Source organism: uncultured Paraglaciecola sp., from assembly GCF_943787955.1.
Lineage (GTDB): Bacteria > Pseudomonadota > Gammaproteobacteria > Enterobacterales > Alteromonadaceae > Paraglaciecola.
Genome location: NZ_CALSOK010000003.1, coordinates 1 through 57,671 on the forward strand (window position 1 = coordinate 1; position 57,671 = coordinate 57,671).

Consider the following 57,671-nt stretch of genomic DNA (forward strand, 5'->3'; position numbering starts at 1 on the left):
GAGGGTGCTCAAGATATATTGTGTGATGATGACTTTAATATTAATCCGCTGTGTAATGGCAAAATTCACGAACAAAAACGCCCAGGTGCGATGTCAAAAACGTTAGCACCCCGTTTAATTCGAGTGAATACCGATGACACCCCATCTAAAAAAGAGACTGCCATTGTTCATCATAGTGTTTCCGACAGGTTTAAAGTGGTAACCGAATATCGACCTTATGCATTGCGCGATGCCCATTTTCGTATCATGGATAAAAATGGCAACGTGGGTGACGCTCTAAAAGGCGTGGCAAACCTTTAAAGCGGGTCTATATGACTGACCGGATCAAGGGAAGTCCCTTGTTCGGTGCTAACATGCGACGACGCAGTTTACGTTAACCTCCAGTTCGTTACCTGCTCTAATACCTCGATAACCCTAAATTATAAATTGTTTTTTCAGTAGAGATAAGCGGGGGCGGGTCCAGCAAACGGCAGCTATGATGGCTCACAAGACTATCAACACCAGTTTTTCCAAGCCAACCAACCGACCGCTTATACCACTGAGGCAACAGACGGCTTCGAGTAATAAGCATAAGATGGGAGTAGCTTATTTTGAATTCTACATTACGTAAACAAGTAGAGTAAAAGACAAAAAAGCACATACTTATAAGGCATAAAGGATATAAAATAACTGTCAATATGCAAAATATCAGGGAGCAAGTATTTTCATTTTATGAAAAATGATGTTTTGTTTTACCTATACACAACCAGTCTTTTTGTGGCTGCAACAGACTACAATAACGCTATCCCAGTTCAAAGCGACGTCAACCTCAATGGAGTAGTTCTGGGCACAAAAGCCACTGGCTTCAATATTTATAATAATGGGGAGGGCTTTATAGGGGTTTCAACTTGGCTCACTGTCTTTACAAACACCATTTTTATCCCATAACTAAAACTTAAGCTCATCATTAATGCACTATTTAATGCACTACTAATACACTACTAATGCACTACTTAACTTTCAATGTTAACTCCATCAGCTCTCCTGCCCTACTGATTTTCAGGGGCCGTATCGTGCCAGGCTCAAAGTTAGAAAGTATCCGAAAAATAGCTTTCAGATTGAGTACTTCCCTATGGGCAAGCTTAAGCACAATATCTCCTTTAACCATACTCGCCAAGGCAAAGGGGTAAGCACTATAAGCCTTTAACACTTGCAAACCTCTTACCTTGGGGTCATTTTGTTGCATCACCCGCAGGCCAATCTTATAATTGTATTGTCCTTCAATCCCCATATCCAATAACTCTTCATAGCTTTTAGCATCTTGGTAGCGCTGCAGGCCCTCTTTTATCAGTTTTAATTTAAGCGGATCACGTCCCGATCGGATAAGAATATCCCGATAGAGTTGAAACTGTTCTTCGTAATAACCACGGGGTAATTGCGACTGTAAATCGCCCTCTGAAATCGTATATTTAATCGCTTTTTCAGCTAATTCATATTGCTGCTCGGCCAGGTAAAATTTTGCGGCGACAAAATTGATCTCTCGGTCGCTTTTCCATAATACCAATAACTGTTCCAGTAATTGACGCCTTTGACTTGTGAGTTCACACTCAAATCCAGACCTAAAAAATCACTGTGATTGATATCCTGTAATTTACTGGCCACAACAAACAGCCTGCGCAAATCTGTTTTACTGAAATTCGAAGCCCTGATGCGATCTAACGCTAGCTGCTGAGGCAATAAATTAATAGCCATTTGCAGTAAAGGCAGTGCCTGAGAAAGTTTGCCCTCACTTCTTAGGATCTTAGCCATTTCATAAGGATACACGGCGCCTTCCGGTTTAAGTAGCAAGGTTTGTCCTATTAATTCAAGGCCCCTTGTTGTGGTTGAATTAACCGGACACTTCAATAAAGGATTATAATCCTGTTAATTGAGGTGAATATGACTAAACGAACAAATAAACATTATCCCGCAGAATTTAAACAAGAAGCGGTCGCTCTGGTAATAGAGCAAGACTATCCAATCGTACAAGCTGCTGCATCTTTAGGTGTGACAGACAAACTACTTTACAACTGGGTAGCTAAGCATAAGAAACAGGCACTAGGTGATGCATTATCTGGTGATGAACGGGCAGAGTTAATTCAGCTCAGGAAAGATAGTAAACGTCTACAAATGGAGCGTGAAATCCTAAAAAAGGCCAGTGCCTTCTTCGCGAAAGAAATGAAGTAAGATATTCTTTTATAAGTGAGCTTGATGCGAAGTATCCGGTGTCAGTTGCTTGTAAAGTGATGGAAGTGAGTTCGTCAGCATACTACGCATGGCTAAAAAAACCTGGTGAACTCATTAGCGCTCAAATGCTAAGACTGTATCGACGAGCCAAAGCATTATTCAAGGCAAGTCGAAACAGTTTAGGCAGCAGAGAGCTTGCTAAAGCACTACGCAAAGAAGGCTTTGAAATAACGCGGTATCGCGCCATTAAGTTAATGGAACGGCTTAAATTAGTTGTGACTCAGCGAATAGCTTATAAAGTGACAACCAAGCGCAAACACAGTGATGCTGTGGCTGACAACTTGCTAAATATGAATTTCAATCCTGTTGGACCCAATCAAATTTGGGCGGGTGATGTGTCCTATTTAAAGACTGGTGAGGGCTGGTTGTACTTAGCCATTGTCATGGATTTGTATTCACGCCGGATTGTAGGTTGGCATATATCAAAACGCATGACGCGTGATTTGGTCGAGCAAGCACTGACAAAGGCTCATAATTTACGCAAACCACCAAAAGGTTTGGTGTTTCACAGTGACAGAGGCTCTCAGTACACGAGTAAAGGCTTTAGAAATCTACTGTCGCGATTAGAGTGTCGAGCTAGTATGGGAGATGTTGGAGCTTGCTGGGATAATGCTGTTGTGGAGCGCTTCTTTGGAAGTTTAAAGCATGATTGGTTGTTTAAAGTACCGCAGCCCACTCGAACACATATGCGAGAAGATGTTGCTAGGTACATGAAATATTATAATGTTGAGCGACTACATTCAGCTAATTTGGATCAATCGCCAATTGAATTTGAAAACTCCTTTAGAAAAGTGTCCGGTTGGACTTGACCAGAACACCTATCCTTATCCAGCGCCATGTCAACCAACCAGCTTCCATAACGAAATGCCACTTCTGCATCTTTTGGATGCAAGGCAAAGGCCCGGGCAAATAATGTTGTCACCCCGTCATCATCATTCCACAACATGTCCTGAGGAAGGAGGCGTCCCAGCATCACCAACAAGTGTGCCTTTTGCACAGGATCAGTTTTTACCGCTAGTAAACGATAGCCATCAAGTATTATCTGCTCAATTTGTGGACGATGCTTCTCATCTATACCACTCCATTGAATTTCCCTCAGCAGATCATGAGATTGCAGCATAAAATACTGACGCTGCAACTATATGTTATTGGGCGCAATCTCCAGGGCTTGTCTGAAGGCATGCTGGGCATAATTGAGCATATCCAGTGTCGTAAACTGGTCAGCGACCGTGCGATAGGAGTCAAGATCAGACCGTTGCTGCTGCTTTTTTTCTATGAAAAAATAACCTTCCCTGAGTGCATAGAATAAGCTCAATGCCGCGGTCACCAATCCTATTATGACAATTAACCGGCTAGTCAAGCCTTGTAAAAATTTTTGGGGATGCGCGGACTCACCGCAGTGTTTGCACTTAAGAGCCATAATTTTAATAGGCTCAGCGCAATATGGACAGGCTTTAAGCTCATTCGGTGCGGCGTCACAAGCGAGTGGTGGCTTTGTCATATCCGGGGCGGTTTAAAGTGAGGTACACAAAGCATAGAACAAATATGCACAATGGCTTAATTCTTAGCTGTGATTAAGTCATTGTAATCGATGGGCGCAGTGGCGTTCAATCGATAGAGTCTAAATTGACTACGACCCCTTTTATTTCTTTTATTTCTTTTATTTAATAATCAGGCTTTGATATAGTAACGTTTTTGAGAATTTCAATGTAATCCATCCATCTCAGTTTTCTCATGTTTTTTTCAATTAATTTCAATGCACATGCTAAACATACAAATATTTTTTATGATGTACAATAGATGCTAACTACCTAATAACTTTTTCAGTAACTGGAAATCTGCGTGTTCATTAATGTATACCATTTGCCCTTCATGCACAGTTTTAGCTTTTGACTTTATAATGTTCAAATAATCTGAGCACATTTTTTTATGGCATGTAAGTATTGAACCATTTAAATCCATACCTAAATAAGAAATCATATTTGATAAGATATTTTTAGTATCGTGCAAGCTACTATCAAACAGTTTTTCATAACTGACCACAAATATATCCGCACCTGCTTCTTTTGCTTTAATAGCTCTCATCAATGATTCATTCCATATTTCTACAGCTTTTCTATAGTCATTTTTTTCTGGCCATTTATCTCTTGGGTTTTGTGCCCTTAAATTAAAAGAAGATGCAACATCTTCAATATTTCTAATTATAAAAATATATTTACCTTCAGCACCAAACTCATCAAATAATGAGGGCCAAAATTTATATAATTGAGGGTATTTATCACCAACGATACTACTTCCGGTATATTTGTCACTGAGCTGCTTATAATAATCAAGATACTTACCATTGCTGGCATTGATAGTTGTTTGTTCATCCTTAAAATTAAAGAATTCATCTTTAGAGAATAGCTTTTTTTTAACTTGATTTTTCTTATATAAAAACTTAAATCGCTCCATTCCTAAAGAAATATCAGGATGACTAGATAACAATTCTGTCAATGCAGAAGTACCTGAGCGTGGTGAACCACTTACAAATGTTCTGGTCAAGTCCAACCGGACACTTTTCTAAAGGAGTTTTCAAATTCAATTGGCGATTGATCCAAATTAGCTGAATGTAGTCGCTCAACATTATAATATTTCATGTACCTAGCAACATCTTCTCGCATATGTGTTCGAGTGGGCTGCGGTACTTTAAACAACCAATCATGCTTTAAACGTCCAAAGAAGCGCTCCACAACAGCATTATCCCAGCAAGCTCCAACATCTCCCATACTAGCTCGACACTCTAATCGCGACAGTAGATTTCTAAAGCCTTTACTCGTGTACTGAGAGCCTCTGTCACTGTGAAACACCAAACCTTTGACTGGCTTGCGTAAGTTATGAGCCTTTGTCAGTGCTTGCTCGACCAAATCACGCGTCATGCGTTTTGATATATGCCAGCCCACAATCCGGCGTGAATACAAATCCATGACAATGGCTAAGTACAACCAGCCCTCACCAGTCTTTAAATAGGACACATCACCCGCCCAAATTTGATTGGGTCCAACAGGATTGAAATTCATATTTAGCAAGTTGTCAGCCACAGCATCACTGTGTTTGCGCTTGGTTGTCACTTTATAAGCTATTCGCTGAGTCACAACTAATTTAAGCCGTTCCATTAACTTAATGGCGCGATACCGCGTTATTTCAAAGCCTTCTTTGCGTAGTGCTTTAGCAAGCTCTCTGCTGCCTAAACTGTTTCGACTTGCCTTGAATAATGCTTTGGCTCGTCGATACAGTCTCAGCGTTTGAGCGCTAATGAGTTCACCAGGTTTTTTTAGCCATGCGTAGTATGCTGACGAACTCACTTCCATCACTTTACAAGCAACTGACACCGGATACTTCGCATCAAGCTCACTTATAAAAGAATATCTTACTTCATTTCTTTCGCGAAGAAGGCACTTGCCTTTTTTAGGATTTCACGCTCCATTTGTAGACGTTTATTATCCTTCCTGAGTTGAATTAACTCTGCTCGTTCATCGCCAGACAACACGTCACCTAGTGCCTGTTTCTTATGCTTAGCTACCCAGTTGTAAAGTAGTTTGTCTGTCACACCCAAAGATGCAGCAGCTTGTACGATTGGATAGTCTTGCTCTATTACCAGAGCGACCGCTTCTTGTTTAAATTCTGCGGGATAATGTTTATTTGTTCGTTTAGTCATATTCACCTCAATTAACAGGATTATAATCCTTTATTGAAGTGTCCGGTTAATTCAACCACAACATCTAAATTGACTACGTCCCCTTTTATTCCTGTTTGGCAATATTTTTAACATAAAGTTTCTGCAATTTCTGAGGAGAAGGAAATCCATAAAACAACCCTGACTTTTGTAAACTTTTGCTATACAAATTATGTAGCCAGATTTGCTGACGCATTTTCTCGCGAGTTTTTTTAGGGAATAAACCAACTAAAAACTTAACGGCCCCCATGACATGTTTCATTGGTTTACTTTCCACAAACTGAATACTTCATGATTATCACTCTTAATACCTTGAAAATAACTTCAGAATTTTAGACTCAATGCTTTTATGCTCTTTTTTACGAGCCTACGTAGATAACTGCGGCCTACTAACAACAAATGAATATAACGATATTTCCTATTACATGACTTGACAAATAAGTTATGAAAATGCGGATTTTGAATAGGTGAAAGCAACTTAATATCTTGAGTCAAAAGGTAATAATCAAGGCCTAAAGTTTTTTGCAAGTACTGACAAACCGATAGAAAATCACTATCTGTTAGCTCCTGTGCAACATAAGGATTGGGTGATGCAGTTTTCATATCTGTAATCAGTGGTCCCAGATGAGAGGCCCCTAACTTAGTCGTGTATTTTTCTAACATTGACGCATAATAAATTAAATCGTCAATGTATTGCTTTTGCGGTATAAGTGAATATTGACCACATCCTTCTAAATACCCCTGTAAAGCTCTATCCACATTAGCTTGATAATCTTCCAAATGAAATTGATTGAACCACCTTTTAAATTCCATGGCCTCAAATTGATAAGAATTATTCACTAAAGGCAACTCAACATTCAGCTCAATACCTATCACAGTGAGTAAATCAGACACAATATTATTATGGTGAAAATATCTTTCACCATACAATCTTAAAACTAAGTCTTGTTCACCAAATTGCTCTGAAAACTCAACTAATCTGACCATGAACGGAAGCTGTTTTCTTCTCACTACGTTTATTTTTTTCACTTGAAAGTGACGTTTAACTGACTGGTTATAACTAGACTCTTTAGTTTCTAGGGGATTACGTATATAAGCAATGAACTTAGCGTTGGGAATATGCAGTTTGAATTCATCCATTTCACGGAAGAAAAACTCCGAAGACAATAACAATATTGAATACTCACTTTTATGAAAAGTATCAATCAGATTTGTTAAGCGAACTTTATTTAAACATAATTGTTTATTTTCATCTATGTCGTAGACACTTTTGACGTTTCCTGAGCTGACTCCGTTAGCATCGACACTATGAGATGGATAAAAAACCCCCTGTTTTTTCAAAAAGGATTGGTTACTACTCAGCCATTTTTGCACTGCAGAGGTGCCCGTTTTTGGGGGCCCCACATGAATATAAATCTCTTTATTCAATTTGACTTCCTGCACTTTGTTAAACTACGTAAATAGTTGTCTGCCAAAAAGCACTACATTAAGAACAATGTCAGTTTCTATGGGTGTTTAGCAAACTACTAAGCTTTATTTCGTACAATCCACATATTTGAAAGTCAGAGTGCATCATTTGACACTATTAATGCACAGTCTAAGGCAAACCGACAACTGACCATATTTTACCTTGTAAGTTAGGGGGAATAAAAGTGATAAGTACAACGAACAGCATTAAATTACCTTAAGAGATAGAATCAAAATTTATTCCATTTTTTTATCGAGTTATCTACACGTTTAATCTGTGATTAATTTTATTGCCATAGTGAATATGGTCATATAATCGCGAGTTCGTATAAGAGGGTATCCTTAGAAAGATTATTAAAACAGTGCTTAGAAAATCGTTGGGTTGGGGTTGACCAGAACCGATGCTCCCCAAATAAAAATGAGTTACACACCGATAAAATAGTAAGGTAATAACCATAATAAGTAATGGCACCTATTGGCTTTGAGGCTAAGCGACATCCTACTTATCGTTCACAAGATAACCGGTATTCTGCCAAGCATCCAAGTGATGAACAAAACGACATTGAAAGCCATTGTGATTAGTAACGGTAGGAATAAGTCTTTCCAATGCATGCATAATAGTACCGTCAGATTGTCCTGCCTCTTCAGGAAAGTCATCAATCTTCCAGTCTTTATCTAGCAATCCTTTTAGCGCAGCGGGTCGATACCAAAACATCGAATCGGCAGGGAATACATCCATTGTTTTTGGCATCGTCAAGCCAAGTGTAGTACACAGATTAGCGACAAGTGACTGATTCTCCCCCCATCCTATACTATTCAAAATACGAGGGTGATAAGGCGGCATTGCAACCCCCATTGTTGGGTCATTTTCAAATGTCTTAACCAGACTGTCAATATATTCGGCTGATGCGAGAAGTGAAAACAATAGCTGTAGTCGCCAACCGCATAATTCAGGTTCATGTGGCGAGGACTTGCTGTGTAACTTGCACACAAGATCGTATTTTTGGTAAAGCTCTTTACGCACCAACCAGGGGGCAATATCTCTGCCACGGTTGTCAACTGCAATTATGCTAAAACCACCTCGGTTAAACGACGCACACATTTCTTCGACTTGCTCTTTTTCATCTGCTTTGCAAGTAATGAGCAAATCAAATTGAAAAGGAACATTATCGATAAAACAAAGAAGTTGGGGCAGTAACTTTAGATAAAATACATGCAACTGGATGGCTAATTGTAGCTCAGTCTCTTTAGAGTGATTATTGAATTGATAAGGGGCCATCAATCTCCCCCCATCATTTAGCTCAGTTTCCAAAACTTGCTGTGGCCACAACTTTTGCCATTGGCGCTGAATTCTTGATTCGAATACTATCGCCATATCTGAATCAAGATGAGCAAGGCCATTTTGCAACCAATCTTTATTATCACGGAGCATAAACACACTCTGTTGCATATAGCGATCGAGTGACTTTCCAGTTTCGTGGTCCGCGGTCATCACATCAACCACTTGTTGATAACTTTCCAATAGAGGCATTCGGTAGCCCAGCAGGTTATTCCCGATTTTTTGCTTTTCGCTTTGAGATTCTGCTTTTGCTAGTTTGTCTATTACCATTTTTACAGAAGGATGAGTGGGCTCCAACTCAGTGGCTTTTATCATTTTTGATTTTGCTGCAGCCAAGTCTCTATTGCTTATGTCCATATCTGCAAGTCTAGCGATAAACATACCAGAATCTGGTTTAAGCTCGGAGGCTTTTTCAAAATATGTTCGGGCTTCGTTTAGCAGACCTTTACTACGATAAATATCACCCAGAAACATATTATATCGTGGTACCTGATAGCATTCGTTTGCTCTAAATAAACACAGCTCAGCGACTATTGGGAGTTTCGCTCTGCGAGCTAACATATATAAACGTTCGTAATGTCCGTGTTTGCCAAAAGGACGGTAAAGCAATTGCTCAAAAATCGCTGGTATAAGCCTTATTAAAGGTACTTTCTCCATAAAATCCAAAGCCTGACTCCAGCTTAATGCTGACAGATCAAGTTCGTCAACTTCATCCTCCCTTGACAAGGAGTTTGTCTGAAATTGGGCTATTACTTGCGATAAGGGCAAACCTGAATACTCAGTCTTTCCATCTTTTGTTGTACTCGTTGGGAGTTTGCAACTCTGGATAATTTTCAGCAGGTAAATCCGCAAGAGATTGCATTGTTCGATAGGTATCGTTTGCTTCGACAATGTTATCTTGATTAAATAATTCAAGCTCATCACAATGAATCTGTTTTTGCATCAAGTCAGGGCGAAAAGAGCGCGACTTCAGTGCCAATTCAGGCAAACCTATCTTGCCTGCGCACGCTTGGGCTTTGCCATTTTGAGCCACAAAATCTTCTTGCGAAATCAACAGGCATTTAGCGGGGTGTTCACGGACGAATTCAATTATTTTTTCTGATGTATACCGCCACATTTTAATGAGAGTATTTGGGTTTTGCCAGAATGCCAAATCGGCGCTTCTACTTTGGATAGATTGGTTAAAATAAAGAAACTCTTGACCGTGGCGATTGAATATCGACTGCACTACATTGGCCCAGTGCCTATAAACAAAGATGAACCGAATTGAATCTCCACCGGCCTCCAGCCATTCAGGTAAAAACAAAGCTGCTCTGGGATCTTTAACGCCACCCACTTCTGCACGCTGTTGTATGTATTGCTCAATGCTAGTTGTTAACCATTGGGGCTTGACTAACTCTTCATCACTACAAAACCGCCAATCAGTGCCATTTGCGGCTAAAATTTTATCATGTAAATCAACGACGGGTTGATCTTCCACATGGCCAAGTAGATTGCCAAAGCTCGCTCCCATCAATTGCTCTCCCATACACAAACCTGACTCCAGCATAGACTGGGCGATCAAAGATGTTCCACTGCGGTGAAAGCCTGTACATAAAAAGAACTTACTATTATTGGACAAATATTCCCCCTAGAGTTAATAAGATACCGACACAAGTATTACAAAAATTGTTTTAAATGTGCACTGATTGGTATATCAACGGAATTGAACATTTCGACATAATGTTTTGCCAAGTAACGTCTGTTATCATCAAAACCCGATCCATCGAATTGAACAGCTTCAAACAACTCGCTTACAGTAAGTTTATTTTTACCGTACTCTGCAGCGGAGATAGAAGCTAAAGCCATGCTATTCGCAAGTTCTCTGGTACGGGTATCATGCGTAACACAAATTCCAGGGATACCTGTAGATATGGGAAAGACGGTTCCATGAATACGAGTACAAATAGCATGTGAATATGATCTTAATGAATTCAACCATGCTTCCGCAGATGAAAACACCTGACCATTTTTCCTGAAAAAGTCAGACATATCTTCAAGTGACATGCTTGGGTCAATATATTCTCTGAATTTCTCAACATAGGCTAATTCAACTTCGGTCACTTCTTCACTTCGAATAAGTTTCGCCAAAGCCGCCGGTCGTTGAATGATATATTGACCATTTTGTTCCAATACTTGTTTATACAGCCATTGCTCTGACTTAGTTAAATTGGCTTTAATGGAAGCGGAAGCCGTTGTGAAATTCATGACTGGATTAGTCCACTTACTTTCTACATAAAGACCTAAATCTTGCCGTGGGTTCATTAAAATTGATGGACAGCCTAGAACATGCACATTATTGATTCCGTAATGTTCACATACCAACTTAGAGAATTCCCCTCGGACATGTATAGAATCACACCGCTTCGACACTTCATTTAAGAAACGTATAGTGCCTTCTTTCAACACAGGTATTTTACTCTCACTTTCAGACTGAGCTCCAAGTCCAGAAATGATAACAGGTTTATCCACCTCAGCAACCAAGTTTGCCAGTGAGCTTAAATCATTAGCAGGCCCCAAAAAGTTAGCCGCTGCAATAACCAAAACGTCAATTTTTTCACGAACTTTTTTGGGAGCATCTACCCATCTGACACGAGTAAGGTTTACATCTAAAATACGGGTAAATCCAAACCAAAAAGCCAGATTTCCAGTATTATCTCCTGAGTGCTTCATCAAATAGTTAGAATCATTTGCGTAGGCATCATCTACATTTGCCGTAATATTCCCTAAAAAACCTACTCTAACAACCATTTAATTTACCTTTTCTATATATGCCAATTGCATAGCTCAATACTTTACTTTTATAAATAGATTCAAGAAATAGTATTACTAATTCTTGAATCAGAAATTTGTATTAGAATATAATTCTAATTTGCGATTATCACTAATGAGCAGATTATATATTACGCTTAAAAACACGACTTAAATGCTTCAACTACTAGACGCTGACGCCACTATTAGCAAAAACCCAACTCAATTAGGGATATTATATTTTATGGGCTAGGGAAACAGCATGCCATTACGTGACGTATATTTTGCCAACGATAAAACGATGGCGATCCAACTTTCCCGCCTACCTCACTTATTTACTACATTTCTACATTGGGGGATTTTACTCCCCCCCCTCTACTCTCTGTTTCCAATATATTTGCGCCTAAACTACTCAAATACAGGAACCAAATACTTCAATGGAAGTAATTAATTCGAGAAAATCATAGAACCTACTTATGATGTCTATTCGTTTGTCAAAAAACACTATTCATTTATGGCTTAATAATAGGCTTCTTGAACGAATAGTTCTTAATGAACGGTGAGCTTATATTAGGCCAACCTTTTTAGAGAATAATGTTTCCCTTCAACTCACTGTAAATAAAATATTTATTGGTCAGATGAAGAAATAACTTCAATTAACTGTGTGGTTGAAACAGATGGGGTTCTATCAAGGTATACCACTTCGCAAATATCTGAAAATTCATCAAACTTACCTTTCCAATCGTCCCCCATGACCAAAACATCCGCTTTGTATAAATCGATATAGTGCCTTTTTAAATCCAAAGATTCCTCTTCAAAACACAAATTGACATAGCGCAAACCGTTGATGATCTTCATTCGGTCATTTTGATTGTAAATGGGGTAGCGTTGCTTTTTACTGAAATTCAATTCATCGGTTGAAACCCCGACGAATAACCTATCTCCCAGAGCGGCCGCACGTTGCAACAGATTGAGATGACCAACGTGGAATACGTCATAAGTGCCGAAGGTAATAATTGTTTTCATCTATTTTCCAAAATATAAGAAGTCATACAGCTTTCGAGCGTGGCTCCAGTCAAATTTCCACAATGGATCAGGTACTTTCCAACTTTTACCGTAATTCAATTCCATTAACGCTTCTGGATTTGCTGGCATCATGATTGGATACCCATGACTTTTTAGAGTCTTTAGTGGTAAAACATCAGAAGCAGCAACGCCAGGTAAAGGAAGGGGGGTTCATCATACATCGGTTGTTTTCAATCCAACCAGTGAATAAATCGAACATTATATTATCACCGGTATGTACCCATAGATGAGCAACATCCGAATCGGTTACTCGATAACCTTTTCCATTTAAAAAAACCTTTATTTCATTTCGTTCTCGGACAATGCCCTCATGAGTAGATTCTTTGCTTATATAGCAAATATCCAAATCATCATCATGTCCTAAAAACTCACCTTGACGGACAAAACCAAGCAAGGTGCCAGATGACACAAAGGCATCAACACCGAATTCATTGACTAATTGTGATAGAAACGTAGAAAGCCGTTGGTACGTAAGGTCTTTTTGTTTGTCTGATTTCAGGTCAAATGTCTGGGTAAGACCGTGTGGACCCAATGCTAAGTTATACTCTTCCAATAGCTTATTACCCGCATTATAAAGTTTTTAAAGCAGTATCTTTGTCACTGTTTTTCTCGCTCTGCGAAATAAGCTCATTTATGCTGGTAACGTTCATAGATGCACAATCAACTAGTGCTTTCTGTTGTTGATTCAATGCCAAATAAGCTTCACTCAACTTGTAAGCAAAATTGTCATGCATTATTGACCAGGATTGTAAATCATTTGAACAAGAAACAACCATGGTTAAAGCTCGAATGAAGAATCGATCGTTGCGATTGTAGACTTCAATCTTGGCGATTTTTTTAATTTGTTTTAAATCAATTACAATCCAAGGGTTGAGTTCACGATCTGAGTGATAGTTCACTCCGCCGGTTGGTCTGCCGGAAATTAATCGCTTACCATCAAAACGGGCTTGATTCTCAAAAGATGAGCTAACCATAATATCAGCCCCTTCAAGTAGGTTTTTACCATCAGCACTCTCAATCAGTACCTTATCCAGATTCAATATGGCTATGCCAGATAATTGTAAACGAACAAAACGACTTTGAATATCTGACTCAATCAACAGCGGAGTCTTACTGGTAAGCCCCTTGAACATATGAAAACCATTGTCAGAAAGGAATGGCTGTACAAATTCGGTGTCCAATATCTGTAGAGATGACATTGTACTTATAGCCCTATCTGTTGATCTAATAATTCAATATGTTGGGCAAGAATACCATTACCACTATTTAACTTTCCCACCCACTCGTCAAAGCACTCAGGCTCCATCGCTTGCTGGATTTTTGTTGCAAGAGAAGATGAGCTACGCGCTTCAAATGTTAAACCAGCAATATCTTCAATTTTTTCTTTCATGCCGCCAATATTTGCGCCAATCAACGGTCGACCATGTGCAATAGCTTCCTGAATAACGACCGGAGAGTTCTCCCACCAGATCGACGGAATAATCACCCAGTCACATTCTTCCAACAAACGAGAAAGCTGATGAGATTCATAGGCACCACGCATAGTGACAACCCCACCCAGCTGAGCTAGCAATCCGGCTACTTTTTCTTTTAATTCACCGGTTTGTTTATCTAAGTTGGCGCCGTGAATATCTAGTGAAACACTGCCTAACACTTCGGCCGGTAATTTGAGAAATGCTTCTAAAAGAATATCGATTCCTTTGTACGGATTGACTTGACCAAAAAATGCAAAACGAGTGCGTTTTTCACCTTCCAACAAGCCTCTTGGCGGCAATATAGGCATAGCCGGCAAGACATTTTCTATCACGTGCATTTTATCTTCATTTAATCCCCAATCAATGTATCTTTGTGCCAAAAAATGACTCGGCGATACAAAACTGTCGACATGACTAAACTGATCGAGCAAATATTGTTTTCTTAGAAAATGATCAGCTGGAGAGTGCTGCGGATAACAATCGTGACAGTCGTTTTCGTTAGATTTGTAGCAAAGTTTTAATGTCCGATTTTTCACCATCTGACCATTGTGCATACAAATAGCCATAAACTCATGGAGAGTAAACACAATCTTTGCATTAGGCGCAGCTTGTCTGAGTGCTGCGAACACTTCAATGCCCATGTGTGCATAGTGATGAATATGAATAATATCAGGGCTAAAACTAGACACTAGCTCACTAAGGTCAGTAAAAAGATGTTTGATATTGCTTGAGCTTAGGTTAAACCAGTCGGTCATACCGGTATGAAATATGACTTGGTCCTGTGCACGAATTGAAAATGTAGAGCCGCCATGAGACTTGCCATCGGTGCGCGCAACGTACATGCATTCAAAGCCTTGCTCTTTAAGCGCTTCGAACAAATTCCAACTAGCGACTTCGGCGCCACCTTTACTTAGCTCAGGGTGACCATGAGATAAAAATAGTACTTTATGCATGATCAATGTGTCCCTTTGTCTAAATCAAATAATTGGTTGAGTTTCTGCGACCACCTTTGATTATAGGTAATGGCGTTATATATTGTTAACTTGTGTTTCCAGTCTCCCGCTTCAACCAAGTTTTGTGATTGGCGTTCCAAATGGTTTAGTTCTACGTCACGGCAAATGACATTTCGTTTACCCGCTTCGAGCACTTTTAAACACAAATCGGAATCTTCAAAATCCCCAAGAACATAGGCCGGGTCGAACCCGCCCACTTCTTCAAACAACGATTTAGAGATGGCTATACAGGCAGCGGTTAATAACGGGCAGTCAGCCACTTCGGCCGGGTTTTTAGACAAACTAATTGGCCAGCCTTTATTTGGATGATCATTCAATAACAGTTCTGGATATTCTTTTAATACCATCGGTGCCATACCATCATGTTGAATAGAATTATCTTCAAACAACAACCGAGCACCGACAACACCAACATCATTATTGTTATCGATCTGAGCAATCATTTTATCGGCCCAGGTGCCATCTTTAGGCAGTACATCTGAATTCAATAAAATTAACTTGTCACTTTTTGCATGTTTGACGCCGATATTATTTGCGCCGCCAAACCCCATGTTCTCAGCAAGCGTAATGACCGAAAATGGTTGAGAAAACACAACACTAAGTTCTTTACCAAGCACCCCAACCGCGTGAGAAATTTTTGGGTCGTCGACAACATAAAGCACTTCATAGTCTTTTAACGATTCAAAACGGGAAAAATTTGATAGCTGATAACGCATAAAATCGTATCGACCGTATAACGGGATAATCACTGATGCTTTGGGTGATGAAACCGACCCAAAATCAACCCTTGATGAGCGACATGTTTTATCGGCAGGATAGATATTTTTAATCACTGGTTGAATGATAGATTCGCATAATTGACGATGTCCTTTACTGTGAATCTTCCAGCCATTCATCACCCGCTTGATATTCATTAAAGGACTTTCAGAGAGATTATGTATATTAGCTATTGAAATGGTGGTTGTGCTGTCATCCACTTCGATACTAAATTTCAATTTTTTAAGGCGCCTTGCTGGAATTGGCGCAACTAGCGGAATTCGAAATGTAAAACCAGGTTGTTTAGTCGGTTTGTGCTCATCTTCAAACGCTTCAGCCACATCCTGACGCGAGTAACGCAATATATCTTTTGACTCAACTTGGTATTTATCCGCAGCATCCTCAAAAGATATGCTATTCAGGTTGCCCTTATCAAGGATCCAGCCACACATAAATAACGAATCACCATCATAAAGAGTCATTTCAAAAGCAAGTTTGGCACCTGAAGGCGAAATTGAAGAGGCATCTAGTTTGGTAAACTCAGATAATACTTGCTCCTTACCTGAAGAAACAATGTCAAATAACTCTCGCTGTCCCGCTCTGTTTAAAAACTCTAGTTTAAAACCCGCGAGGTCTTTCTCTGTAAAACAATTAAGAGTAAAACCAAGGGCTTTCTTACCGGTCGCCGCAAATACATCATTTCTTTCGAGCGTTTCAGTTGTGAACTTAGCTTCACTGGAATCCAAGCTTTTCACACAGACTTCACAAAAGCTATCGTCAAAGTACCACCCGGTGACGGTAAAGCCGTCTTGAGTCAGTGTTACTAAATCAATAGTATAGGGCAATCGTTTTGGGGAACCTTTCCCCAAGATTTTTTTCGCTACTTTCTTAAGCAATGTCCAATCCTTCATTCTAGTTGTTCACTCTTTGGGCAGTCCCGGCCCAAGCGATAGTTCTGATATGGCTGAGCACATAAATCCGACAGAGGATATTATCACAGGCTATTGAGCGACTCTATATAAGAACAGTATCAGTCCCAAATAATTAGCTTTCAATCGTTTTCAATTTTTCCGTTGAAAATCTACTGGGCACTCTCCGCAGGAATCAATCTCCCGGAGAACATTGTACAACCGTTTGGTGAAGTGGATGTGGCCTATTAGGATTGTGAGTTCAACTGGTCAATGCAACACACTGGTTAAATCGCTCTGCTGGTGTCTCATACTCTAACGTCTTTCTTGGTCTTTCGTTTAGTTGTCTGGCGACTTGGCTTAATTTCTGTTGAGAATGCTCATTTAAGTCTGTTCCTTTTGGGAAGTATTGACGCAGTAAACGGTTGGTATTTTCATTCGAGCCTCGCTGCCACGGCGACTTTGGATCGCAGAAGTACACTTGAATATTGGTAGCGAGTGTGAACCTTTTATGATTAGACATTTCGCACCCTCTATCCCAAGTTAATGTCTTATATAACTCGCTTGGTAATTTTTTGGATTGCTTGATTAGCGCGTCAATTACGGCGGCGGTTTTATTACTTGAAACCTTGGCTAACATTACATATTGGGAGTGACGTTCGACTAGAGTCGCTATATAACTATTTCCTGAGCCTGCTATCAAATCACCCTCCCAGTGCGCTGGAACAGCTCTATCTTCTACTTCAGGCGGTCTTTCACTGATATTAACTGCGTCTACTATTTTACCTAAACCTTTACCTTTTAAGGTGGCATGTTTAGAGCGTCTCATGACGCGTTGAGACCTCAAATGTTTTAATAGCTCTTTCTTTAAAGCCCCTCTTGTTTGGATATATAGCGTTTTGTATATTGTTTCATGAGACACATGGAAGTCCTTATCAGAGTAGGTGTGCATGAGCCAACCCGCGATTTGCTGCGGAGACCAAGTTCGATGTAACTTCATCGCAACCAACCGTGCTAAGACTTTGTTTAAAAGGAGTTTGCATGGCTTTGGCCTTTTCGCGCGCTCCCATGCGGCCGTGTCGGCTTTATTCGCTCGATATTTTCCACGCCCACCATTTCGATTCACCTCTCTAGATACAGTGGAAGGTGCTCGATTTAGCTGTTTGGCTATTTCACGAATTGATAATTTTGATCACAAACCGCGAGATATTTCTTCTCTTTCTTGAGGTGTTAAATGTGACGCGGATCTTGTTGTTTGGCGAGGCCTTATTCCGCCTTCCCTCGAAATAATTCTTTGTACACCGGTATGAAATCGATCAAACATCTTTCCAATGTCATGCAAGGAATCGCCTTGCTGATATCGATCCTATATTAATGTTCTTTGTTGTGCATTGTAGTAAATCTTTTTTCTTCTTGTCATAGCAACGCCTCCACTTTATCTAAGTATAGCGTTGCATTGACCAGTTGAACTCACACCTCATTCATGCCGAAATTTTGAAGTAAGTATCTGATTATCTTTTTTAATGGATAAAATGAACAGTGATGTTTTTAATCACTAAAATACCGCCAACTATTTAGGTAATAATCGAGTACTACAGGTTTATCAATTTGATTAATTTCAATCTCTATTTTTTGTATGTCTTTTTCAAACACAAAAAGTGACGGCATAGATTCTTGGGTTAAAAAAAGACTGTTTTCTACCGGACGCTTAGGTATTAAGTCTATGGAATGTAAAGTGCTTAACACAAACCCCCAATCACCAAAAGACGGTACATTTGTGTGGTATGGATAGGTATAAGCAAAACCCGCTGCTTCTATGGTTTTTGCAATACTCCAAAAGGCAGGTTTAACAAAGAATGGGCTGGTAGCTTGTGTCACCATTATGCCGCCAGACGTTAAGTTTGCTCTGGCTAATCGGTAATACTGCTTACTGTATAAACGTGAAAGTGCGATGGTATTGGGGTCGGGTAAATCGTTAATAATAAGATCAAATGCTTGTTTGTTTTTTTCGAGAAAGACAAAGGCGTCATCAATCACAACCTGAACTTTTTTGTTATCTAAACTCCCTAAGTTTATATCGACTAAATGTGGATTATTCTTAGCTAATTGTGTCATTGCAGCGTCTAGGTCGACTAAAAACAATCTGTTCAATTTCTGGATACTTGAGTAATTCTCTGACAGCTAAACCATCTCCAGCACCTAACACCAATACCCGTTTAATTGGCTTATCAGCGAAGGTCATAGGGACTATCACTAATGACTCATGATAGCGGTACTCATCTACAGATGAAAACTGTAAAACACCATTTAGGTAAAGTCGAAGATCGTCTTTGCTTTTGGTCAGTGTGATTTTTTGATACGATGTTTGCTCGCTATGCACAATTCGCCCGTTATAGAGCATTTGGTCCCAATGCTTAAGAGCCTGACTAGAAAACACTAACATCACCAAAATAACTAAACTCATTGCGGCGGTTAGTAATTGCAGTCTTTTACCTGTTTTGCCAAGGGATTTTCTGTATGAGTAAAGCACCACTGCAGCAATGGACATATTGATAAGCCCGAATAGCAGTGATGATTGGTAGATACCCAGAACGGGTAAAAGAAAAAACGGAAATGCAATAGTAGCAATCAACGCCCCAAGATAATCAAAGGATAATATATTCGCAATATTGGATTTAAGTACCTGATAATTTTCCATTAACCTAGTTAAAAAAGGGATTTCCAAGCCAATTAGAAAACCTATACACAACGTCAGTAATACATAGGTTGGGTAGAATAATGAGGTCGTAGTGTAAGTAAAATATAATAATGGAATACTGATACCACCGATAAGCCCAAGTAGAATTTCGGCAATGACAAAGCGTTGTAATAGTTTGTCCGTAATGAATTTGGATGTATAGGAACCAAGACCCATTGCGGCCATATAAAGCCCAATGGTAAGTGAGAAAAACTTCACACTGTCGCCCATAAAATAGGACACAGTGGTAGCAATCAGTAGTTCATAAATAATCGAGCATAAACCAGCGATAAATGCGGCATAAATCAGAGTAGCGGATTGTTTCTGCTGCAATTGGTTTTCAGGCAAGTCTGTTTGATCATTCGACATATCAAATAAACTTTTCTGTTGATGATGGTTTGTTGTTTAATGAAGTGCCTCTATCAAACTCACGCACGTCGATAGTTTTCGGACATAAATATTTCTTAATGGGCGCTATGGCCAGAGTCGGGTCGCAGTTACCACACATAAATATATCTATGGCAGCAAAATGACTTTCAGGCCAAGTATGAATACTGATGTGAGACTCAGCAAGTAATAACATACCGGTTATTCCCTGTCCCCCTCCAAAACTGTAGAAGTTCTTTTGCAATACCGTCGCGTCGCAAGCATCGGCCGCTTCTAGCAACGCTTTTTCAATGACAGCCTTGTCATTTAGGTAGGTTGCTTGGTATAAATCTACAAGCAGGTGTTTCCCGGGTGTATAGTTATTTTCCATAAATGCATTTTGTTATATCTGACATTATTTGAGTGCACGCTGTTATGTTAATTCGCTATTGTCTAATTTCATTGCGGCAGTAGCAAATAAATCGTCTTCTAACATAACAAGCTAGTGACCAATTCAGATGAGTTACTTACCTCTTCGGCTCCCTCGCCTCTTAGATTGACCTCGGCCTCGTGGCTTAGCATCTGCCTCAAAGTTACCATACTCATCATCATCCGAAGTGTCTGTTGGAGCTCTATTGATGGGCGCAAAACCAGGAATTATTCTCGCTCAAGCTTACGTCCAATGAGGCGTTCAATAGACTGTAATTGTTTAGATTCATCCTCACTGAACAATGATATGGCTAAACCAGAAGTACCAGCGCGACCGGTACGACCAATACGATGTACATAGTCTTCTGGCACATAAGGCAAATCAAAGTTAACCACACAAGGCAGTTGATTAACATCAATGCCCCGAGAGGCAATATCAGTGGCTACCAACACCACAACATTACCGTTTTTAAAACTCTCTAAAGCAAGCGTGCGAGCGTGTTGAGTTCGATTTGCATGGATTGATGCGGCATTAACACCGGCCTTTTCAAGTTGTATTACCAAATTATCGGCACCTTGCTTGGTTCGACTAAAAACCAGCACTTGACGCCAATTATTCTTTTTAATCAGGTGGATCAACACCTCAGACTTACGCCCTTTTTCTACAGGATGTAATTTCTGCTTAATCCTATCGACAGTGCTTTTCAGGGCAGCCACTTCAATTAAAATTGGATTATTAAGCATGCCTTTAGCAAGGGACTTAATTTCTTTAGAAAATGTCGCTGAAAACATCAAAGTTTGTGGATTGTTAGGCAGCAGCGTTTGAATATGACGGATATCGTCGATAAATCCCAAATCAAGCATGCGGTCAGCCTCATCGAGCACCAATATTTCAAGCTGCTCAAAATTAACCGCCTGTTGATTACAAAGATCGACCAAACGGCCAGGCGTTGCAACCAACACATCTAAACCAGCCTGTAGCTGTGTTAACTGCGGTTCAATCCTGACCCCACCAAACACGGCAGCAGAGCGAATATTCATATGTCTGCTATAGTTTTGAACGCTCAATGCAACTTGAACTGCTAGCTCACGGGTTGGTGTAATAATTAAGGCACGCACGCGTTGTGACTGTTGGCTAGGACTGCTCTGGATAATGTCGTTCTGGCTATACTCAGCAGCTAATAGCTGCAGCAAGGGCAACGTAAAGCTCGCCGTTTTCCCGGTTCCTGTATGCGCCACCGCCATAACATCACGTTGACTAAGTACCGCCGGAATAGCTTGTATTTGTATCGGTGATGGCGTTGTATAACCCTGTTCTACAACAGTGTGCAACAACTCATCACACAAGCCTAAAGAGCCAAATGTCATAGATAAACGTTCCTTGGATTGATTAAGATATTTTTTATGCGGTTTTTTAGACGGCGCGATGAAACATCTAAAATTTAACTAATCCTTTTTTTAAGTGGTATTAGTTAATTAGGAGTACCCAGAGTGACCAGTAAAAGACAACAATAAAAACCTAGACCAAAAAATATCAAATTTCGGTTTAGGCTCTCATCTTTTACTGACTTTTCTTGGTGAGTGAGTCTATTTTTCAAGAAAGGCAATGTTGACTCAACAGCTTTGTATTCTTTGTTTTGGTTGATATGTTAGGTTACATCACGCCCCAACGAATCAATATCAACACCCTGCTCTAAAAGTAGTTTTTCAAAAAGTGGTAGCAAGGGGCCGAGACTTTCTTGAAGCGTATCTCGCACAGTATCCACAATAACTTGAGTACCACGTTCAATTTCAACATTAATGTGATCGCCTGCAATCTTAGCCTCGAAAACTGTCATTCTCCGAGTCTCTGGTATCAGCCACACTTCAAACCATTCCTCTTTTTTGTTTACCTCTGAAATTGTCAAACTTGCACCATTTAAAGCGATATAACCTTTAGGGAAAACATAACGTTTCCATTCTTTCGATAACCCTAAACGAATACAATAATTGTCTTCGATTTGATTAACATTAATAATTGGCACTTTAAAATCAACATGACCTGATAGAGGGTGACCTCCAATTTCTGCACCATCTTTGGCTGCTCTTTCTACATTGACGAAAGTCCCATTTTCATACTCACTTAAGGTGGTGATCAAAAGACTTTGCAACATAACATCAAACTTAACCCTAATATCAGACACAAGTTCTGTAACAGTCAAGCACACACCATCTACAGCCACACTAGCGCCGATTTCTAAGTCAGTGCAAAACCCTTGATTAAAATCGATAACAAACGTTCTAATACCATTTTTATCTGTGACATCAACAATCTTAGCTATAGATTGAACTATTCCTGTAAACATAAATTCTCTTCTTCGATTGGTAAGTGAAAAAATTGTGTAGATACTCTTTGAAACTGATACTCATTGTAATTCAACCAAATATTTACAATGTCATTATTGTTAAGTTCTTTATTATTTAACTTGTAACGTTGTAGACAATTGTCAGCTTTTTGCCTAGCTAGCTTTTGTTGCTTCCAGCTTTTTTATAAAATCCTATAATTAACTGTCAGAAATATCACCATAAATGGGACTCTCTTTGAACATCATTAGACATCATACAACTAGGGCTAGCAAAAGCGAACCGAACGTATCTTAATGTTGTGTAAGTTTTAACACATGATAAAGGCATCTATAATAATCCAATCAAATATTCGAAGATATTAATAAATATAAGAACGGGTATCTTGTTAATATTATTGGCTCACTAATCTGTCATGTGTTGAATGATGCAACTGACTAATCAACCATTTCATATGAAGTCACATGAAAACTTTGTACATTTGGGTAAATTTTATGGATCACACCCTTTAGCTCTAAAAGTGTCATGTTCTCTTGTTTTGCATGAAAATCTGAAAGCTGATTAAAGTCAATTGCGATTACATTTTTTATTTTTAATGCACAAAACCAACGATTATTTTCATAAGTAGAGACTTGCACAATACTATTTACTGCATAATCTTTTTCCGAAGCATCTCGAATTGTAATAGTCTTCTTACCGGATAGGATGTCTGCCTCAAAGCGTTCAAAAAAGTGATTGTAGATAGACTCATAATTCTGTCCTTAATATTTGATGGAGATACATAACGCCATAATATTGAGCCTGCAGTTGACGAAAAACTTAATCAAATAAACTTATTAACAGATGTAAAATAACAATGCGTGTTGTTAAATGCTCTTGGTCAACACATGAAAAGGCATAAAAGTGTAAACACCATTAATTAACTGACATCTTTTGATTACGTTTGTTAATTTTGTTTTACCTAAGTCACTACACTTTGAAAATAGCGCTATCCCTGTTTTGTAAATTAAAAAATTCACAGGGAAATTTTTCGTTGATGTCACTACTGTCAATGATTTAGGCGACGAGTATATTCAATCTGGGTATTTTTAAAATTGACAAAATGACTCACAGTGACAGATATCACAACTGCCACCCTGAAGACTGATTAGCTACCTGTGAATTTCGGCGCTCTTCGTTCCGAAAATGCCTTTATTCCCTCTTGCAAATCATTTGACTGCAAACTTGTCATCAGAGTAAACATACCATTGATCATTAAGCTCTGCTCGTCAGTCATGTTCTGTGACTGACGCAAGATAAACTTGGTACCGCGCACCGCCATCGGCGAATTAGTGGCAATATCATTGGCCAGCGCCATACCCGCTGCCATCGTGGCTTCAGCTGATTCGTAAACATCGTTGACCAAACCAATCTTCTCAGCGCGGTCGGCTTTGATATCTTTACCTGTGTAGACAAGCTCAGCAACATGACCTGCATTAAGAATTTTAGGTAGGCGCTGCAAGGTGCCCACATCGGCAACTAGACCCAGCCGTGTTTCACGTACACTAAAGACTGAACATGCACTGGCTATGCGGATATCGCATGCTGTAATCAAATCGACACCAGCACCAAGACAAAACCCCTGCACTACCGCGACAACTGGCACCGCACAGTCAGCTATGGCTGTAATGGCGGCCTGAAACTTTTGAGTGTTGGCTAGCTGCTTAATATTGGCTTCAGCTTTTGAACGAGCCGGAGTATTTTTATGCTCACTTAGGCCGTCTTCTACTAGGTCGATACCGGCGCAGAAGTGTTTGCCGCGACCGGCGAGGATTATCGCACCTATCTCAGTGTCTTCGCACAGTGCATCTAATGCGTGAGGGATGGCCGACCACAATTCGGTCGATAGTGCATTGTATTTGGTTTCACGATCTAACCAGACTATACCGACCTGCCCCTGTTTTCCGATGCTTAATACTTTGGATGAAAAACTCATATTAATTCCTTTATTCTCTGATTGATTCTATTAAATTTAATATTGAGCAAAGGCATGGATATGCTAGTCCAGAATGCTTTAGACCATTGTTGGTTTCTTCTGCTATTGCCCTCACTGCAAAACCCCTTTTATACTTTCCATAAGTCTATTTTATTGTCTGATCCCCATAATGTGACGCATTAATTTATTCATGCCGCCAATCCAACGATCGTAGTTAGTGGTTTTGTTGCGCATATATTCCAACACAATGGCGTGAGGCAAAATCAAGAAACTCTCTTTGCGCAGTTCTTCGACAACACATTTGGCAAGCTCTTCGGGCTCTATCATGCCATTACTTGCTGCAGCCGCGATGGCTTCGTTATCCACAGCAGTCATGGGAGTGCGCACTGCTTGGGGACACAGCATAGAAACCTTAATACCCTCATGCTTATGATGAATAGCCAACCACTCACCAAAGCCGACAGCAGCATGTTTGGTCACACCGTAAGCAGCGCCACCAATCTGGTTGAGTAAGCCAGCAGCAGATGAGGTATTTAAAAAATAGCCGCCGCCCCTAGCTAGCATAAGTGGCAATAAATGACGGGCAGCATAGACATGTGACATGACATTAATATCCCAGCTCGCCTGCCATTCACTATTTGAGGAATCGATGCTCTCACCTATAGCCACCCCAGCATTGGAACAAAAAAGGTCGATGGCGCCAACGTTGGCTTCGGTTTCTTCGATCACCCGGGAGATATCATCTTCTTTAGCCACATCAGCCATCATAGCAACACCATCAACCATCTTAGCTGTGTCTTGAGCATTACTTAGGTTTATATCGACTGCAACAATTTTCTTAGCACCTTCGGCGTGAAAACGAACAGCTAAAGCTCGACCAATACCGCTACCAGCACCCGTGATAACAATAATTTTATTCTGTAATTCCAAAAGGTTTCTCCAGTATCTCTATTCAAATTTTTTATCTCGAAATTTTGCCCAATACGCAGTTTAAATCAACCCCCCACATGTTTTTTATGGAAAGATTTCAGGTACTCCAAGATTAGTTTCTAGAAGATTACCTCATTCACGACTAGATATCTGTGCACAGCCTACTGCCACTCAATCAAGCTGACACTGACCAAAACGATGTAATAATCAATCAAAGATTGCTGATGAACCAAGTTACGTAAACATTTATTAGAATCTAATCAGATACTTAGTTGTTATTTAACCCTATTGACTATGGGTCGATGGTGTCATGTTTTTTCAAAGAATTAGATCCCGCATATTTATTGATCATCACTCTAAAAAATATTCTTCACTGTGATTTATTTGGTAACTTAATCAGATACTTTAAGGAGTGAACTCAATGTTTGAAAATCTATTTTCTATGCAACAAAAAACCTGTGTCATTACCGGTGGTTATCGTGGCTTAGGTGCCTTTATGGCCCAAGGCTTTCTCGAAGCAGGAGCAAAACGTGTTTACATCACAGGTCGTAAAGCACAAGCCTGTATTACTGCAGCTGAAGAACTAAGCAAATTTGGTGAGTGTATTGCCTTGCCTGGCGATGCGTCGACTAGTGAGGGGTTAAGTCAGTTAGTGCGGGAAATTAACGAACGTGAAGATCATATAGATGTTTTAGTAAACAACGCTGGAACAGCTTGGGGAGCTCCTTTTGGTGAATTTCCTGTAAAGGGCTGGGACAAAGTGATGGACATCAATGTTAAGAGTCCGTTTTTTTTAACGCAAGCATTGACGCCTCTGCTATCTAAAAATGCCAGTGCACAACATACCTCTACTGTTATCAATATAGGTTCCATAGCTGGGATCTTAGGCAATGGTTTGGATACCTTTAGTTATGCCGTATCAAAATCAGCCATACACCAGGTGACAAGAGTTTTAGCAACTGAGTTGGCAGCGTCACATATTCGTGTCAATGCCATCGCGCCAGGTCGTTTTTACTCCAAGATGACCGATTTTTTAAGTTCCGACCAAGCCGCGTTTGATGAGGAACTTCAAACTATTCCAATGAAACGTTGGGGTGAACCAAGCGATATCGCAGGTGTTGCCATTATGTTGGCCAGTCAGGCTGGCGCTTTTATCACTGGTCAAATTATTCCAGTGGATGGCGGCACTACGCTGGTTAATTAATATTTTGTAAAACAGTTAACCAGAAGATGGGGCAGCATTCGATAAGTCGATGGGGTGAGCGTCATTGATGGGAACCCCTGCCTAATAAACTAACATTGCTGGTTGTGAACCTTCACTCGAACCCAACATTAAAAGAGTGCTTACAACATCACATGACCAATGAAACATCTTAATAAAAAAATCAGACTAAAACTCACCCCAACAACCGCCCCGCCAGTCCACTTCCCCGTAAACATTGCTGCCCTAAACTCAGACTCAAGGCTTTAGGCTGTGCAAACAACATAAAGTACTTTTTCGCTCGGGTTAGGCCTGTATAAATTAATTCTCGGTTTAAGCCTCGGCCTTGATTAGTGGGTGTAATCGTCGGCAAACATAAATAAACCGACTCGAATTCTGAGCCTTGACTTTTGTGGATGGTCATGGCGTATAGTGTTTCTAGAGTTGGTAAGCGGCTGGGTAATAATCCTCTTAGTTCGCCTTCTGGTGTGACAAACCAGACTTTGGTTAAAGTTGAATTGTTAGGATCTGACATCACTATGCCTATGTCCCCATTAAATAACTTAAGCTGGTGATCATTTTTCGATAGCATAACGGGTCTGCCGATATAGAAATCTTTGCTGTTATCAATCATTCCTTGTTTATGTAATTCGGTCTCAATTAAAGCATTTAGTTGCGTAACACCCCAATACCCACTTTTTTGTGCACATAACACTTGTTGTTGCTGTAAATATTTAAACGCTTGGCGTAAGTCACCTTGTTGAATGGCTTGCGTGTATAGTTGATAAATAGGCAACAGCTGAGTAATAAGCGTTTTAAGTATTTCATTAGCCACGGTTTGCGGTGATGTTTGAGAGGGTTGATGCCAACTTATGTCTGTGAATTGATCGCTATTTAACAAACTAAGGCTCTGTACAAACTGCCCTGCTTTAACGTATTTGGCTAATTGTCCAATGCCACTATTCTCATTAAATCGGTGGCTTTTAACTAACCTCACCACGTTATCTTGAATAACACTACCTCGCATACCACTTCGATTGGTTATTGAAGTGTTGGTTTCCAAATTGGGAATAGCCGTTGAAGTGGATAAAGACATCAACTTAGTTAGGTGTTGCTGCATAGCATCGCTGTAAATCAATAAAGCATTTTCGGGGTTATCACCTTGAAAGCCTGTGGCAGCGCAAATATCAGATAACACACTGCCTGTTTCTACTGAGGCGAGTTGGTCTTGATCGCCTAACAAAATAATCTGAGCATGCTTAGGTAGCGCTGCGAATAACTTTGCCATAAGTGGTAAGTCGACCATTGATGCTTCATCAAGCACCAGTACATCCAAATGTAATGGGTGACTGGCGTTAGCTCTGAAATACGGGCTTCGTGGTTTAGCACCTAATAAGCGATGAATGGTTTGGCATTGTTCCGGTAGGTTTGCTTGTAAAGCAGTGGATAATTTTATTTTTGCTGCGCTGATAGATTCTGTGAGTCTAGCGGCGGCTTTGCCTGTTGGCGCGACCAATTGTATGTTGAGAATTTTATTTTTTTTAGAAGCGAGTCCTTGTAATAACGCCAACAATTTTGTGACTGTGGTGGTTTTACCCGTGCCGGGACCACCTGTTATAAAACTGAGTGTTTGGCTGGCAGCGATACATACCGCTATTTTCTGCCAATCTAGGGTTTGCCCTTGTTCTGCATGATTATGTTCTTCATCAAACAAATCACTTAATAAAACTTTTGCAGCCGTTATATCCAAGTCGAGTACTTTAGTCGCTTTTTCTCTGATGATGGCGGCTAATTGCGACTCATATTGCCAATATCGCTGCAAGTAGAGTTTGCCATCTTGTAGGATAATGGGTTTTGCTGTTGGTTCATCTAAGTTAACACCTGTTGTAGATAAGCGTACGAAAGTACCTGCGTTTTGAATATAACTGAGCATCGTGTTTAATTCTGGAAAACGGTATACACCTAAAAATGGTTGACCTAGTTTTTCTAAATCAATGCAGCTATGTTGCTCACCTGATTGGGCGCCCACAAAAGCGGCCAACATCGTTAGGCATTCTCTAGCAGAGGTATCCCAGGTGTCTAGGGCCGATTCTTCACTGTAAACAAAATCTGCAAATGCCAGGTCGACAGCACGGATTTTAGTCATGTTAAGCAGTTGCTCAAGACCGTCTTTTAATGCTGGGTTGTTTTGAATTTGCATCAACATAACTGGCTTACCATAAGTCTAACTGTCGTTGCTGTTGCGGCTTTTTTTGGGGCTGAGGTGCTTTGATGGACTGGAGCTGTTTATTGGCTTGGAGAGTTTTTGATGATGGTTTACCTAAAAATAAATCGTCTAATGCTTCGATCATCGCTTTTTCAGGCAACACAAAATAGACACCATTACCCGGAACTACTTGGCTCATACCACGTATAAATAAGTAATAAGCCCCCCCTACGTGAGTGTTGTAATCATAATTAGGCAGTTTATGTTTAAGCCAGCGATGCAATGCCAAAGTATAAAGAATGGCTTGCAAGTGATAATCGTGTCCTGTCATCGCTTGTTCCATAGCTAAATAGTGATAGTTGTCATAACTGTCACCTAAATGATTAGATTTATAATCAGCCACATAAAACTTGCCGTCATATTCAAACATTAAGTCAATAAAACCTTTGATCATGCCGTTAAGTTGTTCAAACTGATAGTCGCGAGCATGGTGTTTAAAATACTGATTGATGATGCGATTGAAGTCGCCTACCTTAACTTCATGCAAAGGCATGTGAAACTCCATTTCCACTTTGACTTGTTTAACCGATAACTGAGATAAACTGATACTGGGTGTGTCCATAGCTGCTTCAGATGCAGCTCTAGCATTAAAGGGTGACAGCAATACATCCGTTAGCCAGTTTTCTAGGCAATCATGCCATCCATCACCAATGCCAAACCAAGTCGATTGTTGGGTTATCACATCAGCTAACTGTTCTGGCTTCTGCAAATCAATATTTTCTAATACACCATGTAAAAATGAACCCGCGTTGGCACCTCGCTCAAAACTAAAGGGGCTTTGCAGCATTTCAGAATTTAGAGGAGATGGCTCAGTAAGCGCTTCATCCTGCACTTGGTTTAACAATAGGTTTAACAATTGGTCTTGACCTTCATCTTGACCCGGCGCTGGCATATCTAAATGCACTTGCTGACTACTGATAGCTGAATAACTGGTTAAGCGCCATGCTCTGTTAACCGGTTTTTTCAGTTGCAAGGCTTTGAGCTGAACCAGTTTAGCGTCACTATTTTGTGTTGCAAACTCTTGGGGGGGGTCGATTTGAGCTTGGGTAAAAGTGCGATAAGACAAATCGCATTTAGCCGCTAAGGCTTGAATACGTATTGCGATATGTTGGTCGGTAATGCTTTGTTCAGGATCTTCTTGTGCCTCATCTTTAGCCGACAACAATAAACAGCCTAAAGCTGACTGGGTAAAGCCTGATACTTTTTTGCTTTTGCCTAAGCTAATGTTCCACACACCAATAGAGCAATAATAAACGGCTCGGGTGACGGCCACATAAAACAAACGGATATCTTCGGCCAAACGCTCAAAATCTGCTTTTTGAAGATTTTGTTCTTGTATTAAAAAGTCGACTTCAAGCTGCTGTTCATCATTGTGATACAGAGCTTGTTGCGCTGTTTTATAACTGCTGGCGAAAGGGATGAACACTAACGGGAATTCCAATCCCTTAGATGAATGTAAGGTAATAATCTGTACTAAATTGGCGTCACTTTCTAGACGCACCTGTTGATTATCGCTGTTGTGATCGGGCTCTAACAAACAGCTTTCAAACCAGTGAATAAGCTGTGCTTCGCCTACCAACTGTAAACTTTGTTGTTGTAATAACTCGGTTAAATGGCGTAAATCAGTCACGCGCCTTAAGCCATCGGGCAGATGTTTAATCAAACCTTGTTCGACATTAAAGTGCTGCAACACTTGGTTTATGGCGCGGATCAAACCTTGTTTTTGCCAGGTTTGATGCCAGTAAAAACGTTGTTCTAACACATCTTGCCAGCTTGATTCATCGTTAAATAAAGTATCTAGATGCTGAGCGTTAAACGTAAACAACTCACTCATCAAGGCTGCTTTTAATAGTCTTTCATCTGTAGGTTGGCTAAGGGCTTTGAGTAATCTAAATACGTCGGCTGCAATCTGGGTGGCAAACACACTTTTACGGGCCAAAAACACACTGGCTACATTCACCGCTGACAAGGCATTTTTAATCACTTGCGCTTCATTACGATTACGCACTAAAACACAGCAATCTCCAGCAGTAATAGCCCGGTTTTTGATCTGCGCTTGGTCTGTTTGGGCTAACTGCAACCAATGAGATATTTGATTGGCCGTGGCAATAGCTAACTGATTAGACGCATCGCTGGCTGGAATAGGTAAGTTTTCGCTGCTGCATAAATGTTGAAAGTCCAAACTTTCAACTACCTTACCCTGCACAGTTAACCCTTCAAAATCTTGCCCTGCTTTTACGGGGTAAAAAGGAATACTTTGTTCAAATAGAAAACCTTTACGGCTATTTTCAAATAATTGGTTAATGCCATTGACGAGTTTGGGCGCTGAACGCCAATTAGTGGCTAGGGTAAAATGCCGCTTATTATCCACCCACTCTTTGGCTTTTATATAGGTAAAAATGTCTGCGCCACGAAACGCATAAATAGCCTGTTTAGGATCACCAATCATGATCCAACAGGCTTTTGACAGCCTTGAGCTATCCTTGGAAATGGTGCCTGAGCTATCTTTGAAAAAAGTACCTGAGCTGTTATTGGAACTAGCAACTTGCTTAATTTCGATACTCAGATTGGAATTATTATCAAAACTACTCTCATCACTATTCTTGTCACTAGGCCCCAAATCAGGCTCTTGTTGAGAAGCGCCGTAAATGCCTTGGAATACCTCGAATTGTACTGGGTCGGTATCTTGAAATTCATCAATCAATGCCGCAGGGTAGTTTTGGCGAATGCTATTAGCCAAAGTATTGTCATCTGTGCCAGCTTGTTGGCTTATAGCCCGCTGCAAACCCGTTAATAGGTCATCAGGCGATAACAAATGTAACATGTCTTTGTGAGATTTAAGATTAGCCGACACCACCGACATCGCGTGTTGGCTAAACGCTAAGATTAAGTTTTGTTGGCAACGTAAAAGCATACTTTGTAATTGTTCAAACTGGCTAAAATCTAAATGGGATACGTCCTCACTGCCTTTTTTAGCCGCCTTCGCTATTTGTTCAGGGGAGAACAGCTGCCAACCCGTTTTGTCAAAATCTATTTGTAACAAGTCACTTTTACAAAATGCCTGCATATCTTGTAATGTGGGTAACTTGCCCAATTTAGCTCGGCCATTCAGATTAGCCTTGCTAAGCTGTAGGCTAACGTCATTTGATAACCACCAACGTTTGAGCTTGGTTACCTGCTGGGCATATTGATTAACACTTTTGATAGCCGAATCAATATCTTTTGTATGATGAGGCGTGGCATGCTGACTAAGCAAGCGACCAATACCTTTGATCATGGCATCAGGTGTCGCCCAATGTTTTAGCAATAGCTGTAAGGTGTGTTGTGGCAAAGTCACCACATGTTTACGCCAATAATCCTCAGCAGCTAATTTCAGCCATTCACTTTCATCTAATATAAAACTCTGCTCATACATAGCACCACTTTCAAAAGCGTGCTCGGTGAGGGCTTTGTGACAAAAGCCGTGAATGGTATACACCGCGGCTTCATCCATTTGTTTACTGGCTAAGGCTAAACGCTGGCAATCGAGTTCAACGTTGTCACTTTGATAAATAAGTTGCTGAATAAAAGCATCTTTACTGACCCTAGCAAAAAAGTCTAAATAGGCTTTACGTAAACGCTGGCGAATACGCTCTTTTAACTCTCCTGTGGCGGCATTGGTGAAGGTCACCACTAATATTTGCTCGACTCCCAGAGGCTCGCAGCCATGGCCAAGTAACAAACGAATATACAAATTAACGATGGTATAGGTTTTACCGGTGCCAGCACTGGCTTCAATCAACGATGCACCAGACAAAGGAAAAGTGAACGTATCTAAAGGTTGCATGGTAGCCGATGGGGCGATGTCATTGGAATTAAGCGCACCATCGAGAATTGGAGTAAGGCTCATTTTGCATCACCTAATTCAACAAGAGGTAAAAGTAACGCCTCTGCTATTTGGCTGAAAGGTTCAAAACGCAGGGTTAAGTCTGGGCAAACTCTTTGAATGTGGGCTTCGGTGCCCTCGCCTGCGGCAAAGTCATTGCCTTTAAATGTGCTCAAGGTTTTGTTTATGTCCTGACTCGTTACCCATTGCCAAGCGGCTTCTGGGTAAAAATGGAGTATTTGATCGCCACCTAGTTGCCAATGTTCAAGCCAAATAGCCAGTTGTTGTAGGGCTGTTTGTTTCTCAATCACAGGTAGTGAATACAATTTTTCAGTACTGATAAAATATGCTTGATTGAGTCCAGCCTTGGGTGCCTCAGCGCACAAACATAACCATTGTAAATACAAAGCAATTCGATCTTTAGCCCTGAGTTTACCAGCGCGCCAGAGTATTAAGTTTTGTGCATACAGGCTGTCAACACGCCCGACAAGAACCACATTATTAACCAACAACTCAATATCAACACTTTGCGCTGGGATGAGCGATGTATTGAGATCATTAATGTGTTCGGCTAATTGCGTGCTTTGCTTCACTAAAGGTCTAAGCGCTAGTTCTCCGCTTTGCCCTGCGGGTAACTTGCCTTCTGCTCTGAGTTGGTTTAATAAGCTAATGATAGTATTGGGTTGTTCTATCTCTTGGTTTGCTAAAGAAGCTTTTTCTTCACTTTCTTCGCTCTTTACACTTTTTACATTTTCTACACGTTCTTCGTTGATAACCAACTCAGAAGGGCCATTAAGGCTCGTAGTAAGAGAATACTGTACTAATCTTTCGTTTAATTTATATCTATCTAAACCATCAAATGAGAAAGGCTCTTCATCACTACTTTGTTGCCCTAACGGATAAAAACGGGTTTGCCATCGCTGAATAAAAAACGCTTTAGCAGGATTTTGGAAAAACGCGATCATCGACTCTAGTTCAAGTTGAGGAGATTGTTCTAAGGACTGATTCAAAGGCTCAGCGTTAAACATCAACGCTTTTGAGGGTTGTTGCAACTGCTCGGCAATAGCTTGCTGTTTTTGGTTAAAACTTAAATAAGACTCGCTTTTAACTTCAGCTGTAGTATTACTTTTTTCTTCAAAATAAGCTTGATGAAAAGGCTGCAACTTATGTTTAAGCGTTACGTGGGCAAGCAAGTTTTTCTCGGTCTTTTCTACTTCTAAGCCTAACTCTCCCGACAAACAAAATCCTTGTTGACAATATTCCATCAACTCACTGAGCAAAATAGACGGTGCTAAAGGGCTATTGTCTTTTTGACTAAAGCCATGATAACTAAAATATAAATATTCTCTGGCTGACAATAAGGCTTCTAAAAATAGGTATCTATCGTCCAACCGTCGAGATCTGTCACCACGTTTTGCTGGTGCCAAGCGCATTAAGTCAAACCCCATAGGCACACTTTGCCTTGGATAATCGCTATCGTTCATGCCTAACAAACACACCATTTTAAAGGGAATACTGCGCATTGGCATCAGTGTACAAAAATTCACATAACCCGCTAAAAATCGCTGACCTACCCCATTTTCCTGAATGTTTTGCTGTAGCTCACTGACAAACACATCTTGATCAATATGTTGTGTATATTGGTGGCTATGGGCTAACATTTTTTCGAGGGTTTCTCGAAGGATAAGCATGTCGGGTTGTTCGGTTTCATCGGCATCATACAGCTCAGCTAACAATTCAAGGGCTTGCTCGACTTTCTGCTGTATGTTTTGTTGATTGTTTTGTTGATTGCTTTGTTGATTTTGGCAAAACGCCAATACCTTTAATAGTGCGCTAGTAAACTGATAACACTTACCTAAAGCCACAGCTTGCTGGCCTTCAATGTCAGCATAAGCCGAAATTAAGTCTTGATCACCTTGGTACAACTCGGTGCTTGCCATCGCATAACCGGCTAACAATCGTTGTAAGCCAAACACCCAGGTGTTTTGTTTTTCTGCCGGTAGATCCCAGCGCTGTTTGTCGTGTTCATTCCAGCCCCAACGCACACCCGCATCGGTTAGCCAATGTTGTAATAATTCAAATTCTTGGGGGGCGATGGCAAATTTGCGCTGCACCGCGGGTACTTCAAGCAAAGACAAGACTTCAGATAACGTTAAGCGGCTTTGATGCAATTTCATCAACTGTAAAAAGCTGTTCAATAATGGTGATACCTGACCTACATTGCGATCAGATATGGCATAAGGAATAGCTAAATGATGTTCTACCGCACCAAACACCCCTTCGATAAAAGGTGCATAATTGGCAACGTCGGGCATCATCACAATCACATCACCGGGATGCCAATCAGGGTTGTCATTAAAACGTTTGAGTAACTGGTCATGCAGAATTTCTAACTCACGAACTTTTGAATGACATGCATGCACTTTTAAAGAGTGGTCAGATGCAGCGATTTCTACTTTAGGATAACCCTTGCCATTGGACAACAATTCGCTGGCACTTAGTTCATCTGCTGTCGCTCTAAATTGTAAATGGTTCACATCAGATTGAATATGTTGCAGCAGACACTCAGGCTGGATATCAACAAAATAGTCTTGTTGCTGCAACTCAAAGCTCAGCAACATATCTTGGTAATCTCGACCTAACTTGCCCCATGAAGCCAACAGTGGATTGCCGACATCTAAAAACTCGACACCTGCCAGCTCTGAATTATCTATCGCTTTAAGTTGGGCTTTAGCCTGGTTTTTTTTATCAACTATATCCCCCCAATAATGCTGACTAGGATTAAACCAAAATATCAGCACATCTCGTGTTTCAGCCAAAGCACTGAGTACTTCTAGTTGCTGCATCGGCATGGCTGATATCCCGAAAACCATAAGAGGTTTTTCTGCTTCACTCGTGCTTTTTTGATTAACTGTATTATGTAAGGCTTCAAGCAAAGTGTGATGTAAATTGGCTCTATGAAAAGATGACTCACCCAAATCTTTGCTATAAGCTACCAAAGCCCGCCATAAGATGGACTGCCATGGATGAGACTCACAAATGCTTAAATCATTCGTATCAGGAAGGTCATTATGGCCAGCTTCCCAATGTATGATCCAATCGGGTCGATACACCAAATATTGGTCATACACATCCGCAATTTTACCTGCTAATTGATACAACTTAAGGGGCTGTGAGTCAGATAAGTATTGTTCTATCGCTGCAAACTCAGGTTTCTCAAGCAGAGTGGGTAATATTGACATCAGTTTCCATGTCATATTGGGCTTGGTGAAGGCTGATTGTTCAGGTAAGTGTTGGATATGTTGTTGGTACAACTGCCAAATAAAACTTGATGGCAGTGGAAAGTCGATATTCGCCGCAATACCCAGTTTTTCAGCGATTTGGATTTTTAACCACTGCGACATTCCTGGGCTTTGCACCAATATTTGATCTGGATCAAATACAGAAACACCCTGCCCTGCAGTTTCTTGCAAACAACTGATTAAACTATCCGCTAAGCATTCCATTTTGTTTGACTGAACCAGATACAGCATAAATAAAGATGTTTCTTGATGCGAAGAATGATGATTTTAGTCTATCAAAGTCTTCAATTTTAAAAAAATTTTTTACAATATATTTGTCGAGTAAATGAATAAATCTAATTATGAAAAACACTTAGTACCGCTACAAATTGAACTCGCAAAATTACAAGAATGGACGAAACAAACAGGCCAAAAAATTGTGGTGCTGTTTGAAGGCAGAGATGCAGCGGGTAAAGGTGGTGCTATCAAAACCATCACCGCTAAGCTGAACCCAAGAGTGGTGCGCATTGTTGCTTTAACTAAACCTACCGAAAGAGAAACCACCCAGTGGTATTTTCAACGGTACGTTGCACACCTTCCTGCAGCTGGAGAAGTCGTATTGTTTGATCGCAGTTGGTACAACCGGGCAGGAGTTGAAAAAGTTATGGGCTTTTGTACCGAGCAAGAGTGCCAAGACTTTTTGAGTACCTGCCCAGCGTTTGAAGATACCTTAATGAAATCAGGTATCATTCTGATCAAGTATTGGTTTTCAGTATCTGACGAAGAACAAGAAAAACGGTTTACTAGACGATTGACTGACCCAATAAAACGCTGGAAATTTTCTGATATGGACCTCGCGTCTCGAAGTCAATGGGTTGAATACTCACAAGCCAAAGACGATATGTTTGCACACACCGATACCGATGAAAGTCCTTGGTTTGTAGTCGATGCTGACGACAAAAAAGCGGCTAGGCTCAATTGCATTGATCATTTGTTGAGGCAAGTTAATTATCATTCTGTAAAACATCTAGACATAACCTTACCCAAAATCGATAGAAAAAATTATCAACGTCCACCTCATAAACGCCAAAGGCATATTCCAAAGAGATTTAGCTAAATGAAGGTTTAGCTATGTAAAAGTTCTTGTTACCATGATAGCAGTGGCAACATGTGTTGCTGAGCTTTTTTTCCTTTGGACCATATCAATGAAAATCGTTTCTTTTAACATTAATGGCATACGCGCTCGTTTACATCAATTACAAGCATTAATTAATAAACATCAACCAGATATTATTGGCCTTCAAGAAATCAAAGTACATAACGACCAATTCCCCGTTGCCGATGTTGAAGCCATGGGCTATCACGTCTATTTTCATGGTCAAAAAGGTCACTATGGTGTGGCGATGATGTGTAAAAAACCTGCGCTTGAAGTGCAATACGGCTTTCCAAGTGATGACGACGAAGCCCAACGCCGAATGATAATGGTCAGTTACCCTATGGATAATGGCGAAACAGTGCGAGTGTTAAACGGTTATTTTCCACAAGGTGAAAATCAAACCCACGAAACCAAATACCCTGCTAAGCGAAAATATTACCAAGACCTAATGGGTTATTTAAACGAATATCATACCCCTGAAGAAAATGTCATTGTGATGGGTGATGTGAATGTTTCTCATACTGATTTGGATATCGGTATTGGTGAGCCCAACCGTAAACGTTGGTTACAAACCAAAAAATGTAGCTTTTTACCCGAAGAGCGTGAATGGTTGAATACACTCATTGACTGGGGTTTTACCGATGGTTTTCGTGATATGTATCCACAAGAGTCAGAGAAATACAGCTGGTTTGACTATCGTTCAAAAGGTTTTAATGACAACCGTGGCCTGCGCATAGATTTAATTTTAGCCACTGCAAAATTACACTCAATGTTAAAAGAAGCCGATGTGGATTATGAGTTGAGAAGTATCGATAAACCCTCTGATCATGCACCTATTTGGTCGGTCTTTAAATAACACCGCAATAAATAGACATTGAGTAATTAACGATGGAACACATCTCATACTTTACTGACATCCAAACAGTGACTGGATTACTCAGCTTACTCATATGCTTTTTTGTTAGTAAAAAACTGATATTTTCTCAATTAGTATTAGACAAAAAATGCCAGCACTTAGTGTTTGGTAGTGCTGCCTGTGTATTTATATTGTGGATGTTTCGAACTGGCATATACGATGGGCTAAATGTGCACTTTTTATGGCTGTCCGCCCTAACCTTATTACTAGGCTTTCGCTGGGCTATTTTTAGCGCCAGCATAGCTCTTTTGGGTGTGACAATATTCGGTAAAGAAAGTATCGACATGTTAGGCGTAAACTTTCTGGTGGGTATACTTGCCCCCATTTCGCTTACAATACGGGATTTATAGTCTGACCTTTCATAAATTACCTCGGCATATTTTCACCTATATTTTTCTTTGTGCTTTTATCCCAGGTGCATTAACCATCGCGCTAAAGATGTTGGCATTAAGTGGTTACTTTTATCTTGATGGCTTATATAGCTGGCACATTATTGAAGACAATTACTTAATGATCAGCACATTAATGTTATTTCCTGAAGCAATGTTTAATGGTATGACGATCACCTTATTAATTATCTATAAACCAGAGTGGGTCTATACCTTTTACGACAAGTTGTATTTGGATAAGTAATAAATGGTTATATAAGCACAAAAAAATGGGTTGATAATGAGGCTATTTTTGGCTTTATGCATCTTCTAAGTGTGATTGTCACTTCAATTTTGGATTTATTATGGCGCCAGTTGGAGAGAAATTTTCGACTAAACTCCCAGTTGAAGAATTGAAAAAGTATTTGCCATTTTGTTAATCGATTCGAGTATTAAGAGGTTGATGAACGCAGTGTTGTTAATATTAAAAATACTCACAAAAAGGTTTTTAATAAGCCCACTAAAACACTTTTTTGATAGGCTGACTAAGACGTAATCATCTGAATAGTAGGAAATTGGAAACCTCAAGAAAACCGAAATGGCCTACCAAGGTTTAATCAGTTGATCCACTTTTCATCGTCTTTTTATCACGATTAATACCCTGTAAATGTGTCTCTAATCTGTTCAATTCGTTTTTTGTTAGCTCCGAGATCTGAATATCCGATACGTGATGCTGACCTGAAATGTATAATGCTGTGCTCGGTATTGGTTGCTGGAAAATAAAACTCTGCATCATCAATAAATTGGAATATTTTAGAGGTAAATTCTATACGGATATAATTTTCCCGCACGACAATGATTTTTGTTCGTTCCAAAGTGTTTAAAATTTGTAACAGTTTATTTTTTGCATCTTGAGGTGTTCCAGTGAAGTGAATGGGCTGTATATAATGCTTTTTATTTGTTGCTTGACTACTCACACAATTTGGCTTGTTAGGGCATGGTATTAATTGACGGTCCATTATCCCTAATTTAGGTGGCGTTGCAGAACATCCCATCAAAAAATGTAAACTCACGACAACTATTAAAATTTGCTTATTCATTGCACTGGTCCTTAAAAATTATAATAATAATAATTGCTAGCAATATTACAAAGAGAGTTAGCCAGAAAGTAAGTTACCCAGTGAGACTAAAAACGTGGTCGAAGCGACTTAATCTTTCCACCAAACACTGATGTGGCTATTTTTGACTCAAACCTTAGGTCTGCTAACAATCGCCTTGTTCGAACAGTTTTCACTCCAACTAAATCTTTTCATTTTGAAATGTTATCGTAATAAATGCACCTGTTTTTCTATAGACACCAAATTGACTGCTTGAAATAAAACCGCATAAATAACAAGCTTAATATAGTAGGCTAAAAACAGCGGTACACTTTAATCAATAGACCGCTGTTTTTCTTAGGGCTCAATGCTTTTTTTATTATATGCCCGTCTAACAATCACAGAGCAAAACGACTCAACTATAAAACGCTTCAACCGCTCCTTTTAGAGTGATGAGAAGCGGTTGTCCCCGACGGTCTAAGGCTTTAGGAGAAGGAATTTTCACCCATCCTTCACTGATACAATATTCCTCAACATTGGTACGCTCTTTTCCATTCAGCAGAATGCCAATATTATGTTCAAAAATTTCTGCCACATGATGTGGGCTTCGGGTGTTACTCGAAAGGCGATCCGGTAAAGCGGGTAGTGATGAAGTGTCGTTCATGTTGATGACCTGAATTAAATAAAAAGTACATTATTGTAGTCAAAATATAATTAGCGCTCAAGAACTGCAGTTGAATTTAAATGTGTTGTTTAATATATGGTGAATGAAGGTTATTCATTAATAGCCCCTGAGATACACAATTCATCTACCGCTATAACCAATATTAAATGATATAGAGTGCGTTTAATTTATTTCGAGTGCTGACTTATTGAATATACAAACAGCGAGGCCAAGATCGCAAAGTACGAGCCTTAAATACTCCCAATAAACGCATCCTAATTTCAAGTCACTGTTCCCCCCTCCAGATAAGATGTATCTGAGAAAAAATCATTCATCATATCTCAGCTTAGTGAATCGATAGTAAAGACCCGGTTTATTGGCTCTTCGGTATTAGATTTCAAGAGATTACGGCTTCTTATATAGCTAAAACATAACAAACCGATGCTACCGATGCGGTGAACACAGGCAGTAATGGATGGGTATAGAAACAGATTACAGAAACAGCCAAAGGGTGTCAGCATGAAGTCGAGGAAAAGCTGGCGAACTATTATTGTTTATTAAGCGATTTTAAAATAAACAATACTCGTTAGTAACACCAATATTACATACACTAAAAATTGTTTACCAGCTTGCCTATGCTTACTTGCACGTTCATAAACGCTGCTGTTTGATATACCCCTTAAGAGTTTTGAACCTTTAGCAGAAACAAATACAATAGGGATCTTTAAATATTTAGGAGAACCTAACTTTGCCCAAATTTCAGGTTCAAGAGTTTTTACTGATTGATAATACTGATACTCTGCAATACACGAACGAAGCATAAGAAATGCCCATATTGAAGCAAGTAACACTAAAATAACCATAAATCCTCCAAACTATCAAAATTTCCATTAATAATAAAACGCCTAATGTTTTGTTAGGCGCAAGTAACACATGGTTATAGTAGCAAAGTTATGCCAGCTGTTATTTAAAGTGTAAGCAAACAATTAGGCTAGTCTCGCTTGTACAACGCTTCAATTTTACTGGATTCTATTGAGTTTGCATTTATCAAGTATCCCGCTAATGCACCCGAAGCATCATCTGGCAATTCTAGTTTTTCTACTGATAGCGCATGTACGGTAAAACGGTAGTTATTTACACCATGTCCTTGAGGAGGGCAAGCGCCACCAAAGGCTCGATTACCATAATCATTATTTATCTGCTGACTACCTTGCACAGTAAGGTCTGTATTCGCACTACCTGCACCCGTTGCTATCTCTGTTACATTTTTTGGTATATTCACGATTTGCCAATGCCACCAACCACTTCCAGTAGGAGCATCTGGGTCATAAGCTGTAATAGCAACACTTTTTTGCATTGGGGCGCATTAGTGAACTTAAGATGTGGCGACACATCACCACCTGAACAACCAAAACCCTTAAATTCCTGTATTTTAGCCATAAACTCACCTTGGGTGATATTGTGACTGGATAATGTAAGAATACCTGCATAGACGGATGCCGAAATACTAAGTGATAAAACTGTAATAAGCTTGAGCTTGTGGAGCATGACAATCCAAGTGAGCTTATTATGAAGACTAAAATGAATCAAAGCATTAATGTCGATGTGAATACCGGTAAATTCCAACTCGATATACGTTTTCGTCCATTGAATATTTATGTCTCTGTGTCGAATGATGAAAAATATATTAATGAGGCCATAAAAACATCAACCTAAATGCATTATCATTTAGGCAAATGGGCAGCAAGAAATGCCTTTGAGCGTGGACTGTGCGAAAAAAAATTTATCTTTGGTCATTGCTAACCCTATCCACATAAAGCGTCTAACATACAACATGGTGTCTATGAGCGATTTAGTGACTAGGTGTAAACAACTATTAATCATGCAAACATATTGCAGCTAACAACTGTAAATACTGGCAGGCTATACTTAATAGGCACGAGTCATAGCCAGAAAATTAGAATAGGTGCTTATGACATCATATAGTCAGCGTCCATATATCTATGTAAATATTAAAATATTGAAGACGTGTATGATTTTTGAAGTCTTACGTTTTTTAGAATATGGGAGAGTAACTAATTGAGGACTTAGTGAGGACTTTAAAATATCAACTCATCCTTGAGTTTTTATCACATTTTTTTGACTCTGTGTTAAGGATTAAAAACCACTAGAATTTAGCACCCACCCATAGCCATAACTTATCGGCATCTACCCGGCCACTCTCGCCTGAATAAGCAGCATATTTAATCCCAGCTGAATAGTGTTTTCCATATTTACGTGCATAAGAAATATCAATTTCACTGCCCAGATCGTCAACACTTTCACTGGCCTCATCCGCTTCGAAATCATGGTAAACCACCGTCCAGCCGCCGCCCGCTAATTTGCCAGCCAAGGTAACGCTGGTGTCTACCAAACCTTGAGCAGGTGTGCCTAAAAATTGATCCGCCCAGCCATTAAACTTATGCAAAGTAGCCAGAGGGGTAGAAAATCCATAAGCGCCATTATCTGAGCCCAACTCTTCATAACCCACCTTAGCGGTTACCCCCTTAAACACGGCCCCAGCTTCAAGCATCAAATAGTCAGCATCAAAATTACTGCTTACACTTTCACTGCTTTGACTGGCAAATTCTGCCGAATACAATAATTTTGTGTCACCCGCTTGGGTACTGCCGGTAAAGCGAATACCATAGGTATCCAAGGCGTTGTCCGTATTATTATCGACTTCCAGTAAATAACCGTAACCTGTCAGTATGCCAATAGACGTCTTGTAAGACGCATTAAATAAATGGTCTTTTGCATCCACATCTGCCGCTTCGGCAAAAATACGATTACGCTGAGTGATGTAGGCATATTTCACCGTCAAATCTTTAAGGGGTGAAAATTGCGTGCTCAAACCATCAAAGGTTTGTCTGTCCTGACGCCAACCTACATGTCCAACAAATCGATGATTGTCCATGGTGATCACCTGGCGACCCAGCTTGGCAGAAAACCCGTCCCCCTTATACTGAATAAAAGCTTGCTCCAATTCAGTAAACTCCGGATCAGCAATCACAGAATAAATCCCTGAATTATAGCCCACAGGCCCAACTGTATAGTCGCCTTGGCCTAGCACAATCCGGTTGTCTTCCATTTCTACCATAGCGGAGAACCCCTTAAACGACCCAGAAGTATATCCCAGTCGTGTACGCAAGGTTAAGGCACTGGCGTCTTGTGCCGCGTTATCTTGCTCAACATTTTCATAACGCAAACGAAAATCTGCGCTAGCAGTGCCTTTGGTTAAGGCTTCAGTAAAGCTTTCTGCAAACGCATATTGACTACTGACACTGCCTATGAGTGCCGTTGCTAAAGCCATACTTAGGGTTTTATTTTTAGTTGTTTTCATAGTTTTCTCTTTAGTTTTAATTTAAGCACCAAAATGTTGTAAGACTATTCATCTCCAACAAACTTGCGCTCACTGTTCTTAATTGGAACGTCATTAATGCTGGCCTGTCGGCTTTTCATTAAGCCATTCTGTGCAAACTCCCAGTTCTCGTTGCCATAAGACCGATACCATTGACCAAATAAATCATGCCACTCGTACTCAAAACATACAGCGATACGGTTATCCGCAAAACACCACAATGTTTTCTTTAAGTAATAACCATTTTCTTGTTGCCACTTCCTCACCAAAAATGCCTTTATTGATTTTGTGCCACTAAACATTTCATCACGATTACGCCATATACAATCCTGTGTATAGGCCAGTGACACACGTTCTGGATCTTTACTATTCCAGGCATCTTCTGCCGCTTGTACCTTGAGCAAAGCTGTTTCCAAGGTAAAAGGAGGAAAAGGGGGTTTGTTATGCATGATGTCATTCCCTTAATAAGATCTTGATCACCGCAACTGCCTATTATGTTGGCGTAATGCGAGTAATCGATATAAAAAATACTGAGTTTATTTTTACTAGGTTTGCCTAAGCTTCTACTTACCATTTTTTTGCTTGCTCGAATGTAGTGCACCAATAGTTAAATAAAGTGCACTCGCTAATAACAAACTCCAAGTGAACTTAAAATGAAAGCAATAATGGCTAACAAAAATATTTACCCTGTATCTCATTATTCTTATAGCGAAAGCTGTGCCACTTCGAATAAAAAAATTAACTATATGTTTTTAAACAACTTTAAATTATTTCACGGAGTGCAATCAAGACGCGAACTTTCGTTGTGCAACGAAAGTTCGCGCAAAATAAGACGAAAACTCGTTGTTGGCTTGTTAATTGAATAATGCTCTTCAACAAAAATAGGTTTGAAAATAGGCAGAGCTATGTTGCAACACGATGCTTTTGAACACGCCCCTCAGGCACAACTGCTTGTCGACCCATTAGAAAACAGAGTACTGGCTGCAAATATTAAGGCTCGGCAGCTTTTCTTACTGGGGGATCTGAAAGAAAATACAATTACGGTTACCAGCCTCTTTGCAGAATGTTTGTCAGAGTTGTACACCCTAAGTAGCGATGCATTGCACCATCAGTGGGCATGGAGCGAAGATTTGGTCTTTTCTGCACCGGGGGGCTCGGCCCCTCTTGAAACCACTGTGTCGACAATCGAGCAAAACGGTAACACCTTCCTGATATTTAGTTGCAGCGACGGCATAGACTTATTCAGGCTGCGCCATAAAGCGTCGGCCGATCGACATCACCACGCTGGTTTTTTGCATTGGAGCCGGGTAGAAACGGTATTCGAAGAAATTGAGCGGCAAAATCAGTTACTATTATCAGCCGTCGGCGACGGTATTTATGGGGTAGACGCAAGCGGCTGCAGTACCTTTGTTAACCCTGCGGCAGAGAAAATGCTAGGCTGGAGCAAAAGCGAACTTGTAGGGCGAGACATTCACGACATGATCCACCATACTCATGAAGATGGTAGCCACTATCATCCAAGTGACTGCCCCATCTATGCTGCATTTCATGACGGATCGGTGCACAGCATAGATGATGAGGTATTTTGGAGTAAATCAGGTATAGCAATTCCGGTTGAGTACACTAGCACTCCGGTTACCGATAACGGCAATCTTGTCGGCGCAGTGGTCATTTTCCGTGATATTACTGAACGTAAGAAAACCGAAAAGAAACTACTCAATGCAATTAATGAAATTGATACTTTAAAACATCGCCTGGAGTTAGAAAACGCCTACCTGCAAGAAGAGATCAATGCGGATTTCAACCACCATCAAATTATTGGACAAAGTCAAGCTGTTCAGCACATGGTGCGTCAAATCGAACTCGTTGCTCCAACCGACGCAAACGTTCTTATCATCGGTGAATCTGGCACGGGTAAAGAATTGATCGCCAGAGCAATACACGAAATCAGTGCTCGCAAAGCCCGCCCACTAATCCGTGTAAACTGTGCGGCGATCCCCGTAGAACTATTCGAAAGTGAGTTTTTTGGCCATGTAAGAGGTGCGTTCTCTGGTGCTGTTTCAGATCGTGCCGGGCGCTTTGAGTTAGCTGATGGTGCCACAATATTTTTAGATGAGGTAGGTGAAATACCATTGCAACTGCAGAGTAAACTGTTGCGAGTATTACAAGAACAGCAATTTGAGCGTGTAGGCGACTCAAAAACATGCAGTGTGGATGTGCGAGTTATCGCCGCAACCAATCAAGATCTCAAATCATTGGTGGAAAAAGGTGCGTTTCGTGAAGACTTGTATTTCCGACTCAATGTATTTCCAGTTGAATCACCTCCTCTAAGAAAGCGACTGGAAGACCTACCTATGTTAACCAAACATTTTATTGATAAAATTTGCAAACGTGCCAATAAAGTACATCCCAAAGTATCACTTGCCCAACTAGAAAATTTAAAAGCCTATCATTGGCCAGGTAATATCAGAGAGCTAGAAAATATTATTGAGCGCCAGGTTATTTTGTCCAGTGATAATAAGCTATATTTCGACTTTTTGTCTTCAACTACTTTTCCCAGAGCAGTCAGCCAGGTTCAACCCGTTGATATTTTAAACGAGACTCAAAAAATAAAGTTAAGCGTTTCAAGTATTGAAATGGCGCTAAAACAAGCCAACGGTAAAATTTATGGGGAAGATGGTGCCGCTGCTATCTTGGGCTTAAAACCTACTACACTAGCTTCCAGAATAAAAAAATATAATATTAAGAAGTCCTTATTTCAAACATAAAACAATCCATCAAGATTTGTTTTAGTCACATTCTCTGTCATATGTGAAGTTTCAAAATATGTAAACAGAATGAGGTGAGCACAGTGAATTGTGTCTCTGTGACTTACAATAATGTTTATCGAATCCAACGGTCAAGGTAAATCATTTATCAAAGTTTTGTCTGCAGTGATTATCCGTTGAAGACAACAAAGGTCTCTATACCTAGGGTGAAATATAATTTTAATAAAGAAGTGCTGATTCAACGAATTAATTTTTAGGAAAAACAACGTAATGTCGTTGAAAAAACAATGAACTTTCGTTATTAACGATAATTCGTGGTGAAGCATTTTCTTTTAATTAATATTTAATCCATTAAATTCAGTGACTTATTTAAAATTAACTTCTGGCACAGTTATCGCAATAAGTATATTGCTTATGGGGTTTGCTATTAGCAATTGAACGAGACCCAAAGCAATAAATTAACGCGGAATAAAAGAGTACTAGTTAATTATTACAAAACTTGAACGATTCTAAGTCTGCACAATTAAAGATTATGGCGTCATCATATTTTGCACTATTGCTGTCCAGAATGATTATTTGAGGAATGAATTATGAAAAAAATCGATGTAACCGAACTCATTTTCACCATAAAAAATGAAAGAAAATTAACATGGGAAGAAATTGCACAAGCAGTTGGCATGTCAACTATTTGGACCACTTCCGCTTGTTTAGGTATGAATAGTTGCCCAGCGGAGATAGCTGAGAAACTGGTAACGTTTTTAGGTTTACCTGCAGAGGCAATGTCAGTTCTGACGGAATACCCGCTAAAAGAATGGGATAAAGCCGTTCCACAAGACCCTCTTATTTATCGTTTATACGAAGTAGTGGGGGTATACGGCGATACGCTTAAGGAGGTTATTCAGGAGAAATTTGGTGACGGCATTATGAGCGCTATTGATTTCACTATGGATGTTCAAAAGGAAGTTGATCCAAAAGGTGACCGAGTTATCTTAACGTTAAATGGTAAATTTTTACCTTATAAATCTTGGTGATCGAGTAGATTAAAATCTGTATTTTGTAATTAATCAATAATTGATGGCTTCTGGTGCCTTATTAGTTTTTTGATACAAGAATAAAATTTAAAATAATATAAAAGAGGAACAACAATGGCTTATATTGAACCCAGTGAGTTTGTCACTAAGATGGTTGACGCAGGTGAATCTAAAGTGTTTATGTCGACTAAAGACACTTTGATAAGGGCGTTTATGGCGGGGGCTATTTTAGGATTAGCGGCCGTTTTTGCGATTACTGTAGGGGTTAAAACAGGGAGCCCCTTAGTAGGAGCGCTGCTTTTCCCTGTTGGTTTTATCATGTTGTATTTGATGAAGTTTGACTTGTTAACCGGAGTGTTTACTTTAGTGCCCCTCGCCCTGTTGAATAAGCGACCCGGTGTGACTTTTAGTAGCATGATGCGAAATTGGGGCTTAGTGTTTGTTGGCAATTTTGCCGGTGCTATGACCACCGCTTTTTTTATGTCTTTTGTTTTAACCTATGGTTATTCTGTCGACGGTGGCGCAATCGCTGCCAAGGTTAGCGCTATTGGTGAATCACGCACGTTAGGCTATCAAGAAAATGGTATAGGTGGCTGGTTTACTATTTTTATTCGCGGCATGTTATGTAACTGGATGGTCTCTATGGGCGTGGTTGGTGCAATGATATCAACGTCTGCAGGCAGTAAAATGGCAGCCATGTGGATGCCAGTCATGTTGTTTTTCTTCATGGGTTTTGAACATTCAATTGTTAACATGTTTCTTTTCCCTTTTTCCATGATAATGGGGGGTGATTTCACCGTATATGACTACTTAGTGTGGAATGAAATCCCAACTGTTTTAGGGAATCTTGCGGGTGGTTTATGCCTGGTTGGTTTACCCTTGTATTATACACATGTGAAAACATCGCCAGAACGCAAGCTATCCAAATAAATAGTTATGGGTAGGTGCTGGGCTCCAAATATCATATATTTGGAGCCTTTTTTATTAGAAACGGTTAATGAGGAACATCAATGAGCCGTCCATTAAATGTAGTTATCGGGCAAGCAAGTACCAAAGGCGTTAAAGCGATTAATCAGGACGCCATCGGCAAGGTAATTCCGACAGAGCCACAGCTTAGTACCAAGGGTATTGTGGTTGCGATGGCTGATGGGATTAGCTCAAGCCAGGTAAGTCAAATAGCCAGCCAAACGGCGATTTCAAGTTTTTTAGACGATTACTACTGCACTTCTGACTCTTGGTCAGTTAAAACATCGGTGCAAAAAGTCATAAAATCCATTAACTATTGGCTCTATGCTCAGACTCAGAATAGCCCTTATCGATTTGAAAAAGATAAAGGCTTTATTACCACTTTTAGCGCACTCGTACTGAAGTCTAATACGGCCCATGTATTTCACTCTGGTGACACCCGTATTTATCTATTATCAGGTGGACAACTCCAACAATTAACCACAGATCACCGCCGCGTAGTCTCCTCACAAGTCAGTTATTTAACCCGTGCTTTGGGTATTGAGCAACAACTAGAAATTGATTATCACAGTCAAGCTATCGAAAAAGGTGATATTTTTATTTTGACCACTGATGGGGTGTATGAGTTTCTAAACAATAAGCAGATCATTCACCATATCGCCCATTCAGAAACTTTAGATATTGCTGCGAAGCAAATAGTTGACCAAGCATTGCTTGAGGGTAGTGATGATAACTTAAGTATACAAATAGTGCGTATTGAACATGTACCTGATTACCAATTAGACGAAGTCCAACAGCACGTGACTCAACTGCCTTTACCACCAAGATTACATCCAAGAATGCAGTTTGATGGATATGAAATTGTGCGTGAAATTTACATTAGTAGCCGCAGTCATGTGTTTCTAGCCCGTGATCTAACCAGTCAAGAAACTGTCGTGATTAAAACGCCTTCTACTGAATTACGCAATGATAGTCAATATCTCGAAATTTTCATGCTGGAAGAATGGATCGCGAAACGACTCAATAATCCTCATGTTGCGAAAGCGATAGGATTAACGCGCAAACGAAATTTTTTATATTTGGTGAGCGAATTTATCGAAGGGGTCTCACTGAATCAATGGATGATCGACAATCCAAAGCCAAACCTAAATCAAGTGCGAGCTATTATTGGACAGATAGCGAAAGGCTTACAGACCTTTCATCGACAAGAAATGATCCATCAAGACCTACGTCCCAATAACATCATGATAGACCGAAGCAATACGGTCAAAATTATCGATTTTGGATCAACCTATATTGCTGGGGTTACGTCTGCTATTAGCGCAGATACCTTGCGAGGCACAATGCGATATTCAGCCCCAGAATATTTTTTGGGACACGTTGGCAGTGAACGCTCTGATATATATTCATTAGCGGTGATCACATATCAGATGTTATCCGGTCGCTTCCCTTATGGTGTTGAAATAGCGCAAGCCAAAAATATGTCAGCACAGCGTCGTTTAAGCTATAGGAGCCTAATAAACGACGATAGCGAATTTCCTATTTGGATAGATGATGCTCTTCGACGAGCATTACACATTGACCCTTTAAAGCGTCATGGGGAATTATCTGAATTTATTTATGATTTACACCACCCTAATAAAGCCTATTTGTCGCGAAATCGTCGCCCGTTGATTGAACGTGATCCTGTTATGTTCTGGCAAGGACTGAGTATTATTTTTTTCTTAGTGATAATGATTCAACTGGCACTTTAAATTTTTATGCTCTTATATTAAGCCAATCGTTGAGGCTGCAAATTTAGCGTGTGTGGGTTTATTAGCGCCATCATAAAACGATAAAAATTTTAGATAGCTGATATAAATGCAGGTAATCAGTTGTACCTAAGAATCAATATGGCACATACATTCGTAAGCGCTTAATAAACCGACGTACTTTCCAAGTATAAATATCCTTGTCATGATTTAGCAGTTCACAGTAAGCGCTATTGAAAGTGCGGGGGGGGCTGTCAAGTTACCGAGTTCGGATGAATAGATTGGCAATTTAACTACCTATGCCAAATTTTGGACACAACTCGCACTGCCCCACTCAACGAACACTCTGTCTCAGAGAACTCTATAATTACTCGCTTTAATGGAATGGCGACCAAGCCAAAATAGATTATTAACCACCCCATGACATGATAGAAATAGTTGAGCCTGAGCTTACGATTTAGATCATCTTATTTCCCGTAACTCATTTTATATCAGTTTGGTTGATAAGTAGCTCATAAACTTGTCAACACCGAACATAGGGCTCATTTAGGAAACGTTAAAAATGTGTGTCCAAATTTAACAGTATGCGTTCATTTAACCCTCAACTGTCTCATGTTCAGATTTGACGATAACGCCTAAAGGCCACGTATTACATGAGATTACGTTGATCGTTGATATATATGTGAAGCTTGGACTTGGTACCGCACACGTCTTAACATAGTAGGGATCGGTGGTTCACTACTTGATGCCTCTTGTGCCTGACTAATAAGTCGACAGTAGAATAATCAAAAACACCTCACTAATAAAATAACAAATTACAGAATTTAATTATGTAATTTCGTAATTTCGTAATTTCGTAATTTCGTAATTTCGTAATTGAGCATTTTTGAACTCTGGGTCACTATGCTTTAAACAAAAATAACGTGGATAGTGTGATGTATTTAGGTGTTGATTTAGGCACGTCTGGGATTAAGGTCATTATTACTAATCCTGAAGGACAGATCGTTGATTCAGAATCGGCAGAATTGGCTGTGTCTCGACCGCAACCATTATGGTCTGAACAAAACCCCACTGACTGGTGGTTAGCCTTTTGTAAGGTGATGGACGCTTTATCTAGTCGTCAGTATCTTTCTCAAGTCAAGGCGATAGGATTATCGGGGCAAATGCACGGTGCCACATTACTCGACAAAGCTGGAGAGATTATTCGCCCAGCCATACTCTGGAACGATGGTCGCAGTGCCAAAGAATGTGAAGAACTTGAACGAGCTGTATCAGATAGTCGCCAAACTACCGGCAATATTATGATGCCAGGATTTACTGCTCCTAAATTATTGTGGGTGAAACATCATGAAGCCGACAATTTCGCACGCATAGACAAAGTACTGCTACCCAAAGATTACCTAAGATGGTTATTAACGGGTGACTTCGCTGGCGATATGTCAGATGCGGCAGGCACGCTTTGGTTAAATACACAAAAGCGCGAATGGGATACAAATTTGCTTGAGGCATGTGGCCTTACCTTGGCGCACATGCCGAAGCTTTTTGAAGGCAATCAAATAACTGGCACTTTACAGTCTGACTTAGCCAGTCGTTGGGGATTGCTAGAAGTGCCAGTGGTGGCGGGAGCGGGAGACAATGCTGCAGGTGCGATAGGTGTAGGCCTAGTCAAACCTGGACAAGGTATGATTTCCCTAGGTACATCAGGTGTGTATTTTGTGGTTGCTGACCATTTTAGCCAACATGCCGAACTAGCAGTACACAGTTTTTGCCATGCCTTACCTAATCGCTGGCACTTAATGTCGGTGATGTTAAGTGCTGCAAGCTGTTTAGACTGGTTTGCTAAACAAGTGGTAGGTGAAGATATTGGAGCATTACTCAAGCAGCTTGAAAACACCCCAGTCAATCAGAAGAACACGCCATACTTTTTGCCATATTTGAGTGGCGAGCGCACCCCCCACAACGATCCTCTTGCCCAAGGTGCCTTTATTGGATTAACCCACGACACAAACAAGCTCGATATGTTGCATGCAGTGCTCGAAGGCGTGTGTTTTGCTTTTGCAGACGGTGTAGATGCGCTACATCAATCAGGTACTAAAGCAACAGAGATAACCGTTATTGGCGGCGGCGCACAAAGTGCCTATTGGCGACAGCTTATGGCAGATGTGTTGAATACCAATATCACCTTTAGGAAAGGGGGGGAAGTCGGCCCTGCTCTAGGAGCTGCGCGCCTCGCCCATTTGGCGATGCAGCCAGGCTTATCTATTGAGCAGATTTGTCCGCAACCAGAAGCAGTGCAAGTCCACACTCCAAACAATTCAATCCAATCAATTTTTGAGCAACGACGAACGGTTTACAAACAAACTTATTCTCAATTACGTACACTTTTTAACAAGGAAATCTTATGACTACTTATTTTGATTCAATACCCAGGATTAAATTTGAAGGCACGAATTCAGACAACCCTTTAGCTTTTCACCACTACAATGCAAATGAAGTAGTGCTTGGTAAAACGATGGCTGAACACTTACGTTTTGGTGCGTGTTACTGGCATAACTTCTGCTGGGATGGCGCTGACGTATTTGGTCAAGGCACTTTTGGTCGCCCATGGTTGCAGCCTGGTGATGCAATGGAACGTGCAAAACAAAAAGCAGATGTGGCTTTTGAATTCTTTGCAAAACTAGGCACTCCATATTACAGCTTTCATGATATCGATGTGGCGCCTGAAGGAAACAGCATAAAAGAATACGTGAATAACTTTACTCAAATGACAGATGTGCTTGAACAAAAACAAGAAGAGACTGGCATGAAGTTATTATGGGGAACAGCCAACGCGTTTAGTCACCCACGTTACGCAGCTGGTGCATCAACCAACCCGAATCCAGAAGTGTTCACCTACGCGGCAACTCAAGTATTTAATGCTATGAAAGCAACCAAACGTTTAGGTGGTGCAAACTACGTATTGTGGGGAGGCCGTGAAGGTTACGAATCACTTCTTAATACAGACCTACGCCAAGAGCGTGAGCAAATGGGTCGCTTTATGCAAATGGTAGTAGAGCATAAACACAAAATCGGTTTTAAGGGTGCCTTGTTAATTGAACCTAAACCTCAAGAGCCAACTAAACACCAGTACGACTACGATACTGCGACTGTGTATGGTTTCTTAAAACAGTTTGGTTTAGAAGACGAAATTAAAGTTAACATTGAAGGTAACCACGCAACACTAGCTGGCCATTCTTTCCAACATGAAATTGCCACGGCCATTTCACTTGGTTTATTTGGTTCAATTGATGCAAACCGTGGTGATGCGCAAAATGGTTGGGATACAGATCAATTCCCAATCGATGTACCTGAATTAACACTGATTATGACCGACATTTTGAAAGCCGGTGGTTTTAAAACTGGCGGTTTCATGTTTGATACAAAGTTACGTCGTCAGTCTTCAGACCCCGCTGATTTGTTCCACGGACACATTGGCGGTATGGATAACTTAGCGTTAGCACTGAAAAAAGCAGCCGCTATGATTGAAAATGATTTCCTAGGCGATGCTGTTGCTAATCGTTACAGAAACTGGGACGGTGATTTAGGCAAAGCTATTTCAAAAGGTGAGCATAGTTTAGAATCATTAGCTGCTTATGCTGTTGATAATGAACTCAATCCACAACACGAAAGTGGCCAACAAGAATTATTAGAAAACAAAGTTAATCGCATTTTATACGGTTAAGCACTAGCAACAATAAGTCTTTGAACCCAAAAAACGCCTGATGCAATACATCAGCCGTTTTTTAGTCGTTTCAATAAAGCAAAGCGTTTCTGTTTTTACTGTACGAGCATATTAATGTTCTTTGTTGTGCATTGTAGTAAATCTTTTTTCTTCTTGTCATAGCAACGCCTCCACTTTATCCAAGTATAGCGTTGCATTGACCGATTGAACTCACAACCAAAAGGGGACATAAGGTTGTAGTCTAGAAAAGGCTTAAATCGACCTAAAGCTGACGTTAGAAAATTCGAACTATCAGACTATATTGAGTGAAGAATCATCATACGATTACTCAAACTTGGCCTCAGATAAGTCTGTTTAAATAAAAGTAATATTCAGAACTGGTTTGCACAACTTTAGGAGCCGCTTGTCTTGAATTCTTAATTACTTGGAAACAGTTGATTAATAGACGAAAAATAGCCGACTTTCACTCCCTTAAGAATATAAAATAGATGCCAATATGGAAAATATGAGGCATCATGTATTTTGATTTTAGGAAAAATGACGTTTTATTTTACCTATACTCAAAAACAGCATTGTACCACTCTAACCGGGTGCCAAGGCTTGTCGCTATGCCTGGTGTTAGCGCCCTTATCGGCGGTTACGCATGGCTTCGAGGGGTCGGATTTCCGTTCTGTCTTCCTGACCAGAATTTGTCAGGTTGTTTCAACTTGAACTAAGGGGAATCCACAATTGCCTTCTGCTACAAACTTTTCTAGGCTTGGATGCTAGTGATCGGTAATGCCGCCAGGCATTCATATCTCAATTAAAACAAGACAGAACCGGAGTGAGTAAATGAGTAAACGTGTCGCAGTCATAGGGGCAGGCCCAAGCGGCCTCGCACAACTGAGGGCTTTTCAATCGGCCAAAGAAAAAGGTGCCGACATACCCGATATCGTCTGTTTTGAGAAACAGGAGAACTGGGGCGGTTTGTGGAACTACACCTGGCGCACCGGCCTTGACGAGCATGGCGAACCGGTACACGGCAGCATGTACCGCTACCTGTGGTCGAATGGTCCGAAGGAAGGCCTGGAATTCGCCGATTATTCATTCGAGGAGCATTTCGGACGTCCGATTGCATCCTACCCACCGCGCGCGGTGTTATTCGATTACATCGAAGGACGCGTCAAGAAATCTGCTGTACGCCACTGGATTCGATTCAATTCTGCTGTCAGGCACGTCGGCTACGACGAGCATGAAGGCATGTTCCACGTTACCGTAAAGGACCATGAAAAGGACGTCGAATACACCGAAGAATTCGATCACGTAATCGTTGCCAGCGGCCATTTCTCGACCCCCAACGTTCCGCAGTATCCCGGCTTCGATACCTTCAAAGGTCGCGTGCTGCATGCACATGATTTCCGCGATGCGATGGAGTTTGCCGGTAAGGACATCCTCATTATCGGAACCTCTGACTCCGCTGAAGACATTGGTTCACAGTGCTGGAAGTACGGCTGCAAGTCGGTCACCGTTTCACACCGTACCGCACCCATGGGCTACAAGTGGCCCGAAAACTGGAAGGAAGTACCGCTGCTGGAGAAAGTCGAAGGTAACACCGCGACATTTATTGACGGTAGCACCAAGGTCGTCGATGCCATCATTCTGTGCACCGGCTACATACACCACTTCCCGTTCATGGCGGAAAATCTCAAGCTCAAGACCAATAACCGCCTTTACCCGGTCAACCTGTATAACGGCGTGGTCTGGGAACACAATCCGAAACTGATGTACCTTGGCATGCAGGATCAGTGGTATACCTTCAACATGTTCGATGCCCAGGCCTGGTATGCGCGCGATGTTATCCTCGGCCGTCTGGACGTCCCGTCACAGACTGACATGCACGCCGATATCGATAAGTGGCGTGAAGCCGAAGACAACATCCCGGACGATTACGGCGCGATCGAGTTCCAGGGCAAGTACACCATGGACCTGATGGCATTGACCGACTATCCACATTTCGACTGTGCCGGCTCCAACGAGGCTTTCTTCGCATGGAAGAAGCATAAGAAGGAAAACATCATGACCTTCCGCGACAACAGTTATAAATCGGCACTCACCGGCACTCAGGCACCGGCACACCACACGCCATGGCGCGATGCCCTCGATGATTCGCTGGAGGCATATCTGCGAACCGAAGCCTGACACTACTGTTGTGGTTGAATTAACCGGACACTTCAATAAAGGATTATAATCCTGTTAATTGAGGTGAATATGACTAAACGAACAAATAAACATTATCCCGCAGAATTTAAACAAGAAGCGGTCGCTCTGGTAATAGAGCAAGACTATCCAATCGTACAAGCTGCTGCATCTTTAGGTGTGACAGACAAACTACTTTACAACTGGGTAGCTAAGCATAAGAAACAGGCACTAGGTGACGTGTTGTCTGGCGATGAACGAGCAGAGTTAATTCAACTCAGGAAGGATAATAAACGTCTACAAATGGAGCGTGAAATCCTAAAAAAGGCAAGTGCCTTCTTCGCGAAAGAAATGAAGTAAGATATTCTTTTATAAGTGAGCTTGATGCGAAGTATCCGGTGTCAGTTGCTTGTAAAGTGATGGAAGTGAGTTCGTCAGCATACTACGCATGGCTAAAAAAACCTGGTGAACTCATTAGCGCTCAAACGCTGAGATTGTATCGACGAGCCAAAGCATTATTCAAGGCAAGTCGAAACAGTTTAGGCAGCAGAGAGCTTGCTAAAGCACTACGCAAAGAAGGCTTTGAAATAACGCGGTATCGCGCCATTAAGTTAATGGAACGGCTTAAATTAGTTGTGACTCAGCGAATAGCTTATAAAGTGACAACCAAGCGCAAACACAGTGATGCTGTGGCTGACAACTTGCTAAATATGAATTTCAATCCTGTTGGACCCAATCAAATTTGGGCGGGTGATGTGTCCTATTTAAAGACTGGTGAGGGCTGGTTGTACTTAGCCATTGTCATGGATTTGTATTCACGCCGGATTGTGGGCTGGCATATATCAAAACGCATGACGCGTGATTTGGTCGAGCAAGCGCTGATAAAGGCTCATAATTTACGCAAGCCAGTCAAAGGTTTGGTGTTTCACAGTGACAGAGGCTCTCAGTACACGAGTAAAGGCTTTAGAAATCTACTGTCGCGATTAGAGTGTCGAGCTAGTATGGGGGATGTTGGAGCTTGCTGGGATAATGCTGTTGTGGAGCGCTTCTTTGGAAGTTTACAGCATGATTGGTTGTTTAAAGTACCGCAGCCCACTCGAACACATATGCGAGAAGATGTTGCTAGGTACATGAAATATTATAATGTTGAGGGACTGCATTCAGCCAATTTGGATCAATCGCCAATTGAATTTGAAAACTCCTTTAGAAAAGTGTCCGGTTGGACTTGACCAGAACAAACATTGGCGGCTGGTTTTGATGAAGAACTGACCGGGCGAGATAATGCCATTATTTCTTCAATGTTATTAGGACATTCAAAGAAGGTCGCCATTGATAACATGGACGAAATTAATGAGTTTTCTGAGCTTGGTTTAAGCTTCTTAGAGCCGGTAAAGACTTATAGCTCTGGAATGAAGGCTAGATTGGGTTTCTCGACCGCGATTACTATGCAT

46 protein-coding genes and 5 pseudogenes (1 of these 51 running past the window's edge) are annotated in these 57,671 nt (G+C 40.6%); 16 read left to right on the forward strand and 35 right to left on the reverse strand.

Features of this window, described 5'->3' with window-relative positions; genetic code table 11:
• A partial coding sequence (locus tag Q0Y52_RS03590; RefSeq protein ID WP_297818144.1) for a hypothetical protein occupies nucleotides 1–300 on the forward strand: 300 nt, incomplete at its 5' end.
• Between the two features lie 688 nt (nucleotides 301–988).
• Here Q0Y52_RS03590 and Q0Y52_RS03595 read toward each other — a convergent pair.
• A complete protein-coding gene (locus tag Q0Y52_RS03595) occupies nucleotides 989–1,543 on the reverse strand; it encodes a hypothetical protein (RefSeq protein WP_297818147.1) in 555 nt (184 codons plus the stop codon).
• Entirely contained in the window at nucleotides 1,465–1,884 is a 420-nt protein-coding gene (locus Q0Y52_RS03600; protein ID WP_297818150.1) for a hypothetical protein, read from the reverse strand. The genes Q0Y52_RS03595 and Q0Y52_RS03600 overlap by 79 nt, the downstream gene beginning before the upstream one ends.
• Nucleotides 1,885–1,917: 33 nt before the next feature.
• On the opposite strand from Q0Y52_RS03600, the gene Q0Y52_RS03605 reads away from it, so the two are divergent.
• A protein-coding gene (locus Q0Y52_RS03605) for an IS3 family transposase (protein ID WP_297816341.1) occupies nucleotides 1,918–3,074 on the forward strand; the annotation gives its coding sequence in 2 pieces (ribosomal slippage) (nucleotides 1,918–2,164 and nucleotides 2,164–3,074; 1,158 coding nt in all).
• Here the strand turns inward: Q0Y52_RS03605 and Q0Y52_RS03610 are convergent.
• The 24 genes and pseudogenes from Q0Y52_RS03610 to Q0Y52_RS03725 form a co-directional block, all read right to left on the reverse strand.
• Entirely contained in the window at nucleotides 3,020–3,385 is a 366-nt protein-coding gene (locus Q0Y52_RS03610) for a hypothetical protein (protein ID WP_297818152.1), read from the reverse strand. The genes Q0Y52_RS03605 and Q0Y52_RS03610 overlap by 55 nt on opposite strands.
• Before the next feature lie 18 nt (nucleotides 3,386–3,403).
• The gene (locus Q0Y52_RS03615) at nucleotides 3,404–3,766 is read right to left on the reverse strand and encodes a hypothetical protein (protein ID WP_297818154.1); all 363 of its coding nucleotides are present in this window, start codon (nucleotides 3,764–3,766) and stop codon (nucleotides 3,404–3,406) included.
• Between the two features lie 302 nt (nucleotides 3,767–4,068).
• Nucleotides 4,069–4,809 carry a sulfotransferase gene (locus Q0Y52_RS03620; protein ID WP_297818157.1) on the reverse strand — a complete coding sequence of 247 codons (741 nt, stop codon included), beginning with the start codon at nucleotides 4,807–4,809 and terminating at the stop codon, nucleotides 4,069–4,071.
• A protein-coding gene (locus Q0Y52_RS03625) for an IS3 family transposase (protein WP_297818160.1) occupies nucleotides 4,806–5,962 on the reverse strand; the annotation gives its coding sequence in 2 pieces (ribosomal slippage) (nucleotides 4,806–5,716 and nucleotides 5,716–5,962; 1,158 coding nt in all). Before Q0Y52_RS03625 ends, Q0Y52_RS03620 begins: the two co-directional genes overlap by 4 nt.
• Nucleotides 5,963–6,047: 85 nt before the next feature.
• A complete protein-coding gene (locus Q0Y52_RS03630; protein WP_297818162.1) occupies nucleotides 6,048–6,257 on the reverse strand; it encodes a hypothetical protein in 210 nt (69 codons plus the stop codon).
• 47 nt (nucleotides 6,258–6,304) lie between these two features.
• On the reverse strand, nucleotides 6,305–7,408 hold the full coding sequence (locus tag Q0Y52_RS03635) for a hypothetical protein (protein ID WP_297818165.1): 1,104 nt from the start codon (nucleotides 7,406–7,408) through the stop codon (nucleotides 6,305–6,307).
• A 538-nt stretch (nucleotides 7,409–7,946) separates the two neighbouring features.
• A complete protein-coding gene (locus tag Q0Y52_RS03640) occupies nucleotides 7,947–9,512 on the reverse strand; it encodes a rhamnan synthesis F family protein (RefSeq protein ID WP_297818168.1) in 1,566 nt (521 codons plus the stop codon).
• A gap of 52 nt (nucleotides 9,513–9,564) precedes the next feature.
• On the reverse strand, nucleotides 9,565–10,407 hold the full coding sequence (locus Q0Y52_RS03645) for a hypothetical protein (RefSeq protein ID WP_297818170.1): 843 nt from the start codon (nucleotides 10,405–10,407) through the stop codon (nucleotides 9,565–9,567).
• A 38-nt stretch (nucleotides 10,408–10,445) separates the two neighbouring features.
• Nucleotides 10,446–11,576 carry a polysaccharide pyruvyl transferase family protein gene (locus tag Q0Y52_RS03650; protein WP_297818173.1) on the reverse strand — a complete coding sequence of 377 codons (1,131 nt, stop codon included), beginning with the start codon at nucleotides 11,574–11,576 and terminating at the stop codon, nucleotides 10,446–10,448.
• Between the two features lie 627 nt (nucleotides 11,577–12,203).
• On the reverse strand, nucleotides 12,204–12,602 hold the full coding sequence (locus tag Q0Y52_RS03655) for an adenylyltransferase/cytidyltransferase family protein (RefSeq protein WP_297818175.1): 399 nt from the start codon (nucleotides 12,600–12,602) through the stop codon (nucleotides 12,204–12,206).
• Nucleotides 12,603–12,734 carry a hypothetical protein gene (locus tag Q0Y52_RS03660; protein ID WP_297818179.1) on the reverse strand — a complete coding sequence of 44 codons (132 nt, stop codon included), beginning with the start codon at nucleotides 12,732–12,734 and terminating at the stop codon, nucleotides 12,603–12,605.
• 43 nt (nucleotides 12,735–12,777) lie between these two features.
• Entirely contained in the window at nucleotides 12,778–13,215 is a 438-nt protein-coding gene (locus Q0Y52_RS03665; RefSeq protein WP_297818181.1) for a LicD family protein, read from the reverse strand.
• Nucleotides 13,216–13,231: 16 nt separating this feature from the next.
• Nucleotides 13,232–13,861 (reverse strand): discoidin domain-containing protein, encoded by a 630-nt coding sequence (locus Q0Y52_RS03670; RefSeq protein ID WP_297818184.1) that lies wholly within the window; start codon nucleotides 13,859–13,861, stop codon nucleotides 13,232–13,234.
• A gap of 5 nt (nucleotides 13,862–13,866) precedes the next feature.
• Complete coding sequence (locus tag Q0Y52_RS03675; protein WP_297818186.1) at nucleotides 13,867–15,090, reverse strand: glycosyltransferase family 4 protein; 1,224 nt, start codon at nucleotides 15,088–15,090, stop codon at nucleotides 13,867–13,869.
• 2 nt (nucleotides 15,091–15,092) lie between these two features.
• Entirely contained in the window at nucleotides 15,093–16,817 is a 1,725-nt protein-coding gene (locus tag Q0Y52_RS03680; protein ID WP_297818189.1) for a glycosyltransferase family 2 protein, read from the reverse strand.
• Nucleotides 16,818–17,076: 259 nt separating this feature from the next.
• Nucleotides 17,077–18,234: pseudogene (locus Q0Y52_RS03685) on the reverse strand (IS30 family transposase).
• Between the two features lie 128 nt (nucleotides 18,235–18,362).
• Complete coding sequence (locus tag Q0Y52_RS03690) at nucleotides 18,363–18,965, reverse strand: hypothetical protein (protein ID WP_297818192.1); 603 nt, start codon at nucleotides 18,963–18,965, stop codon at nucleotides 18,363–18,365.
• Nucleotides 18,913–19,920, reverse strand: a complete 1,008-nt coding sequence (locus tag Q0Y52_RS03695; protein ID WP_297818195.1) for a hypothetical protein — start codon at nucleotides 19,918–19,920, stop codon at nucleotides 18,913–18,915. Before Q0Y52_RS03695 ends, Q0Y52_RS03690 begins: the two co-directional genes overlap by 53 nt.
• A 1-nt stretch (nucleotide 19,921) precedes the next feature.
• On the reverse strand, nucleotides 19,922–20,308 hold the full coding sequence (speD, locus tag Q0Y52_RS03700) for an adenosylmethionine decarboxylase (protein ID WP_297818197.1): 387 nt from the start codon (nucleotides 20,306–20,308) through the stop codon (nucleotides 19,922–19,924).
• 132 nt (nucleotides 20,309–20,440) lie between these two features.
• Nucleotides 20,441–21,714: pseudogene (locus tag Q0Y52_RS03705) on the reverse strand (DEAD/DEAH box helicase).
• A 281-nt stretch (nucleotides 21,715–21,995) separates the two neighbouring features.
• On the reverse strand, nucleotides 21,996–22,691 hold the full coding sequence (locus tag Q0Y52_RS03710) for a riboflavin synthase subunit alpha (RefSeq protein ID WP_297818199.1): 696 nt from the start codon (nucleotides 22,689–22,691) through the stop codon (nucleotides 21,996–21,998).
• A gap of 435 nt (nucleotides 22,692–23,126) precedes the next feature.
• Nucleotides 23,127–23,432, reverse strand: coding sequence for a N(4)-acetylcytidine aminohydrolase (yqfB, locus tag Q0Y52_RS03715; RefSeq protein ID WP_297818278.1), 306 nt, complete (start codon nucleotides 23,430–23,432; stop codon nucleotides 23,127–23,129).
• A gap of 404 nt (nucleotides 23,433–23,836) precedes the next feature.
• Nucleotides 23,837–24,664, reverse strand: coding sequence for an enoyl-CoA hydratase-related protein (locus Q0Y52_RS03720; protein WP_297818202.1), 828 nt, complete (start codon nucleotides 24,662–24,664; stop codon nucleotides 23,837–23,839).
• A gap of 150 nt (nucleotides 24,665–24,814) precedes the next feature.
• Nucleotides 24,815–25,594: an SDR family oxidoreductase gene (locus tag Q0Y52_RS03725; protein WP_297818205.1), complete on the reverse strand. Its 780-nt coding sequence runs from the start codon at nucleotides 25,592–25,594 to the stop codon at nucleotides 24,815–24,817.
• A gap of 421 nt (nucleotides 25,595–26,015) precedes the next feature.
• Between Q0Y52_RS03725 and Q0Y52_RS03730 the strand changes: the two genes are divergently transcribed.
• Nucleotides 26,016–26,798: a RhlG family 3-oxoacyl-ACP reductase gene (locus Q0Y52_RS03730; RefSeq protein WP_297818208.1), complete on the forward strand. Its 783-nt coding sequence runs from the start codon at nucleotides 26,016–26,018 to the stop codon at nucleotides 26,796–26,798.
• Between the two features lie 193 nt (nucleotides 26,799–26,991).
• Here Q0Y52_RS03730 and recD read toward each other — a convergent pair whose 3' ends face one another.
• Genes recD through recC form a run of 3 tightly spaced genes read right to left on the reverse strand, consistent with a single transcriptional unit; the run spans nucleotide 26,992 to nucleotide 36,459 of the window.
• Nucleotides 26,992–29,001 (reverse strand): exodeoxyribonuclease V subunit alpha, encoded by a 2,010-nt coding sequence (gene recD / locus Q0Y52_RS03735; RefSeq protein WP_297818211.1) that lies wholly within the window; start codon nucleotides 28,999–29,001, stop codon nucleotides 26,992–26,994.
• A 7-nt stretch (nucleotides 29,002–29,008) separates the two neighbouring features.
• Nucleotides 29,009–32,950: a UvrD-helicase domain-containing protein gene (locus tag Q0Y52_RS03740; RefSeq protein ID WP_297818213.1), complete on the reverse strand. Its 3,942-nt coding sequence runs from the start codon at nucleotides 32,948–32,950 to the stop codon at nucleotides 29,009–29,011.
• Complete coding sequence (recC, locus tag Q0Y52_RS03745) at nucleotides 32,947–36,459, reverse strand: exodeoxyribonuclease V subunit gamma (RefSeq protein WP_297818216.1); 3,513 nt, start codon at nucleotides 36,457–36,459, stop codon at nucleotides 32,947–32,949. Before recC ends, Q0Y52_RS03740 begins: the two co-directional genes overlap by 4 nt.
• Nucleotides 36,460–36,553: 94 nt before the next feature.
• Between recC and ppk2 the strand changes: the two genes are divergently transcribed.
• The 3 genes and pseudogenes from ppk2 (at nucleotide 36,554) to Q0Y52_RS03760 (ending at nucleotide 38,912) form a co-directional block, all read left to right on the forward strand.
• Nucleotides 36,554–37,324, forward strand: coding sequence for a polyphosphate kinase 2 (gene ppk2, locus Q0Y52_RS03750; RefSeq protein WP_297818219.1), 771 nt, complete (start codon nucleotides 36,554–36,556; stop codon nucleotides 37,322–37,324).
• Nucleotides 37,325–37,412: 88 nt separating this feature from the next.
• The gene (xthA, locus tag Q0Y52_RS03755) at nucleotides 37,413–38,219 is read left to right on the forward strand and encodes an exodeoxyribonuclease III (RefSeq protein ID WP_297818222.1); all 807 of its coding nucleotides are present in this window, start codon (nucleotides 37,413–37,415) and stop codon (nucleotides 38,217–38,219) included.
• A 32-nt stretch (nucleotides 38,220–38,251) separates the two neighbouring features.
• Nucleotides 38,252–38,912 (forward strand): annotated as a pseudogene (locus Q0Y52_RS03760) (energy-coupling factor ABC transporter permease).
• Between the two features lie 388 nt (nucleotides 38,913–39,300).
• Here the strand turns inward: Q0Y52_RS03760 and Q0Y52_RS03765 are convergent.
• The 4 genes and pseudogenes from Q0Y52_RS03765 to Q0Y52_RS03780 form a co-directional block, all read right to left on the reverse strand.
• Nucleotides 39,301–39,747 carry a DUF1499 domain-containing protein gene (locus Q0Y52_RS03765; RefSeq protein WP_297818224.1) on the reverse strand — a complete coding sequence of 149 codons (447 nt, stop codon included), beginning with the start codon at nucleotides 39,745–39,747 and terminating at the stop codon, nucleotides 39,301–39,303.
• Between the two features lie 412 nt (nucleotides 39,748–40,159).
• Nucleotides 40,160–40,408 carry a DUF3297 family protein gene (locus Q0Y52_RS03770; protein WP_297818227.1) on the reverse strand — a complete coding sequence of 83 codons (249 nt, stop codon included), beginning with the start codon at nucleotides 40,406–40,408 and terminating at the stop codon, nucleotides 40,160–40,162.
• A 557-nt stretch (nucleotides 40,409–40,965) separates the two neighbouring features.
• Nucleotides 40,966–41,271 (reverse strand): hypothetical protein, encoded by a 306-nt coding sequence (locus tag Q0Y52_RS03775; protein WP_297818229.1) that lies wholly within the window; start codon nucleotides 41,269–41,271, stop codon nucleotides 40,966–40,968.
• Between the two features lie 128 nt (nucleotides 41,272–41,399).
• A pseudogene (locus Q0Y52_RS03780) lies at nucleotides 41,400–41,956 on the reverse strand (YbhB/YbcL family Raf kinase inhibitor-like protein).
• Nucleotides 41,957–41,977: 21 nt separating this feature from the next.
• Here Q0Y52_RS03780 and Q0Y52_RS03785 point away from each other — a divergent pair.
• Nucleotides 41,978–42,299: pseudogene (locus tag Q0Y52_RS03785) on the forward strand (IS110 family transposase); the annotation flags it as partial.
• 276 nt (nucleotides 42,300–42,575) lie between these two features.
• Here the strand turns inward: Q0Y52_RS03785 and Q0Y52_RS03790 are convergent.
• Together Q0Y52_RS03790 and Q0Y52_RS03795 are read right to left on the reverse strand one after the other, a co-directional pair.
• Entirely contained in the window at nucleotides 42,576–43,790 is a 1,215-nt protein-coding gene (locus Q0Y52_RS03790) for an alginate export family protein (RefSeq protein WP_297818232.1), read from the reverse strand.
• 44 nt (nucleotides 43,791–43,834) lie between these two features.
• Nucleotides 43,835–44,257 (reverse strand): nuclear transport factor 2 family protein, encoded by a 423-nt coding sequence (locus Q0Y52_RS03795; protein WP_297818235.1) that lies wholly within the window; start codon nucleotides 44,255–44,257, stop codon nucleotides 43,835–43,837.
• Nucleotides 44,258–44,713: 456 nt separating this feature from the next.
• Between Q0Y52_RS03795 and Q0Y52_RS03800 the strand changes: the two genes are divergently transcribed.
• From Q0Y52_RS03800 to Q0Y52_RS03840, 9 genes are all read left to right on the forward strand, one after another.
• On the forward strand, nucleotides 44,714–46,576 hold the full coding sequence (locus Q0Y52_RS03800) for a sigma 54-interacting transcriptional regulator (RefSeq protein ID WP_366939234.1): 1,863 nt from the start codon (nucleotides 44,714–44,716) through the stop codon (nucleotides 46,574–46,576).
• Nucleotides 46,577–47,166: 590 nt separating this feature from the next.
• A complete protein-coding gene (gene cynS, locus Q0Y52_RS03805) occupies nucleotides 47,167–47,607 on the forward strand; it encodes a cyanase (RefSeq protein WP_297818238.1) in 441 nt (146 codons plus the stop codon).
• Nucleotides 47,608–47,721: 114 nt separating this feature from the next.
• Complete coding sequence (locus Q0Y52_RS03810) at nucleotides 47,722–48,537, forward strand: formate/nitrite transporter family protein (protein WP_297818241.1); 816 nt, start codon at nucleotides 47,722–47,724, stop codon at nucleotides 48,535–48,537.
• An 80-nt stretch (nucleotides 48,538–48,617) separates the two neighbouring features.
• Complete coding sequence (locus Q0Y52_RS03815) at nucleotides 48,618–50,327, forward strand: bifunctional protein-serine/threonine kinase/phosphatase (RefSeq protein ID WP_297818244.1); 1,710 nt, start codon at nucleotides 48,618–48,620, stop codon at nucleotides 50,325–50,327.
• 932 nt (nucleotides 50,328–51,259) lie between these two features.
• Complete coding sequence (gene xylB, locus Q0Y52_RS03820; protein WP_297818247.1) at nucleotides 51,260–52,729, forward strand: xylulokinase; 1,470 nt, start codon at nucleotides 51,260–51,262, stop codon at nucleotides 52,727–52,729.
• Complete coding sequence (gene xylA / locus Q0Y52_RS03825) at nucleotides 52,726–54,045, forward strand: xylose isomerase (protein WP_297818249.1); 1,320 nt, start codon at nucleotides 52,726–52,728, stop codon at nucleotides 54,043–54,045. The genes xylB and xylA overlap by 4 nt, the downstream gene beginning before the upstream one ends.
• An 831-nt stretch (nucleotides 54,046–54,876) precedes the next feature.
• On the forward strand, nucleotides 54,877–56,223 hold the full coding sequence (locus Q0Y52_RS03830; RefSeq protein ID WP_297818251.1) for an NAD(P)/FAD-dependent oxidoreductase: 1,347 nt from the start codon (nucleotides 54,877–54,879) through the stop codon (nucleotides 56,221–56,223).
• Between the two features lie 69 nt (nucleotides 56,224–56,292).
• Nucleotides 56,293–57,449, forward strand: a protein-coding gene (locus Q0Y52_RS03835) for an IS3 family transposase (RefSeq protein WP_297818253.1) whose coding sequence is annotated in 2 segments (ribosomal slippage) — nucleotides 56,293–56,539 and nucleotides 56,539–57,449 — 1,158 coding nt in all. Because the reading frame shifts where the segments join, the coding sequence is not laid out codon by codon here.
• 12 nt (nucleotides 57,450–57,461) lie between these two features.
• Nucleotides 57,462–57,671, forward strand: the start of a protein-coding gene (locus Q0Y52_RS03840) for a hypothetical protein (protein ID WP_297818256.1). The gene runs 288 nt beyond the window's last position; only the first 210 of its 498 coding nucleotides appear in the window; the start codon lies at nucleotides 57,462–57,464; its stop codon lies off the right edge, out of view.

Bases quoted from the DNA above. Each gene is read 5' to 3' on its own strand.
- Q0Y52_RS03650 (WP_297818173.1), bottom strand. From the start codon at position 11,576: ATGGTTGTTAGAGTAGGTTTTTTAGGGAATATTACGGCAAATGTAGAT.
- xylB (WP_297818247.1), top strand. From the start codon at position 51,260: ATGTATTTAGGTGTTGATTTAGGCACGTCTGGGATTAAGGTCATTATT.
- speD (WP_297818197.1), bottom strand. From the start codon at position 20,308: ATGGAAAATAACTATACACCCGGGAAACACCTGCTTGTAGATTTATAC.
- Q0Y52_RS03615 (WP_297818154.1), bottom strand. From the start codon at position 3,766: ATGACAAAGCCACCACTCGCTTGTGACGCCGCACCGAATGAGCTTAAA.
- Q0Y52_RS03730 (WP_297818208.1), top strand. From the start codon at position 26,016: ATGTTTGAAAATCTATTTTCTATGCAACAAAAAACCTGTGTCATTACC.
- xthA (WP_297818222.1), top strand. From the start codon at position 37,413: ATGAAAATCGTTTCTTTTAACATTAATGGCATACGCGCTCGTTTACAT.
- Q0Y52_RS03800 (WP_366939234.1), top strand. From the start codon at position 44,714: ATGTTGCAACACGATGCTTTTGAACACGCCCCTCAGGCACAACTGCTT.
- Q0Y52_RS03675 (WP_297818186.1), bottom strand. From the start codon at position 15,090: ATGCATAAAGTACTATTTTTATCTCATGGTCACCCTGAGCTAAGTAAA.
- recC (WP_297818216.1), bottom strand. From the start codon at position 36,459: ATGCTGTATCTGGTTCAGTCAAACAAAATGGAATGCTTAGCGGATAGT.
- Q0Y52_RS03670 (WP_297818184.1), bottom strand. From the start codon at position 13,861: ATGTCATCTCTACAGATATTGGACACCGAATTTGTACAGCCATTCCTT.
- Q0Y52_RS03680 (WP_297818189.1), bottom strand. From the start codon at position 16,817: ATGAAGGATTGGACATTGCTTAAGAAAGTAGCGAAAAAAATCTTGGGG.
- Q0Y52_RS03720 (WP_297818202.1), bottom strand. From the start codon at position 24,664: ATGAGTTTTTCATCCAAAGTATTAAGCATCGGAAAACAGGGGCAGGTC.
- Q0Y52_RS03795 (WP_297818235.1), bottom strand. From the start codon at position 44,257: ATGCATAACAAACCCCCTTTTCCTCCTTTTACCTTGGAAACAGCTTTG.
- Q0Y52_RS03810 (WP_297818241.1), top strand. From the start codon at position 47,722: ATGGCTTATATTGAACCCAGTGAGTTTGTCACTAAGATGGTTGACGCA.
- Q0Y52_RS03765 (WP_297818224.1), bottom strand. From the start codon at position 39,747: ATGAATAAGCAAATTTTAATAGTTGTCGTGAGTTTACATTTTTTGATG.
- Q0Y52_RS03655 (WP_297818175.1), bottom strand. From the start codon at position 12,602: ATGAAAACAATTATTACCTTCGGCACTTATGACGTATTCCACGTTGGT.
- Q0Y52_RS03830 (WP_297818251.1), top strand. From the start codon at position 54,877: ATGAGTAAACGTGTCGCAGTCATAGGGGCAGGCCCAAGCGGCCTCGCA.
- Q0Y52_RS03710 (WP_297818199.1), bottom strand. From the start codon at position 22,691: ATGTTTACAGGAATAGTTCAATCTATAGCTAAGATTGTTGATGTCACA.
- Q0Y52_RS03770 (WP_297818227.1), bottom strand. From the start codon at position 40,408: ATGAACGACACTTCATCACTACCCGCTTTACCGGATCGCCTTTCGAGT.
- ppk2 (WP_297818219.1), top strand. From the start codon at position 36,554: ATGAATAAATCTAATTATGAAAAACACTTAGTACCGCTACAAATTGAA.
- Q0Y52_RS03790 (WP_297818232.1), bottom strand. From the start codon at position 43,790: ATGAAAACAACTAAAAATAAAACCCTAAGTATGGCTTTAGCAACGGCA.
- Q0Y52_RS03815 (WP_297818244.1), top strand. From the start codon at position 48,618: ATGAGCCGTCCATTAAATGTAGTTATCGGGCAAGCAAGTACCAAAGGC.
- Q0Y52_RS03695 (WP_297818195.1), bottom strand. From the start codon at position 19,920: ATGTCGAATGATCAAACAGACTTGCCTGAAAACCAATTGCAGCAGAAA.
- Q0Y52_RS03660 (WP_297818179.1), bottom strand. From the start codon at position 12,734: ATGATGCCAGCAAATCCAGAAGCGTTAATGGAATTGAATTACGGTAAA.
- Q0Y52_RS03775 (WP_297818229.1), bottom strand. From the start codon at position 41,271: ATGGTTATTTTAGTGTTACTTGCTTCAATATGGGCATTTCTTATGCTT.
- Q0Y52_RS03740 (WP_297818213.1), bottom strand. From the start codon at position 32,950: ATGAGCCTTACTCCAATTCTCGATGGTGCGCTTAATTCCAATGACATC.
- xylA (WP_297818249.1), top strand. From the start codon at position 52,726: ATGACTACTTATTTTGATTCAATACCCAGGATTAAATTTGAAGGCACG.
- cynS (WP_297818238.1), top strand. From the start codon at position 47,167: ATGAAAAAAATCGATGTAACCGAACTCATTTTCACCATAAAAAATGAA.
- Q0Y52_RS03610 (WP_297818152.1), bottom strand. From the start codon at position 3,385: ATGCTGCAATCTCATGATCTGCTGAGGGAAATTCAATGGAGTGGTATA.
- recD (WP_297818211.1), bottom strand. From the start codon at position 29,001: ATGTTGATGCAAATTCAAAACAACCCAGCATTAAAAGACGGTCTTGAG.